The organism is Leptothoe sp. PORK10 BA2 (assembly GCF_034932105.1).
Classification (GTDB): domain Bacteria; phylum Cyanobacteriota; class Cyanobacteriia; order Phormidesmidales; family Phormidesmidaceae; genus Leptothoe.
Map to the genome: position 1 here is coordinate 1 of NZ_JAYGIG010000117.1, position 57,671 is coordinate 57,671.

54 protein-coding genes, 1 tRNA gene and 3 pseudogenes (1 of these 58 running past the window's edge) are annotated in these 57,671 nt (G+C 51.7%); 25 read left to right on the plus strand and 33 right to left on the minus strand.

Annotated features, from left to right (window positions below):
* Positions 1-254 precede the first annotated feature (254 nt).
* The 7 genes from VB741_RS17015 to VB741_RS17045 are packed head-to-tail and all read right to left on the minus strand — an operon-like array spanning position 255 to position 4,327.
* The gene (locus VB741_RS17015; RefSeq protein ID WP_323366384.1) at positions 255-914 is read right to left on the minus strand and encodes a Na(+)/H(+) antiporter subunit B; all 660 of its coding nucleotides are present in this window, start codon (positions 912-914) and stop codon (positions 255-257) included.
* Positions 911-1,531, minus strand: coding sequence for a DUF4040 domain-containing protein (locus tag VB741_RS17020; RefSeq protein WP_323366385.1), 621 nt, complete (start codon positions 1,529-1,531; stop codon positions 911-913). Before VB741_RS17020 ends, VB741_RS17015 begins: the two co-directional genes overlap by 4 nt.
* Positions 1,524-1,832, minus strand: a complete 309-nt coding sequence (locus tag VB741_RS17025) for a monovalent cation/H(+) antiporter subunit G (protein WP_323366386.1) — start codon at positions 1,830-1,832, stop codon at positions 1,524-1,526. Before VB741_RS17025 ends, VB741_RS17020 begins: the two co-directional genes overlap by 8 nt.
* The gene (locus tag VB741_RS17030; protein WP_323366387.1) at positions 1,829-2,089 is read right to left on the minus strand and encodes a hypothetical protein; all 261 of its coding nucleotides are present in this window, start codon (positions 2,087-2,089) and stop codon (positions 1,829-1,831) included. The genes VB741_RS17025 and VB741_RS17030 overlap by 4 nt, the downstream gene beginning before the upstream one ends.
* Positions 2,086-2,466 carry a Na+/H+ antiporter subunit E gene (locus VB741_RS17035; RefSeq protein ID WP_323366388.1) on the minus strand — a complete coding sequence of 127 codons (381 nt, stop codon included), beginning with the start codon at positions 2,464-2,466 and terminating at the stop codon, positions 2,086-2,088. Before VB741_RS17035 ends, VB741_RS17030 begins: the two co-directional genes overlap by 4 nt.
* Positions 2,466-3,917, minus strand: coding sequence for a cation:proton antiporter (locus tag VB741_RS17040; RefSeq protein WP_442786382.1), 1,452 nt, complete (start codon positions 3,915-3,917; stop codon positions 2,466-2,468). Before VB741_RS17040 ends, VB741_RS17035 begins: the two co-directional genes overlap by 1 nt.
* Before the next feature lie 56 nt (positions 3,918-3,973).
* Positions 3,974-4,327 carry an NADH-quinone oxidoreductase subunit K gene (locus VB741_RS17045; protein ID WP_323366390.1) on the minus strand — a complete coding sequence of 118 codons (354 nt, stop codon included), beginning with the start codon at positions 4,325-4,327 and terminating at the stop codon, positions 3,974-3,976.
* A 463-nt stretch (positions 4,328-4,790) separates the two neighbouring features.
* Here VB741_RS17045 and VB741_RS17050 point away from each other — a divergent pair.
* Positions 4,791-5,336: pseudogene (locus VB741_RS17050) on the plus strand (tyrosine-type recombinase/integrase); the annotation flags it as partial.
* An 8-nt stretch (positions 5,337-5,344) separates the two neighbouring features.
* On the opposite strand, the gene VB741_RS17055 reads toward VB741_RS17050, so the two are convergent.
* Together VB741_RS17055 and grxC are read right to left on the minus strand one after the other, a co-directional pair.
* Positions 5,345-6,214 (minus strand): DUF72 domain-containing protein, encoded by an 870-nt coding sequence (locus VB741_RS17055; RefSeq protein WP_323366391.1) that lies wholly within the window; start codon positions 6,212-6,214, stop codon positions 5,345-5,347.
* Positions 6,215-6,290: 76 nt separating this feature from the next.
* Positions 6,291-6,602 carry a glutaredoxin 3 gene (grxC, locus tag VB741_RS17060; protein WP_323366392.1) on the minus strand — a complete coding sequence of 104 codons (312 nt, stop codon included), beginning with the start codon at positions 6,600-6,602 and terminating at the stop codon, positions 6,291-6,293.
* A gap of 586 nt (positions 6,603-7,188) precedes the next feature.
* Here grxC and VB741_RS17065 point away from each other — a divergent pair.
* On the plus strand, positions 7,189-8,013 hold the full coding sequence (locus VB741_RS17065) for a lysophospholipid acyltransferase family protein (RefSeq protein WP_323366393.1): 825 nt from the start codon (positions 7,189-7,191) through the stop codon (positions 8,011-8,013).
* A gap of 54 nt (positions 8,014-8,067) precedes the next feature.
* Here VB741_RS17065 and VB741_RS17070 read toward each other — a convergent pair whose 3' ends face one another.
* A complete protein-coding gene (locus VB741_RS17070; RefSeq protein ID WP_323366394.1) occupies positions 8,068-9,039 on the minus strand; it encodes a hypothetical protein in 972 nt (323 codons plus the stop codon).
* 163 nt (positions 9,040-9,202) lie between these two features.
* Here VB741_RS17070 and VB741_RS17075 point away from each other — a divergent pair, with 163 nt between their 5' ends.
* Complete coding sequence (locus VB741_RS17075) at positions 9,203-10,663, plus strand: protein kinase domain-containing protein (protein ID WP_323366395.1); 1,461 nt, start codon at positions 9,203-9,205, stop codon at positions 10,661-10,663.
* Positions 10,664-10,684: 21 nt separating this feature from the next.
* Here VB741_RS17075 and VB741_RS17080 read toward each other — a convergent pair whose 3' ends face one another.
* Positions 10,685-11,620, minus strand: a complete 936-nt coding sequence (locus VB741_RS17080; protein ID WP_323366396.1) for an alpha/beta fold hydrolase — start codon at positions 11,618-11,620, stop codon at positions 10,685-10,687.
* 214 nt (positions 11,621-11,834) lie between these two features.
* On the opposite strand from VB741_RS17080, the gene VB741_RS17085 reads away from it, so the two are divergent.
* From VB741_RS17085 to VB741_RS17095, 3 genes and pseudogenes are all read left to right on the plus strand, one after another.
* On the plus strand, positions 11,835-13,280 hold the full coding sequence (locus tag VB741_RS17085; protein WP_323366397.1) for a hypothetical protein: 1,446 nt from the start codon (positions 11,835-11,837) through the stop codon (positions 13,278-13,280).
* Positions 13,281-13,631: 351 nt separating this feature from the next.
* Positions 13,632-15,317 (plus strand): annotated as a pseudogene (recJ, locus tag VB741_RS26460) (single-stranded-DNA-specific exonuclease RecJ); the annotation flags it as partial.
* A 2,117-nt stretch (positions 15,318-17,434) separates the two neighbouring features.
* Complete coding sequence (locus VB741_RS17095; protein ID WP_323366399.1) at positions 17,435-18,589, plus strand: tetratricopeptide repeat protein; 1,155 nt, start codon at positions 17,435-17,437, stop codon at positions 18,587-18,589.
* Positions 18,590-18,656: 67 nt separating this feature from the next.
* On the opposite strand, the gene VB741_RS17100 is transcribed toward VB741_RS17095, so the two are convergent.
* From VB741_RS17100 to psb34, 4 genes are all read right to left on the minus strand, one after another.
* Positions 18,657-18,729: transfer RNA gene (locus VB741_RS17100), tRNA-Ala, on the minus strand.
* 194 nt (positions 18,730-18,923) lie between these two features.
* Positions 18,924-19,214 carry an RNA recognition motif domain-containing protein gene (locus VB741_RS17105; RefSeq protein WP_323366400.1) on the minus strand — a complete coding sequence of 97 codons (291 nt, stop codon included), beginning with the start codon at positions 19,212-19,214 and terminating at the stop codon, positions 18,924-18,926.
* 298 nt (positions 19,215-19,512) lie between these two features.
* On the minus strand, positions 19,513-19,743 hold the full coding sequence (locus VB741_RS17110; RefSeq protein WP_323366401.1) for a photosystem II protein, Psb35-related: 231 nt from the start codon (positions 19,741-19,743) through the stop codon (positions 19,513-19,515).
* Between the two features lie 46 nt (positions 19,744-19,789).
* On the minus strand, positions 19,790-19,960 hold the full coding sequence (gene psb34, locus VB741_RS17115) for a photosystem II assembly protein Psb34 (protein ID WP_323366402.1): 171 nt from the start codon (positions 19,958-19,960) through the stop codon (positions 19,790-19,792).
* A gap of 234 nt (positions 19,961-20,194) precedes the next feature.
* Here psb34 and raf1 point away from each other — a divergent pair, with 234 nt between their 5' ends.
* From raf1 to recR, 3 genes are all read left to right on the plus strand, one after another.
* Entirely contained in the window at positions 20,195-21,271 is a 1,077-nt protein-coding gene (gene raf1, locus VB741_RS17120) for a RuBisCO accumulation factor 1 (RefSeq protein ID WP_323366403.1), read from the plus strand.
* 12 nt (positions 21,272-21,283) lie between these two features.
* Complete coding sequence (locus tag VB741_RS17125; RefSeq protein ID WP_323366404.1) at positions 21,284-21,499, plus strand: hypothetical protein; 216 nt, start codon at positions 21,284-21,286, stop codon at positions 21,497-21,499.
* A 124-nt stretch (positions 21,500-21,623) separates the two neighbouring features.
* A complete protein-coding gene (gene recR / locus VB741_RS17130; protein WP_323366469.1) occupies positions 21,624-22,217 on the plus strand; it encodes a recombination mediator RecR in 594 nt (197 codons plus the stop codon).
* A gap of 110 nt (positions 22,218-22,327) precedes the next feature.
* Here the strand turns inward: recR and VB741_RS17135 are convergent, their stop codons facing one another.
* On the minus strand, positions 22,328-22,897 hold the full coding sequence (locus VB741_RS17135; RefSeq protein WP_323366405.1) for a response regulator: 570 nt from the start codon (positions 22,895-22,897) through the stop codon (positions 22,328-22,330).
* A gap of 264 nt (positions 22,898-23,161) precedes the next feature.
* On the opposite strand from VB741_RS17135, the gene lipA reads away from it, so the two are divergent.
* A complete protein-coding gene (gene lipA / locus VB741_RS17140; RefSeq protein ID WP_323366406.1) occupies positions 23,162-24,073 on the plus strand; it encodes a lipoyl synthase in 912 nt (303 codons plus the stop codon).
* Between the two features lie 36 nt (positions 24,074-24,109).
* On the opposite strand, the gene VB741_RS17145 is transcribed toward lipA, so the two are convergent.
* Positions 24,110-24,589, minus strand: coding sequence for a DUF3122 domain-containing protein (locus VB741_RS17145; RefSeq protein WP_323366407.1), 480 nt, complete (start codon positions 24,587-24,589; stop codon positions 24,110-24,112).
* A 195-nt stretch (positions 24,590-24,784) separates the two neighbouring features.
* The gene (locus VB741_RS17150; protein ID WP_323366408.1) at positions 24,785-26,431 is read right to left on the minus strand and encodes a tetratricopeptide repeat protein; all 1,647 of its coding nucleotides are present in this window, start codon (positions 26,429-26,431) and stop codon (positions 24,785-24,787) included.
* Between the two features lie 104 nt (positions 26,432-26,535).
* On the opposite strand from VB741_RS17150, the gene VB741_RS17155 reads away from it, so the two are divergent.
* Complete coding sequence (locus VB741_RS17155; RefSeq protein ID WP_323366409.1) at positions 26,536-27,849, plus strand: MATE family efflux transporter; 1,314 nt, start codon at positions 26,536-26,538, stop codon at positions 27,847-27,849.
* A 112-nt stretch (positions 27,850-27,961) separates the two neighbouring features.
* Here VB741_RS17155 and VB741_RS17160 read toward each other — a convergent pair whose 3' ends face one another.
* Positions 27,962-28,459: a VOC family protein gene (locus VB741_RS17160; RefSeq protein ID WP_323366410.1), complete on the minus strand. Its 498-nt coding sequence runs from the start codon at positions 28,457-28,459 to the stop codon at positions 27,962-27,964.
* A 155-nt stretch (positions 28,460-28,614) separates the two neighbouring features.
* Here VB741_RS17160 and metH point away from each other — a divergent pair, with 155 nt between their 5' ends.
* Positions 28,615-32,253, plus strand: coding sequence for a methionine synthase (gene metH / locus VB741_RS17165; RefSeq protein ID WP_323366411.1), 3,639 nt, complete (start codon positions 28,615-28,617; stop codon positions 32,251-32,253).
* A gap of 87 nt (positions 32,254-32,340) precedes the next feature.
* Here the strand turns inward: metH and VB741_RS17170 are convergent, their stop codons facing one another.
* Entirely contained in the window at positions 32,341-32,751 is a 411-nt protein-coding gene (locus tag VB741_RS17170) for a cytochrome c (protein WP_323366412.1), read from the minus strand.
* 317 nt (positions 32,752-33,068) lie between these two features.
* Between VB741_RS17170 and petG the strand changes: the two genes are divergently transcribed.
* Complete coding sequence (petG, locus tag VB741_RS17175; RefSeq protein WP_323366413.1) at positions 33,069-33,182, plus strand: cytochrome b6-f complex subunit V; 114 nt, start codon at positions 33,069-33,071, stop codon at positions 33,180-33,182.
* Between the two features lie 78 nt (positions 33,183-33,260).
* Here the strand turns inward: petG and VB741_RS17180 are convergent, their stop codons facing one another.
* Together VB741_RS17180 and apcB are read right to left on the minus strand one after the other, a co-directional pair.
* Complete coding sequence (locus VB741_RS17180) at positions 33,261-34,511, minus strand: FGGY-family carbohydrate kinase (protein WP_323366414.1); 1,251 nt, start codon at positions 34,509-34,511, stop codon at positions 33,261-33,263.
* Positions 34,512-34,576: 65 nt separating this feature from the next.
* Positions 34,577-35,086, minus strand: coding sequence for an allophycocyanin subunit beta (apcB, locus tag VB741_RS17185; RefSeq protein WP_323366415.1), 510 nt, complete (start codon positions 35,084-35,086; stop codon positions 34,577-34,579).
* Between the two features lie 166 nt (positions 35,087-35,252).
* Between apcB and VB741_RS17190 the strand changes: the two genes are divergently transcribed.
* The 5 genes from VB741_RS17190 (at position 35,253) to VB741_RS17210 (ending at position 39,063) form a co-directional block, all read left to right on the plus strand.
* On the plus strand, positions 35,253-35,384 hold the full coding sequence (locus VB741_RS17190) for a hypothetical protein (protein WP_323366416.1): 132 nt from the start codon (positions 35,253-35,255) through the stop codon (positions 35,382-35,384).
* Between the two features lie 631 nt (positions 35,385-36,015).
* Positions 36,016-37,437, plus strand: coding sequence for a type I glutamate--ammonia ligase (gene glnA / locus VB741_RS17195; protein WP_323366417.1), 1,422 nt, complete (start codon positions 36,016-36,018; stop codon positions 37,435-37,437).
* A 259-nt stretch (positions 37,438-37,696) separates the two neighbouring features.
* The gene (locus tag VB741_RS17200; protein ID WP_323366418.1) at positions 37,697-37,897 is read left to right on the plus strand and encodes a hypothetical protein; all 201 of its coding nucleotides are present in this window, start codon (positions 37,697-37,699) and stop codon (positions 37,895-37,897) included.
* Positions 37,898-38,191: 294 nt separating this feature from the next.
* A complete protein-coding gene (locus VB741_RS17205) occupies positions 38,192-38,884 on the plus strand; it encodes a GDSL-type esterase/lipase family protein (RefSeq protein WP_323366419.1) in 693 nt (230 codons plus the stop codon).
* A gap of 20 nt (positions 38,885-38,904) precedes the next feature.
* Positions 38,905-39,063 (plus strand): hypothetical protein, encoded by a 159-nt coding sequence (locus VB741_RS17210; protein ID WP_323366420.1) that lies wholly within the window; start codon positions 38,905-38,907, stop codon positions 39,061-39,063.
* Positions 39,064-39,096: 33 nt separating this feature from the next.
* On the opposite strand, the gene VB741_RS17215 is transcribed toward VB741_RS17210, so the two are convergent.
* Entirely contained in the window at positions 39,097-40,413 is a 1,317-nt protein-coding gene (locus tag VB741_RS17215; protein WP_323366421.1) for an LCP family protein, read from the minus strand.
* Between the two features lie 400 nt (positions 40,414-40,813).
* On the opposite strand from VB741_RS17215, the gene VB741_RS17220 reads away from it, so the two are divergent.
* Both VB741_RS17220 and VB741_RS17225 read left to right on the plus strand, forming a co-directional pair.
* A complete protein-coding gene (locus tag VB741_RS17220) occupies positions 40,814-41,893 on the plus strand; it encodes a mannose-1-phosphate guanylyltransferase (RefSeq protein ID WP_323366422.1) in 1,080 nt (359 codons plus the stop codon).
* A gap of 196 nt (positions 41,894-42,089) precedes the next feature.
* Positions 42,090-42,743, plus strand: coding sequence for a hypothetical protein (locus VB741_RS17225; RefSeq protein WP_323366423.1), 654 nt, complete (start codon positions 42,090-42,092; stop codon positions 42,741-42,743).
* 63 nt (positions 42,744-42,806) lie between these two features.
* Here VB741_RS17225 and VB741_RS17230 read toward each other — a convergent pair whose 3' ends face one another.
* Positions 42,807-44,339 carry an anthranilate synthase component I family protein gene (locus VB741_RS17230; RefSeq protein ID WP_323366424.1) on the minus strand — a complete coding sequence of 511 codons (1,533 nt, stop codon included), beginning with the start codon at positions 44,337-44,339 and terminating at the stop codon, positions 42,807-42,809.
* Positions 44,340-44,738: 399 nt separating this feature from the next.
* Positions 44,739-45,167 (minus strand): photosystem I reaction center subunit II PsaD, encoded by a 429-nt coding sequence (locus tag VB741_RS17235; protein ID WP_323366425.1) that lies wholly within the window; start codon positions 45,165-45,167, stop codon positions 44,739-44,741.
* Positions 45,168-45,420: 253 nt separating this feature from the next.
* Between VB741_RS17235 and VB741_RS17240 the strand changes: the two genes are divergently transcribed.
* The gene (locus VB741_RS17240; RefSeq protein ID WP_442786383.1) at positions 45,421-46,185 is read left to right on the plus strand and encodes an ABC transporter permease; all 765 of its coding nucleotides are present in this window, start codon (positions 45,421-45,423) and stop codon (positions 46,183-46,185) included.
* A gap of 29 nt (positions 46,186-46,214) precedes the next feature.
* Here the strand turns inward: VB741_RS17240 and VB741_RS17245 are convergent, their stop codons facing one another.
* The 5 genes from VB741_RS17245 to ychF all read right to left on the minus strand — a co-directional run bounded on the left by VB741_RS17245 (position 46,215) and on the right by ychF (position 51,869).
* Positions 46,215-47,585: a hypothetical protein gene (locus VB741_RS17245; RefSeq protein WP_323366427.1), complete on the minus strand. Its 1,371-nt coding sequence runs from the start codon at positions 47,583-47,585 to the stop codon at positions 46,215-46,217.
* 433 nt (positions 47,586-48,018) lie between these two features.
* A complete protein-coding gene (locus VB741_RS17250) occupies positions 48,019-49,263 on the minus strand; it encodes a 4-hydroxy-3-methylbut-2-enyl diphosphate reductase (protein WP_323366428.1) in 1,245 nt (414 codons plus the stop codon).
* 69 nt (positions 49,264-49,332) lie between these two features.
* On the minus strand, positions 49,333-50,130 hold the full coding sequence (locus VB741_RS17255; RefSeq protein WP_323366429.1) for a GDSL-type esterase/lipase family protein: 798 nt from the start codon (positions 50,128-50,130) through the stop codon (positions 49,333-49,335).
* 172 nt (positions 50,131-50,302) lie between these two features.
* A complete protein-coding gene (locus VB741_RS17260; RefSeq protein ID WP_323366430.1) occupies positions 50,303-50,785 on the minus strand; it encodes a VOC family protein in 483 nt (160 codons plus the stop codon).
* The gene (gene ychF, locus VB741_RS17265) at positions 50,778-51,869 is read right to left on the minus strand and encodes a redox-regulated ATPase YchF (protein WP_323366431.1); all 1,092 of its coding nucleotides are present in this window, start codon (positions 51,867-51,869) and stop codon (positions 50,778-50,780) included. Before ychF ends, VB741_RS17260 begins: the two co-directional genes overlap by 8 nt.
* 300 nt (positions 51,870-52,169) lie before the next feature.
* Here ychF and VB741_RS17270 point away from each other — a divergent pair, with 300 nt between their 5' ends.
* From VB741_RS17270 to VB741_RS17280, 3 genes are all read left to right on the plus strand, one after another.
* Positions 52,170-52,772, plus strand: a complete 603-nt coding sequence (locus VB741_RS17270; RefSeq protein ID WP_323366432.1) for a hypothetical protein — start codon at positions 52,170-52,172, stop codon at positions 52,770-52,772.
* Between the two features lie 142 nt (positions 52,773-52,914).
* On the plus strand, positions 52,915-53,463 hold the full coding sequence (locus tag VB741_RS17275; RefSeq protein WP_323366433.1) for a thylakoid membrane photosystem I accumulation factor: 549 nt from the start codon (positions 52,915-52,917) through the stop codon (positions 53,461-53,463).
* Positions 53,464-53,563: 100 nt separating this feature from the next.
* Complete coding sequence (locus VB741_RS17280; protein WP_323366434.1) at positions 53,564-54,043, plus strand: TrmH family RNA methyltransferase; 480 nt, start codon at positions 53,564-53,566, stop codon at positions 54,041-54,043.
* A gap of 144 nt (positions 54,044-54,187) precedes the next feature.
* Here VB741_RS17280 and minE read toward each other — a convergent pair.
* From minE to minC, 3 genes and pseudogenes are all read right to left on the minus strand, one after another.
* Positions 54,188-54,445, minus strand: a pseudogene (gene minE, locus VB741_RS17285) (cell division topological specificity factor MinE); the annotation flags it as partial.
* 105 nt (positions 54,446-54,550) lie between these two features.
* A complete protein-coding gene (gene minD, locus VB741_RS17290) occupies positions 54,551-55,345 on the minus strand; it encodes a septum site-determining protein MinD (protein WP_323366436.1) in 795 nt (264 codons plus the stop codon).
* A 158-nt stretch (positions 55,346-55,503) separates the two neighbouring features.
* Positions 55,504-56,547, minus strand: a complete 1,044-nt coding sequence (minC, locus tag VB741_RS17295; protein WP_323366437.1) for a septum site-determining protein MinC — start codon at positions 56,545-56,547, stop codon at positions 55,504-55,506.
* Between the two features lie 563 nt (positions 56,548-57,110).
* On the opposite strand from minC, the gene VB741_RS17300 reads away from it, so the two are divergent.
* Positions 57,111-57,671: the beginning of a substrate-binding domain-containing protein gene (locus VB741_RS17300; protein WP_323366438.1), read on the plus strand. Its footprint extends 1,629 nt past the window's final position; 561 of the gene's 2,190 nt are visible here — the first part of the coding sequence; its start codon is at positions 57,111-57,113; its stop codon lies off the right edge, out of view.

A 57,671-nucleotide genomic window follows, 5' to 3' on the forward strand; every position in this document is an offset into this window, starting at 1 on the left:
CGGATGTTCTGCCGTATTCGCGGTTACCTATCCACTCTACGCAAACAGGGGCATAACGTTCTGGATGCCCTCATGGGATTGTTCTCTGGAAACCCTATAACTCTCCTACCCCAGCCTGAGTAGTTACCCGAACTCAGGTTAAATAATTAAATATTTTTGATTTCGAGGCTTCAGAGCAGCTAGTCCGTCCGGTGCACGCAGAGGTTAGCGGGCGTTCAGCTTTGCCGTCTCTCAGAGAACCGCCCCTCATCCCTTCATAACAATCCCCGATACCGAATGAAAATTAAAACCACAGCCCACGATCCCAAGGCGACTTTGATCGCCACTAAAATATTCAAAATGGGGACAATGCCACCGCTGATCAGTTCTCCCATTTCTCCGTGTGGCAGCTCCACCCCGGCTAGGGTGATCATCGACAGCAGTACGAATACTAACACCGAAATCTTCTCCCAAATGGCTGCGTGCCAGCGCTGATAGATCGACTGCATCCACTCTGGCGAAGACGTCATTGCAATCAGCCCGATCGCCGTTCCCCCCGCCACTCCAGCCGCAAAGCCACCGCCGGGACTAAGGTGCCCCCGAATGGCCAATTCAAGGCCCACCAAGGCTGAAATAGTTGCCCCTAACCGCGCCAACAGAATGGAGGATTGATCGGGGAATTGATAGACTTGGCCGAGGGGACGTTCATTTGCCAATAAAAAATTACATCCCATAATGGCGATTGTGAATACAATCACCTCAAAAATCGTATCGTATAGCCGATTGCGAAGAATAATCCCCGATACTACATTGGGCACACCGCTATCTTGCGCGACGGCATCCACAATCGAGAACGGTAGCGTGGGCGAAGGGTTCGATAAAAACAACATTTTGATATAAAACGCCATACCCGCGATCAAATAAATCCATTTCATGAATTCACCTCTCCAATCGCCGACGGATCGATGTAGTTTAACTGAGTGATGGGGGCTAGGAATTCGCTGTTCATAATGTCATAGAGGCGGCGTAGTCGGGTGGTGGTGCGATAGGGCGGGTCGTAAGAAACTGGAGAATTTGGGCGACTAATCGCCTCCCCTTCTTCAACAACAGATCCGCGATCGCAAGTGGCATGAACTTCTTTTTCCATCAATGCCCGATGCAGTTCTTCGCGATCGCAATAGGGCACGAGTTCAACCCGCAGGTGATATTCCCTAAACACTTCGGTTAAGGAATTGACCAATTGCTGGAGGGGCACGGCATCAGCGGCATTGGTTTCATCTTTAGCCTCATTCTCCTCCCCTTTTAGCACCCCCAACCGAAAAACCAATGACGAGCGCACCGCCACGGCATAGAGGGTAATCGCCAAGAGTGTTCCAACCAGCGCTTCGGTCAGCGCCACATCGGGCGCACCCAGAACGGTGTACACCAAAGCAGCGATCGCCCCCAACACCCCCCGAATCACCAACGCATGGTAAGGGTTAACCTGAAACACCAGCATGGCCGCCGCCAAAGGCAGTAATGCCGTAATCATGTAAATATAGCTATCATCCATTGGGCGGCCTCCGGGGGGGCAAATCGCGGTTAATCAAACCGCTGCTGGAACAATAGGCCAGGACATAGCCCAACATAGTGTTCCACAGTGTTAGCGAAAGAATAGCCAACAACAGCAACGGCCATTCTCTGGGGCGCTGCAAGAGCAAGCCAAAAATAATCGCAATCGAACCCAGCGTATCTGACACCGATAGGTTATGCAGCTTGAACAGCACCGATCGCCGACTCAGCAAAAACGAGGTGCCCCAAAACCAAAACACCAACCCCAGACCAATACAGCCATAGCTGAACCCCTCAATCATGCATCCCCCAATCGTTTTAGAATATGTGCCAGCAGCATAAACCCAGCATTGCCCACACTTAAAACAATCACGCCGACGACCCCGACCATCCAATCATCGCGAAGCACCGAAACCAGCAAAATCATCACCGCTGTCTTACAAGACACGCTAGAGAGCGACAGCATCGTCTGCCAAATATCTTCATCTCGCCACGCCTCATAGAGAGGAATCAGTAAGGCCACAATCATGGCCATCAATGCTAGGTTCAAAAAACTCATGACCGTTGCCTCCGCTTGACATGATGAACTTTGTACCAACCGTCTTCGTAGTATTTCAAAACGGTGGTTTTAGGGGTAAAGGTAATTAGAAAAATATCCAAAAAGATCAGCCCTGGAGAACGGCGACCTTGCACCCGCTCCATGACAATTTCTTCTTCGGTGTGGGGTTGCAGAATCAGTTGAATGGCTTCTTGATAGGCTTGGGGAATCGCCACAATAATTTTACCCAGCCCCCACAACAGATCCTTTAAGCGGGTATGGGAGGTGGAAGCGCGGGGCAATAGCAGGGCAATGGCAATGCCAATGAGAATATTGGCCAGACTAAAGTTGGCCGTGAGCAAGAACCAAATCACCAATCGCAAAATAATATCGCCCATTATGCCAATGCCATCCAAAACACTAGGATTAAACTTAAACCCATGAAGCCTATCAGATGGTCAAATTCCTCCAACATGCGGGGCAATTTGATCGCAAGGCGACGAAAAATCACCCAATAGGCCACCCAGCCCAGTCCAATGGTCGCCAGGGGTTTAGCGATATTGCCCCAGCTATAGGCATCGTAGTAGACCACATTGGCGGCAAATAGGCCCCCCACTAACAGCAGCATCGCTATCCAAAAACCGGGTTGAAGCGCTGGGCGAGACTCGGGCGATTGGGGTTGATGGGGCAGAAAGATAAACTTTGCAAAGGAAATCGCCGTCCCCAAAGCGGCAATGTTCATGCCAATCACCTGCCAGGGCAGGAGATTTTTCATGGTCAACACCTTTGCTCCAAAGCCCGACAGTAGGGGGAACCCCGAAATCGAAAAACTGGCGATCGCCAAGGCAATCCAAACCGGTGTGTGCAACGGTTGCTGTTGCAGTTCCTTAAGATTGCGGCTGGGCAAGGTGCCCACGATCAAAAACAGGGCCGCTTTCACGAGGCCATGGGTCAGCGCATAAAAGCCCCCCACCTCCGGCGCAGCCAAAATAAATCCCAGTTGCGAAACCGTGTGAAATGCCAGCATTCGCTTGGCATCTTTTTCAAACACGGCATAGCCCACCCCCAGCACCGCCGTCCCCACGCCAAAAATCCGCACCATGGGGTCGATCTCTTCCAGCAGAAGGGCGCAGCGCACCATCGGTAACACCCCAGCCTTCACCACAATCCCCGACATCAGGGCCGACACAGGAGAATCGGACTCCGAGTGGGTGAGGGGCAGCCATAGCCCTGAGACAAAAATGCCACCCTTGACGAGCAACCCCAAGAAGATCAGGGCGATCGCCTCCGTCGGTGCCCCCCGTAACCCCGCAAAATCAAAGGAGTGATGGGTTTGATATACCAACACCGCCCCCACGAGATAAAACAGCATCGCCACATTGCTGACAAATAAATAGCGCAACCCCACCCAAAGGGAGCGATCGCTCCGGGGATAGGCAATCAACAAAAATGTGGCAATGCTGATCACCTCTAATGCCACGTATAAACTGACAAAATCAGAGCAGGCAAAAGAGGCATTCACACTGCCATGCAAAATCAGGGTTTGGGCATAGAAAAACGGCGTTTTGGCGCTGCTCCAGCAATAAAAAATCACGGCGGCTGTGACCAGCCCATTGGTAAGAATAAAGAACCCCGCCAGTGGGTCAAGGATTAAACTCACGCCAAAGTGATCGAGCAGTCGCAACGTCAGGGGGGCCGGGGCGAGAAACAATTTCGCGGCATAGGCCACAGAGACTAAGGCACCCATCAGCGCCAACGGGCGAGCGAACCGAGGCAGTAAATAAATTAGGAACCCCACCAAAAACGGTAAGGCAATCCAGATCAGGGTTAGCACAGTCTGGTTGGTCATCGCCTGAGCGTTCGTTGTCTGGCCGAGGAGCGTCTGGGCGATTATCATCTGAGTGATCATGGTGTGTTGCCCTTTTCAATTTCGCTGGTTTCTAGGGTGGGATTATCCCGCGCTAGTTTCATCACCCCCACCAGCATCAATGCCTGAATTGAAAGGCCAATGACGATCGCCGTCAAAATAACGGCCTGGGGTACCGGGTCGGCATAGGCCACTGGGCGAACGACTTCGTCGCGCGAAGCGCTATCCACAATTGGCGAAAACAGCCCATTTCTCGCCGCAACAACAACGTAATAGCCAATCACCCCAGTGCTCATGACATCCATGGAGATGATTTTCATCACCAAATTTTTTTTCAGGATAACACCGAAAAATCCCAGCAATATCGTGGCAAAAACAAAGGCTTCTAACACAGGAGCGATCCCTCACGGTTGAATGCGGGTTTGGAACCGGGCACTGACACAGTGGGGGCACAGTACACCCTGCCATGACAATCATCACTGCAGCAAGCAGGAGTCCCGCATGCCTTAGAGCATTGAAACGATTAATTTATCGTTGTCTTTTTCACTTTACGCCAATCCGGATCGCTATGATTGCGGGGTCGCCACTAAGAACGACTTTTCTCCATAGAAATCTCTCTAGTTATCCCATCAATTTCGTCCATACAACTCGATCATTGCCCAGCTTCAGCGGTTGGGTGTTGCCCAAATGAGGCGGCTCAGTGGGTTGGATGGGGGCGATTCTCGGCGCGTCAACCAAGTAGAGGTCAAGGCTGTGATTCAGCATCTATCAGGAGTTTATCTGTTAGTCGTCACACTTCTCAATGGCAACGGACTACGGTTAAACGAGGTGTTACGGTTATGAGTTAAGGATCTAGATTTTGCCCGGCAGCAGATAGTGGTCCGAGATACCAAAGGTGGGGAAAGTCCAATTACCTTGCTCCCAGACAGCTTAGTCGAGGATTGGAATAGTCATTTACATGGTGTCAAGCGACAGCATCGGCAAGATTTAGAGCTCGGGTATGGCTCGGTTTATTTGCCTTTTGCCCTGGAACGTAAACATCCTAATGCTGATCGGCAGTGGATTTGGCAATTTGTGTTTCCAACCGAACGAGTTTCTAAAGATCTCCGCAGTGGGATCGTACGCCGCTATCATTTGCATGAGAGTGGTCTACAAAAAGCAATTAAGCAGGCCGTGCATAAAGCTGGAATTCATAAGCGGGTGAGTTGCCATACGTTTCATCACAGTTTTGTCACCCATTTGCTGGAAAATGGCTACGACATTCGGATCATCCAGGGGCTGCTCGGTCATAAGGATGTGAAAACCACGATGATCTCCCATGTCTTAACTCGGGGTGGCGTTGATGCATCACCCCTCGCCTCAACCCAAACAATACTTGTATATCTTCTGATCTCTTCGTAAAGGCACTCCTAGCCAAATAGGTCCAACTGCTGAGGTGGTACTTGAATTAACGACCAGGGCAAGGGGGGCACATCCACCCCTGCTTGTTCTAATTGGGTCTGAAAATAATGTGCGATCGCAGGTGATTTAGCCTCAATCGGACAGTGAACAAAAAAGTAAACCGATAATCCTTGGGTCAGCCACTCCCCAACCCGTTGCACCCAGCCTGCCAAAAAATCACGATTGCGATCCAGTTCGGGATGACTGATATAGCGCACCAAAACAAAATCTGCCGTTGCCCCTGCCAGTAAAGGGACCTGAGGCTTTTTGCGCTCTGATTTTAACTGCGGATCGTCCGCCGGATTACTCCAGGTAAAAATCGGTCGGCTATCCAACAACACTCGACCCACGCCAAACTGTGTCAATAAAGCATCTAGCCGGTTAGCTTGGGGAGAGCGAAACCAATCTAAATGGCGTACTTCCACCGCTAATGGATGGGATTTATGGGGCCAATTGGTAACAAACTGAGTCAGGTCAGTAAACGAGGCTGGACTATACCGGGGAGGTAACTGGGCAAAAATTGGCCCCAGACGGGGTCCTAATCCTTGCATCAGGGAGAGAAAATCCAATGCCTTAGGCAGCTGTGGCATCAAGGGGCCGTCGTGGGTGACCGGGCGCGGCAGTTTTGGACAAAAGCGAAATGTTTCTGGGGTCTGGTCGGCCCAGCGTTGCACGGTATCTGGGGTAGGAATCGAGTAGAAAGTGGCGTTGCCTTCCACACAGGTCATGCGTTCACCGTAGAGTTGCAGAAAATTGGTCGGGCGACTGCCTGCCGGGTAGAAGTCTCCGAGCCATTCTTTGTAGGCCCATACGGCACAGCCGATGCGGAAATTTGCCAATTTTTTCCTGCCTCAGGTGTTGCGATGATTTGCAGAATGGTGGGTTGTGCCCTTGGATTAGAGGGCTGTGCCCACCCTACGATGCGGTTTCGATTAAAAGGGGATCGAGCTGACCTTGGCCGTCGAGGGCATAGAGATCATCGCAGCCACCAATGTGGCGATCATTGATAAAAATCTGGGGCACACTGCGGCGCTGGTTGGATCGTTCTGTCATTTTGGCGCGAGCGGTCTCATCGCCATCGATTTTATATTCCTGAAATGGCACACCCTTCCACCACAGCAGTAGTTTGGCGCGAATGCAGTAGGGACAGGCCTGCCATGTGTAAATTTCCACATTAGCCTTGACTGCGTCGGGGTTACGACCGAGCAAACGGTTCAGCAATTGCATGGGCTTAGGGACCTAGAATACATATCTGCACTAACGGCGTCTTCACAGCGCTAGTGTCTATATGGTAGATCTTTTCTAGCGGATAAAGCCGCTCTACAAGCCCTTGGCAAGATTAGTACCGGATAGATTCGCCTAGGGATATGAACTTAAACACGGCTAGGGCATGATCATCGTCACAACCCAGACCAAGTTTCCCTGGCACAATCAAGTCATTAAGGAATAACGCTTACTGCGGCTCCCACTTCGGTGGGGGCCCTTTTTGTATCTAGGCTCTTTCAATCACCGATTGCAAGGGGGCCCTTTTTGCATTCAGGCTCATCCTCTGCACTGCTCGGCTGGGGGCCCTTTTTGTATTCAGGCTCTTTCAATCACCGATTGTACGGGGGCCCTTTTTGTATCTAGGCTCTTTCAATCACCGATTGCAAGGGGGCCCTTTTTGTCTCCATCAGCATTTTGGCTGGCAAATCATTTAACTATCCCAGCTTTGGTCGGCTGTTCAGGACTTTTTTTCCCATCGGCCAAATCTTGACGAGTAGATTTACCAATTTTCGATAGGCTAGGGGCTGCCCTGATTGAAATGAGTTTTATGCCCAGTAGCAGCCACACTGTTGAAGCAGCGCTGGCCCAACGTGACCCTAAAATCATCGAGTCCCTCATGCCCAAGTGGGAATGGGCTTACGATCACTATTTCCAGACCCGGACAGATGGGTGGCACCATGTGCCCAAACAGGCGCTTTTTGTGGGGTCCCATAATGGCGGCCTGGCTGCCCCCGATATGGTGATGTTGATGGTGGATTGGTTTCGTCGCTTTGGCTATGAACGACCGATGTATGGTTTGATGCATCCTAAGGTCTGGCAGGTAACGCCTTGGTTGGCCCGGTTAGGGGCCCAGTGTGGGGCAGTGCCAGCTCAGCCTAAGTTTGCGATCGCAGCCCTCCAACGCGGTGCCAGCGTCCTCGTCTTTCCCGGTGGTGCCCAAGACGTCTTCCGGCCCCACCACCAACGTCACCAGATCCAACTCATGGGTCGCACCGGCTTTATCAAACTGGCCCTCAGGGAGAATGTGCCCATTGTTCCCGTCATCTCCCGAGGAGCCCACGACACCTTTATCGTATTGAACGACTTTTACAAACAGGCCCAATGGTTAAACCAGAAAGGTCTATTACCTTGGTTTCAAGGCATTGATCCAGAAGTATTTCCCATCTTCCTGGGGCTACCCTGGGGGCTAGCCATCGGTCCCGTGCCCCACATTCCATGGCCCCATCCCATCCACACCCGCGTGTGCTCCCCCATTGTGTTTGAGCGCACGGGGCGCGCTGCCGCTAAGGATAGTGACTATGTGCAGCAATGCTATGGCCAGGTGGTCGAACAGATGCAGACCGCCCTCGATCAGCTCATTGCTTCTACATAACACCCAGGCCAGCTAACACCCATACAAGCCCACTACCCATACAAGCCAAACCTACTAGCAACTGCTAGGGGGCAGGGACGACCCTGCATTAATTCTCGAAAAATCATTTAGTTCCAGGATGGCGCTACTGTAATAGCGATCGCCCTCGTCACCAAGGGTCCGCCGCACCCGTAAAAATCTAGCAGGCCCCCAAGCCGTAAAGTTTTCCCCTAGATCACTGGCCACGCCATCATTGGGATAGGCTTGGCCGCTGATGGTGTTACCACTGACGCGACCGGTCACACAGATGGCTTCCCCATCGATATAGCCATAGGAGCCGATGATTTCATCCCCCGTTTTGCGAAAGATAAACAGCACTCCACCCCGATTGAGCAATTCTTGATTGGAATAAACCCGAGCCACCTCCGCTGGGCCGGATACATAGCGATAGTTCCCATCGGCCAGACCCGCAATCGTGTCGTAGAACGTGGGCGTTGTGTCCTCCTCCTCCCCACCACTCGCTGCTTCACCGGTGGTGCCATTGCCTAGGACAGGTAAGTCTGCCCTGGGATTCCCACCCAGGTCCGGCAGCTCTGCCGTTGCCGATGGGCCCTGGCGAGGCTGGGACGTGCTGGGACTTGGCGTAGTCGTAGGACGCGGAGTGAAAGGCTGATTGGTCACCGCCTCTGCCTGGCAAATCAATGTGGCATCGACCGCAGCGAACCCGTCAGGATCAGTAAACCCCACCAATGCTTGATAGTAATCGGGGCTATTGAGCAACAACTGACGGACAGCGTCAATGGACTGATTCGGAAAAGTCAGCGCTCGCTCTGTCGTCAGCACCGCTTCTGCCGGACCAGGTACCACCGAGCCAAACTGCTCATAGAGCACCTCGGTCGTACCCTCGGTTTCCGTCAGGGTAATAAATGCTCGCATCCCTAAGGGATTCGGCGTCCCCGTGTTGGGGTCATAATTGCACACAATCGGCGGGCTAGACTGTGCTTGTACGGGCCGATTGACAGCATCCTGACCAGTAATAGTGGCCACAACTGCAACCAATGCAAACGGGAATACATGCCTATTGCTGCCAATCATGGACAATTGCTCTCTGTATAAACGACTAAAAGGGACTAAAAGGAATTCTATGGGTTAAACGACCCTTGCCAACGTTCAGCAGACAATATTAACCAGACCCAGCTACCCAGCCACTATGAAGCTTGTCAATCGTTTTGAAATATTGCAAATTTTAGATCAGGGTGGCTACGGCATTACCTACCGGGCAATCGATCATCACCAGCCCAGTCAGCCAGAATGTGTGATCAAAGAACTGATCCATACGAATCCAAAAATCCTGGAGATGTTTCAACAGGAGGCCCGCACCCTGGAAAAAATTGGCAGGCATTCCCATATTCCTCAGCTCTTGGCTTATTTTGATGAAGGCAACCGGTTTTACATTGCCCAAGAACTGATCCAGGGGCATAACCTGAGCCAAGAAATCAGGGAAGGTAAACCCCTGGACGAAGGTTATGTGACTAAACTCCTCAAAGATATTCTCAGGGTGCTCGCCTTTGTCCATCAGCATCGGATGATTCACCGCGATATCAAGCCCGCTAACCTGATTCGGCAGACGAGCAATGGTGACATCTTTTTGATCGACTTTGGCGTGGTCAAGGAGCTGAGCCATAGCCAAATTGATGGCAACGGTCAGATGACCGCCACCGTTAATGTCGGCACAGCTGGCTACATTGCCCCGGAACAAGCACGGGGAAAACTCTGTTATGCCAGTGACCTGTACTCCGTTGGCATGGTGGCGATTGCCGTCCTGATGGATGTCCCACCCCAGCGCTTACCGGTGCATCCCCTCACCCAACAGGTGCAATGGTCCAATGGGAATATTAGTCCATCCCTGGAAACATTTATCAAACGCCTGATTGAGCCCAATCCCAACAACCGTTATCCCAATGCCAGAGAAGCGCTTAAAGGTTTGGAACAAATCCTCACAGGGATCCAGTTGAGACAGGACAGCGATCTACCCACCCATGTTGCTGCCAAAGCTCCACGGTATACCGATACCACACCCACAAAACCCGTTACCCTAATTCCCTCCAGTTTGATTTTGAAGGTGATGGGTTTTATCACCGTTGCTTTGGTCATGGTGGGATTTGGGGTCAAGGGCTATCAATGGACTGCCCGTGCCCTGAATGATCGCTGGGATGCTGTCAAAGCTGCTACTACACCCCAAGGCGGGGCTGCTAAATCGAGGGAATTGGTCGATCTGCTAGAGGATGGCAGTATCCAAACCAGACCTGAGGTGGTAGAAGCCTTTTGGGAAATGGTTGCCGCCGCTGAAGCGGAAGGGGTGGAGCTAATACCCTTGGCAGGGTATATGTCCTTGGCCGATCAGCGCAAAGCTCTGCCCAAGGATACGGGCATCAATCTCCAACAGTGGCTCAAGCAAAGCGACTACCACACGGGGTATGCCATCGCCATGGGCGACAAAAATGCCGAGGAGAGTACCGATTGGGATCCCAGCTTTGCTCAAACCGATGGGTATCGGTGGCTCAAGCGATATGCCAAGAATTATGGTTTTGAGCTGTCTTACCCCCAGGGTAACCCGGCCGGAGAGCAAGAGCCCTGGCATTGGCGCTATACCCGTGGGACACAGTTTTGACGCCAGTAAGGTCGCCAACAGTTAATCACCCGCCATGACCGTTTCGAGCACCCAATTCCTCACCAATGGATTCACTAATTCAGGCCGATCATCGTGGGGACAATGGCCCGCCTCTAGAAAATGCTCCTCAATATTGTCGTAATACTTTTGAAATAACCCACTGCGTTCCTCGCAGTTCATCCAAGGGTCCTGGGTACCCCATAACAACAATAAAGGCCGCTCCAACTGCGACAACAATACGTCTACCCGCTCCCCCCTCGGAGCCTTAAATAACGCCGCAAAGGCCGCTGGTGCTTCTGGCTCAGTCGCGGGACGAAAAATGTTTTCCACCAGTTCCTCCGTCACCGCTGCCTTGTTCACATACACCTGCTGCAGCGTCTTGCGAATGTAAGACTTCTTTTTTACAAACTGGAAAATACACCAGCTGGGCACCGGACTCAAAATGACGGTCTTAATTAGTTCACCCAGTGCCTGCTTAAACGGACTGGGCTCTTCCACAGGCATCTGATCCTTAAAGGAACCGACTCCATTCAGCAGCACCGCCCCCTTTACCCACTGGGGCCGAGTCGCCGCCGTAAATAAGCAGCTGTAACCACCAATGGAGTTCCCCGCCAATACCGCCGGACGACCGATCACTTGCTCAGTAAAGTCGCTCAGCTGATCGCGCCAGAGGTCGGAGCTATAGCCCTTGGACGGCTTTGACGAACGACCAAAGCCAATCAGGTCGATGGCCCAAACTTCAAAGTCCGACTGGAGCTCGGCGATATTTTTAGTCCAGTGGTCAGTGGAAGCCCCAAACCCATGGACTAGCAGCAGCGGTGGCCGATCCAAACGGGGTTCCCCCGCCTGCACGTAGTAGATGGTGTAGTTGCGCCAGGTCCAAGTATTACCAATGGCGGGGGCAGCGGCGATGGTCATGGGTAGATTCGGGTTGAAAAATGTATACAAGTCCAGCATTGGTACTGTAGGGGTGCTGCATGGAGCGCCCCTACACATTTGTTACGTAATATTTCGTGACTTGCTTAAGTCTATCGTGGGTTCTGTCCCCTGGCTGCAATGGACCGCTAGGCTAAAGGCACCCCCATGTACATCCAGAACGGTCGTTTGGCCTAGAACCATTGACCAGTTTCATCTTGGACGTGGTTTATGTGTGCTCTGTTGCCCCCCTGCTATGGCTTTTTCCAGATCTACCCGCCGTCGTACGTTTCAGCTGTGGTTTGAACGATTGATGGTTGCGATCGCAACCGCAAACCTCCTCCTAGTCGCCTTCGACCTCAGCTACATCCGCTTTCGCGACCTCTACTACAAAACCCTGCCAGGGCCCACCACCTGGTACGGCAAAACCTTCAAAGGTATTGAAGAACACCGCGTCACCACCGACTACCTGGCCGAGGTGGATGCCCTCAAAGCTACCCTAGAAGCCGAGGGACTGGACTCACGGACGGCCAAACAGCAGCTAGCGAACCTGCGCTCCAGCAGCAGTAACCTAATTGACGAAAACCCGTTTGCCGTAGCCAATAAGTCTGGCACCCTGGAACGGATTAAAAAGGAAATGCGCGATCGCACCGCCCAGGACAGCTCTTCCAAAGAAGCCTTTCGCACCTTTTGGAGCCCAGACTATCTACAACAGGGCTGGGCTCAGGAACTAGACTTTTTCGACACCCAAATCCGCCCCCGCATCGAAACCAACTACTGGCGAGGCATTGGCTTTAACGGTTTACCCACCGATCGATTTTGGATCATTGATCTGCCCTTTATCCTCCTCTTTGCCACCGAGTTTCTCGCCCGCACCTATTTTCTCAGCCGTCGCCATCCCAACACCACCTGGTTTGATGCCATGCTGTGGCGCATTTATGACCTGCCGTTGTTTTTACCCTTTTGGCGCTGGCTGCGGGTAGTGCCCGTCGTAATCCGCTCCAACCAGGCCCAACTCTCCCACTTAGACCCCATCCAGGGACGGATCAACCGCATCCTGATCAGCCAATTTGCCGTAGAACTCACCGAAGTCGTCTTTCTCCGCATGATTGATCAGGCCCAAAACCTGATCAAAGCTGGACAACTTAGCCGCTGGGTCTTTGAACTCACCTCCGGCCCAGAAAACTACATCGATCTCAATAATGTCGATGAAGTACAAACCATTACCAAACGGCTTACCGATATTGTGGTGAACAAAATCCTCCCCGAAATCAAACCGGAGATCGATGCCGTGCTCAGCCACAGTGTCACCGGGGCTGTCTCCCAAGCACCTGCCTATAAGGGGCTCAGCCTGTTACCAGGGTTTACCAATATCTCCGAGCAATTAACCCAGCAAATCTCAGCGGAGGTATCCAAAAATCTCTACAGCACTCTCAAACAGGCCCTAGCCGACGATAAGGGTTCTGAGCTAATGGGCAAATTGCTCGGCAGCTTTGGCCAACATTTTCGTGATGAATTGCAGCAGGGTAATACCCTCCAGGAATTGCAGGTGTTGGTGAATGATTTCCTCGAAGAGGTCAAAGTCAACTATGTAGAGCGTCTGGCGGAAGATGACCTAGACACCCGTCGGGCCAATACCTACCGTTTGTACAGCACCACCCAAAAAGCCCGACCTACCCCAGCCAAATTAGTCGGTCGATAATCAGGATCGTGATTAGTTCATATGAACTATATTAAGGAAAAGGTTTGGCGCTGTGCATGATCCATTTTGGGTGATCAGTTTTGCCGCCTAGGGATGACTTGATTTAAAGGGAATAATGCAGCAGAAAATGCTTGTATTAATTCCCCATGCTCGATACTCTTGAGCAGCTAAGCCAGCACCCATACCCGTAAAATCCCCAAACTTCCAACCCTTCCACGTTCCACCACTGCTGTAAACCGGGCTTTGACCAAGACCAACGCTACTTCCCTCGTCACCCCAGAATCCGTCCAGCCACGGATTCCTCAACAGCGCTGGCAAATTTTTCCGCCCCAAGCACCGCAGGCGCAGCGGATGGCCACCGTCACTCAGCTGTCACCCCTGATCGCCCAGGTATTGATCAACCGAGGCATTCACACGCCAGAACAGGCATGGCTGTACCTCGACCCAGAAACCCAGCAGCTGCCGTCACCGCTGGATGAGTTTCCCGATCTGGCCCAAAGTGTTGAGTTCTTGACCATTGCCATTGCCCAGGGCCAAAAAATTGCCATTTGTGGTGACTATGATGCCGATGGCATGACCAGTACGGCCCTGCTGCTGCGGGCACTGTGGCACCTAGGGGCCGATGCCCACTATGCCATTCCTAGCCGCATGGCAGAGGGCTATGGCATCAACACCCGCATTGTGGAAGACTTCCATGCCGATGGCATCGGACTGATTCTCACGGTGGATAACGGCATTGCGGCCTATGAACCCATTGCCAGGGCGGTGGAATTGGGTCTCACGGTGATTATTACCGATCACCATGATCTGCCCGAACAGCTGCCCCCGGCCCAAGCGATTCTCAACCCCAAGCTGTTGCCATCCAGTTCTCCCTACTATGGTGTGGCTGGCGTGGGGGTGGCCTACATTCTGGCGGTGTGCCTGGCCCAGGCCCTACAACGCACCCAGGATCTCACCGCATCTTCCTTGGAGTTGTTCACCCTGGGCACCATTGCAGATCTGGCCCCCCTGGTCGGGGTGAATCGCCGCTGGGTGAGGCGAGGACTACAGCTGTTGCCCAAGTCTCGCATCCCTGGTATTCAGGCCCTGATTGAAGTGGCGGGATTGGCCCAGGAGAACAAAGCGTTGAAGCCCGAGGCCATTGGCTTTCGCCTGGGGCCACGGATCAATGCAGTAGGGCGCATTGCCGATCCTCAAATTGTGATCGACATGCTCACCACCGAGGATGTGGGGACAGCGCTGCAGCGGGCCATGCAGTGCGAAGAGACTAACACTCTTCGACAGCGCATGTGTGAGCTGATTGAAACCCAGGCGGTGGCCTGGTGTGAGGAACAACAGGCCCAGGGGAAACTCAATCTACAAAAAGAGCGAGTGTTGGTGGTGGTCCAACCCGAGTGGCACCATGGCGTGATTGGCATTGTGGCCTCCCGTTTAGTGGAGCGCTATGGCGTGCCCGTGTTCATTGGCACCTATGAGGATAAGGACAAAAAAGAGATTCGTGGCTCCGCCCGCAGCATTCCTGAATTTGATGTTTTTGAAGCGTTACAGGCCTGTGATGATCTGTTGGGTAAGTATGGTGGCCACCGAGCTGCTGGGGGCTTTACCTTTGCAGCAAAAAATCTCCGCCAGGTCAAGGCTCGCCTTAGCCATGTGGCCTGTCAGCAGCTACAGCCAGAATTTCTCAAACCGTTGATCACCGTTGATGCCCAGGCCAATCTAGCGGATATTACGCTCTCTCTCTACGAACAAATTGATTGTCTCCATCCCTGTGGAATTCAAAACAATGAGCCGGTCTTTTGGACCCCTATGGTGAATGTGGTGGAGCAGCAGATTATTGGCAAAGACCGGAAGCATCTAAAACTCACCCTGGCCCACACCCATCCCGAGACCCGTCAGGTAACGTCTATTAAGGCCTTGGCTTGGCGCTGGGCAGAGTATCATCCCCTGCCGCGTCAGGTGGATATCGCCTATAAAATTCGGTTGAATGAATGGCAAGGGCGACGGTCCATCGAGCTCGAGCTGGTGGGCATAAAGTTGGCACAGCCTACCTTAGCCGCGGATTCCATCCCACCTTGGTCAGAGACTAATGGCTTAATAGATAATCCAACAAATGGCCCAACAGATAGCCCAGTCATATCCCCAACGGGATCTCCGCCAATATCTCCAACTCTATCTCTACCAGTATCTCCAGCTCCAGAGCTACCGCCGATTCTGGGTAATCCTAAGGTTGCTGAGGTTGCTCTCCCCGTAGCACCCACCGCCATTTCATCCCAGTCCGGTCAGGTGCATCCGTCGGCCGCTCCTGACCCATCTGCGCTCCATGCGGAGTTCTTTTATTGCAAACGGCGGTATATCAGCACCATTGAACAGGATAACAATTCCCCAGAACTGAAGATTCGCAATGGGGAAGGCCAGGTACTCGTTGTCCAACTGACCCAGCGGCGGGGAGTGCTTTATGCTCCGGGGGAGAATCCTGAGGTTGTTGATCTATCGGATACCTATTACTTTAACCTGTTGCGGGCGGGGCTAAATGCCCTGGAAATCAAGCAGAAAACCAGCTTACTGATCCATAAGGATGATCTGTTGGCGGAAAAGGATCAGCTGCTGACGGAAAAGGATGGGCAAATTGCTAACCTACATCAGCAAATTCAAATTTTAGAAGACAAAATTACCCAGCTATCTGCTGAAAAACAGACGGCATTTCAAACGCTGCAAGCGGAGCTGCAGCAAAAGCAGGTGGCGATTGCCGACCAAGAAGCCCACATTGTGCAGCTGCAAACGGAGAGACCGCAGCGGACTGTGCCGCCACCGGCCCCGAATGAGATTAAGCAAGAGGTGCGCCATGCCCTGGGGGACGGTGTGTGGTTTTGTATTCAGCCAGACTCACAAAAGGATATCTGTGCGGCCTACCGCAACCATCACATGCTGCAGTCCGATGGCGCCGATCCAGATATTGCAGACTACTCTGAGGCTGGCATTCGCCTAAGTTTTGCGGTGGAGCGGGAAGTGATGCAGCCGTTTTTCTTAGATCTGTATGATTTTGTGCGGTTGGAGGGGATGTCAGCGATTGGTGGCATTGAGCTGGGTCCACAGCGCAAATATACCCTGGGGATGCTGCCTCCCTTACTAGCGGAGCAGTGGAGCACCCTGGACCGAGAGGCGTTGACCCAACCGCAAGCGGTACCTGACAAACAGCTTTATCGGTCGATTAAGACTAAAAATAGTTTGAGTGGTCGAGATCGCGAAGTACTGATGGAATTTTTTGACCAGTGGGAGCATCCGATGGCCGTTTGCTTTGGCCAAAAAGGAAAGCAATCGGCGGCGAGTTTGGACCAAATTAGTCGTTTACGCAATATTGCGGCCCACGGGGAAAGTTTTTTGTATGAGTGGCACTATGGGCTACTCCGTCAGTTAGTGGTGGGAAGTGCAAAGCAGCGAGGATTGTTTCGGCAGATCTACGGAGGTTAAACCACAAATTCAGGAACCTATCTGTCAAGACCTGTGGATAACTTATTTGCCGTTTTAGGCGATGAATAGCCTAGGGATGGCAAAAATATAAAGATGACTAAAAATTTTGAATTTCAATGCTTTGAGTGCTTTCAGCTCCGTACATTGATTTAATCACGTATCATAATCCATTACTGATAGTGAATCTCTTGTAACCGTTTAAAAAACTTTCCACAAGTTTTCCACAGAGTTTTCCACAGCCCCTGGTGGTTTTCCCCGAGTTGCATAAGTGGGGGTGATTATCCGTAATTTATTAGGCAAAGGATATCTCCCCATGGGCCAAGTGGGATGGATGCATGGGAATCCAAACATGTCATTTGTACGAATATCGTTGGATGGTTTAGAAAAACCGGGGTCTTCCTGACCCGTACTTCTTTAATCAACCTTATTTAACGAATTATACGACCCTGAGAGTAGGGGGGCTGAAAATGGGGACCCTGATCCTATAGGTCGATGTGCCCATAGATATAGGGGATATATCCATGGATTTTAAGCGTAGTATTTGTTTAGAAGTCAATACCCATAATGGCTGCGACAGGGTGTGATTAGTATCAACCCCTATTTCGCGTCCGGCCTTTATCCTTAACATTTGTATAACTGAGTAAGACGATCCCTAGTGCTACTGCCGTATAAATACATAGATACCCATGATGAGTGGCCAAGTTATTGATATTGCCAGTGTGAGTCACCTATCCCACGAGCAGGACGATCGCTACCGTCTGGAAATCAACATTTGCGATCGCATCATCAAGCGCTACCCCTATCACTATCAAGCCTGGAACTATCGCAGTTATTTATTAGCCAGCATCGGCCAATATGAAGCAGCCGCTGAAAGTTATCGTCACACCCTGTCCTTAAAAGCGACAGAACATCGAGTATGGTGTAACTACGGTGCGGTACTGGAAAAGCTAGAAGCATTAGACGAAGCTTCCAAGTGTTTTAGCAAGGCTTTAAAACAGGCCCCAGGTTATTTCAAAGCCCAGTATCGCCAAAGCAAGAATCTGCATCGAAGGGCGCTCTATGGTGAAGCCGTGGTGAGTTACGAGCAAGCAATTCAGTTGCGGCCTGACTTTTATAAGGTTTGGTACTATCGCGGCAAAGCGCTGCTACAGCTCAACCGTAACGAGCAGGCCATTGCCAGTCTCACCAAAGCTACAGAACTCTACGATGGCGATAGTAAAGTCTGGATGATTTTGGGTCGCACGCTGCTGCAGGAGCAGCAGCCCCAAGAGGCCTTAAACGCCTTAAATCATGCCCTGCGCATCGATCCCAACGATGCTACTGTCTGGAGCTATCATGCAGCGGCACTGAAGAACCTGGGCCATGGGGAAGACGCCTTTGCCAGCCTAGAGAAAGCCGTTACCTTAGACCCCGGCGATTCGCGCTTGTGGCATCTCCGAGGCTTGGCCCTGTTAGAGGTGGATCAGCTAGCAACCGCCAGGGAAAGTTTCATAACATCCCTCAAGATCCAGGCCTACAACTACCAAGGATGGTTAGCCATGGGCTGGACGCTGCAAAAGATGGAGAACTATAGCCTCGCCATTGAAGCCTATGATAAATCCCTCGCCATTGAGCCCGATCAGCCCTTTGCTTTTTACAACCAAGCCCGGTGTCATGCTCGCCTAGGTCATGACCTATGGGCATTAGAGCATTTGCGTCGGGCCATGTCCCTGGACCCCAATATTTACACTGAGCGAGCCTACGCGGATCCCCTGTTACAGTCCATTTTGAAAGATATGGAAGATGACGACAGTGGCGAAGATTTGGAAGAGGTAGAACGAATTGCCTTAGACTCTGCCTAAACTCCATACAAAAAATGTCTCCATAAAAAATGTCGAGGTGTTCCATGGAACGCCTCGACATTTTTTATGGAGCTAAGCGGACTCGAACCGCTGACCCCCTGCATGCCATGCAGGTGCTCTACCAGCTGAGCTATAGCCCCTTGGGTCTAACTAATAATCACTTGCCAAGTAGCCTGCCGTCAAGGAATTTCCTAATGCATTGATAATAAAAGAGTTCAGGTAAAGTTACCTGAACTCTTTTAAATCGATCTAGCCACTAACCAGGGTCTATGAGTAGTGGTTTCAAATCACGATTCCATCATCATTAAATGACGAGGGAATCGCCGATACTGTTTTAGCGTCTGCCGCCGCCGCCGCCACCAAAGGAACCACCACCCCGAGGCTCACGGGGCTTGGCTTTATTGACTTTTAGATCGCGACCCATCCACTCTGCACCATCTAGTGCTTCAATGGCAGCTGCTTCTTCGTCGTCAGTACCCATTTCTACGAAGCCAAAACCGCGCATGCGGCCTGTTTCACGATCAGTGGGTAGCTGTACGCGCTTGACGGTTCCATACTCAGCAAAGACACCAGTTAGATCGGTATCTGTAACGTCATAGGATAAATTACCTACATAAATTGACATGGATTTTCTCCAAAACTTAAAGGATATGTAGAGGGAAGGTTCGGAGAGGAGGCTGTCAATGGAAAAACGTGAAAACTCGTTAATACTAAAAACAAAAGTTACCAACCGATCTTTATTCTCTGAAACTCATCATATCTGAGAAACCACCAATTGGACGAAATTCGTAATTTTAGTGGCATCAGGATCACAATTCCCTCTAAACGCCTGTACACCGCTACCTGGAGTGGTAGCGGTGTACAGCTTCGGAAACTTGACGTTTCAAAGAACGGGTTTTCGTAGAAAAATCACATTAAGGGACTTAACTATTGGCCATTTTGCTGGTGTAAGCATCCCCACCAACGGGGTAAACCCGCTCGTTGAAGTCGGTTTCACGTCCTGTGACTAATTTGGCCAGGTTCTCAAAGCCATCAGAGTTCCAATTGCGCTCATGGATCGGCTTGGACTGCTCGCCGAAGAAGTAGGCCTGGGTGCCAATGATGGATGCAGCGACCCAACCGACAAGAATTACAGCAAATAAAACACCAAACATGATTTGTCTCCTAATTTTTAAGGGATGTCGATGGATTCTGGCTGGCCTAGCTAACGATTAGAGCGGTTATGGTCACTACGCTCAAGAGCAATATGGCCATGCCACCTTGCAACATGTATTGACGTTGCTGCTCCGGTGCGGGGTAGGTAGCCAGGTACATTGCAGGCTCAGTAGCGTAGTTATTGAGCCGTCCTGTTTCATCTGTGGTGGTGTACATAATCTGAAGGCCTTTTTCTTAAAGAGGTGTGCGTCTATGTAAATCAATGTAACGCAAAATATTACAAATTGCAAATTTACTTGACAAAAATAGATTTAACTTGGATTAATTTCTTGCTGTGTGTGGCTATGGGCATGGTCCTAGCTTCTAGGCCGTAAAAAAAATCAGTGACTCCCGCTTAGTCATCAGCTATCCGCGATAAAGTCGGAGGACACTTTCCAATCGACCCTCACAATGACCACCCCGGCTCACAATTCACCCCCAGCCGATACAGAGGCACTGCTTCTCCAATTACGCCGTAAACAAGGCACCTGGGTTGATTGGGCAGCGGCTTGCCAATCCCTACAAAAAATGGGCCTGTCGCCCCAAGCAATTTTTGAAGGAACTGGGTTTGAGCCCATTCAGCAAAACCAAATTGTGGTGGCTGGTCAGGTGTATCAATCCATTACGGGGGGTGCGGTGTCCGATGCTGTGCTGGAACACTTCACCGCTCGTGGCAGTGATGCCCTTTACGAACTACGCATCCTGGCCAAGGAAGATCGGGCAAGGGCAGTGCAATTTATCCATGATCAGGGTCTGGATTCTGAAGAGGTGCGGGATATTGCCAAAGCCCTGAAAGAATATGCCTATCGCAGTGAACCCCCCAAGGGCTTTACCGATCACCCAGGGGATGCGGTGGCGTTTTCCTATTGGGGGCTAGCCCGCCAAAAATCTGACCTGCAGGCCCGCTCTCGTCTGATTGCCCAAGGATTGCGCTTTGCCCACAGTGGGGGGGCTCGTTCAGCCATTGAGAAATTACTGACGGACTTTGAGGTGGTGAAGGAGAAGCCCGCCCCACGGCTGCCCCTATTTCGCCTGGAGACTGACAGTGATATTCCCTGCGTTGTCCAGTTATTGGGGGAGTGGCCCCTCTCCGTAGATGTATTTCAGGCAGCCTTGCCCGCAGACCCTGACCCCCTGTTTGGGATTGTGCGCTCGTCCTTGGCTCAGCAGGCTTGGGTGCCGGTGCCCGGTTGGCAGGTGGTGATCACGGCGCAGGATCCGGTGGCCCTGCTGCTGCCATTTAATGCCCTGCCCGGTCAGCAGGATAGTTCCTCGGCTGAAATGGTGTTGGTGCTGGTGGATCGGCAGCAGCAAGCGTGGGATGATAACAGCTACTTTGTGGTGGCGGGCGACGATGGTCTGTTGACCATGGGTTGGTTTGATGTCGAGCCCAGTAAGGGATTACTGGGGCGGGTGATTGTCATTGTGCGACCGAAGAAGGTACTGGATGAAGACTACACCCAAGAGCTTTGGCAGATTGACGAATAATGAGGAGGACCTATGGCCCTAGAGCGTCGACTATCGCGGGCAATGTTTGAGGCCACTGAAATGGTAGAGCTGCGACAGATCTGCTTTACCCCAGGCCGGGTCTTTGAACCCGGAAAGTACATTACGGGGGATTTACCCGATGTCGCTTTCACCATGGGACTGGTGGAAAAGCTGCCTCCAGTGCGGGGCAACAGTGAAGACGTTGCTGATACAACGGAAGAAGAATAGTCCTGACTGCGTTAGGGAACCGGCCTGTTTGCCATGGTCGCTATGGTTGAAGCCACAGGCAAAACGCAGTCTGCTCATGCTCAGGAATCAGCGACGCTAAAGCCGATAAGAAGGAGTTGGGACTATCTTTACCCGTCCGTTAGCAAAATTAATTGAGGAGTTTCAGCGTTTGCCTGGTGTGGGCCCCAAAACCGCCCAACGTCTGGCGTTACACATACTCAAACGGCCTGAATCTGAGGTGCGTGCCCTGGCGCAGGCCTTAGTGGATGCCAAACAACAGGTGGGGCAATGCTCCATTTGTTTTCACCTGTCTGCTGATCCGGTATGTGATATTTGTCGCTCTACCCGACGGGATAATCAGACGATCTGTGTGGTGGCTGATTCACGGGATGTGATTGCCATTGAACGGACCCGAGAATATAAGGGGAAGTACCATGTGCTGGGAGGGTTGATTTCCCCCATGGATGGTATTGGCCCAGAGCAGCTGAATATTGGTCAGCTGGTGCATCGGGTCAACAAGGACGATATTTCTGAAGTCATTTTGGCCATTAGCCCCAGTATTGAAGGGGATACCACGACACTCTATGTCGGTCAGCTGGTTAAACCGTTTACCAAGGTAACGCGCATCGCCTTTGGTTTACCCATGGGCGGCGATCTGGAGTATGCAGACGAAGTTACCCTGGCCAGGGCATTAGAAGGCCGTCAGGCCTTGGGTTAGGTGGGTTAGTTTTTGCTCTTTTTGCGCGTCCGTGCTGCAGGGGCTGGGTGGATGGGTGGGCGGTCCCTGCCCTGGTACTTTTAGCCCGGCGAATTAACGCAGCTTTTGAATTAACGCAGCTTTTGTTTGATGAAGGCCAAAATCTTGGCGGTCTGATTTTTGAGCATGGCCACTTCTTTTTGTAGGGTGGCTACCTGCTGTTTGAGGGCTGCAATTTCTGCTGAGCTATCGCTGCTGGCGGGGGCTGGGGTGGCGACAGGGGCCGAGGCGACGGCGGCGGTGGTTGTTTGTGGCCGAACCTTGCGGGCCTTGACCATGGAGGCCTTAATGGCGTCGATCAGCTCTTTTTGCTCAAAGGGCTTTTGAATAAACTCAAAATACTCGAAGGGGCCTTGGATTTTTTCGGTGACTTCTTCCCGTCGCCCTGACATCAAGACAAGGGGGATTTTCTGTAGCTCTGGGGATGCTTGGATGGCTTGGAAAACTTCCCACCCACTCATGCGCGGCAGCAAAAAATCGAGCATGATGAGATTGGGTTTTTGGTTGCGGATAGCATCTAGTCCTTCAACGCCATCGGTCGCTTCTACTACCTCAAAGTTTCCTTGGGGCAACATATCCCGGACGCGCATTCTGATGACCCGGCTATCATCAATCACTAAAATTTTATGACTTGCTGCCACGACTAACTCCTAATAGATAGCTACAGTTTAGATAAAATCATGCTGCTGAACCTGGCCTAGGTCAGCAACGTTATAAAAATATGTCGCCCCGTCGATAACCATAGATAGGTCTGAAGCTAGGTCTGACCCTGACTAGTTTCTAAGAATCATACTAGGATCAATATTGATTAAGGTGATAGAACTCTTCTATAAAGACGCCATCCCATGTGATGCTCTTGTTAAGGCTGAGGATACCCAACCCACTGTAGAAAACCTGATTGCGTCATGGAAAGTTTATCTCAAATGCGTTCCGGTGGAGCTGATAGACCTGAGATTGTGCAGCTGCCGGAGTGGTTGAGACGGCCAATCGGGCGGGCGAGTGAGCTGTCGGCGGTGCAAAAAATTATTAAACAGCGCCAGATTCATACGATCTGTGAGGAGGGCCGCTGCCCGAATCGGGGTGAGTGCTACGCCCAGAAGACGGCCTCTTTTTTGCTCATGGGGCCTACTTGTACCCGTTCCTGTGCTTTTTGTCAGGTGGATAAGGGTCATGCTCCAATGCCCCTAGACCCGCAGGAACCGCAAAAGGTGGCGGAGTCGGTCCAACTCTTGGGGTTGCAGTATGTGGTACTGACGTCGGTGGCGCGGGATGATTTGCCGGATCAGGGGGCGGGGTGGTTTGTGGCGACGATGGTGGCTATTCGTGCGGTGAGTCCAACGACGCAAATTGAGCTGCTCACTCCTGATTTTTGGGGTGGACCTCAGGCGGAGCAGCAGCAGCGGCAACGCATAGCCATGGTGGTGACGGCGAAGCCCGCCTGTTTTAATCACAATGTGGAGACGGTGGAGCGGTTGCAAGACCCGGTGCGACGGGGGGCCAAATATCACCGTTCTTTAGATGTGCTGCGCTATGTGAAAGAGCTGGATGCAGCCATTCCTACGAAGTCGGGTCTGATGTTGGGTCATGGGGAAACGGAGGATGAACTGGTGAAGACGATGCAGGATCTGCGGGCTGTGGGGTGCGATCGCATCACCCTGGGACAGTACATGCGTCCATCCCTAGCCCACCTGCCTGTACAACGCTACTGGACCCCGGAGGAATTTGACCGTCTGGGAGATATTGCTCGCGATTTGGGGTTTTCCCAGGTGCGCTCAGGACCGTTGGTGCGGAGTTCGTACCACGCTGGCGAAGCATAGTCTAAGGGTGAGGTATAACCACCGGCACCGAATTCCCTAAAAATTCACCCCATCGACCGTTTGGGTTGCCAGTTCCCGCCATTCTTGAACGGCATAGGGAGGCACGACAATCTCGCTAGCCTTCTGTCTAGGACCTGTGCCCTGAAGCGGTACCTGAAGGGTTAGGGGAATGGCTTTTTCCAAGTCAGCCATGACATCAGTCATGTCGTACTGGTTGGTGTTGCTAGGGAGCGCCGGAGTGGGTGGGTCCAGTTTTGGTTTGGCCTGCCACCGTAGTGCCGTGCCCGTGGTGATGGTTAGGGGCTGTTGTGGGTCCACCGTGACCACCCCCGGAAATCCCACCAGCCGTAGATATAGACCGTCTAACCCGTCGGGCCGATAGCGTTTGAATAAAATGGCTTGCCAAGAGTGATCGTTGCGATCTCGGAAGCTTTGCTGCGATCGCAACGTGGTTTGTCCAGGACGTTCATGGTAGACATGGACGGAGGCCAAGGCCGGTGACGTTCCCAGGACCATGGTGAGCAACAAACAAGGCAGCAAAACCCAAACCCAACCCCTGATTAGCCGCCAAACCATACCTTTAAACCATCTCAATCCGCTCCCCTTAGGATAAAGCTTGCAGGATTGATAGTGCCGGATGGTTCCAGAAAATATCGCCAACCGAACCACCGGTTGGCGATATGGGTTGATATTGAGAGGGTTTAGATGGGCCTACAGTTTGCTCAGGGCATCCAACACAATGCGATAGCGAGCCGCCTCATTATTGGTCAGGTATAGGCTGCCTGCCTTCTCCAAATCTGATTCAGCTCCCCCAGCATTGCCCAAAAGCGCATTAGTCACGCCGCGATAGTAGAACACATCAGGGTCAAAAACGTTGGCCGCAATCACCGTTGACAAGTCAGCGTAGGCTTCCGGGTAGTTGCCTACCTCGTAATGTATGCGTCCCCGACTGGCATAGGCCGCCCAGTAGTTACCATCGAGATCGATGGCTGTGGTGTAGTCCCCCAGGGCACCAAGCTTGTCCCCCAGATTCGCAAAGGCATCCCCCCTAGCCTTATGGGCTGGAGCATGGTCAGGCTTTAGGGAAATGGCAGCGGTAAAGTCCGCCAGAGCGGCCTGCTGATCGTTGGTGATCAAGTAGGCTTGGCCGCGACCGTAGTAAGCTTCAGGGGTATCGGGGCTGAGCTCTAATGCTTGGCTAAAGTTGCTGATGGCCGCGTTTGTGTTACCCACTGAGGTATAGACCTGACCCCGGATTAAATAGGCGTTAGCGTAGCTAGGATTGAGGCTTAAGACCGTGTTCAGGGAATCTAGGGCGGCCTGAGGACGCTCCTGGGCGATGAGTACAAAGCTGCGGTTGTAATGGGCTTCCAAGTTAGTCTCATCTAAGGCAATGGCCCGATCAAAATCGACTAGGGCGGCTCCCATGGCCCCTAACTGATAGTGGGCTACTCCCCGATTGAGAAAGGCTTCGGCATAATCTTCCTTGAGGGTGATGGCCTGGGTGAAATCGTCCACGGACTGTTCTGGGTTGTCTAAGGCTTTGAAAATTAAGCCCCGGTGTAGATAGGCAGAAGGATTACTGGGCTCCAGACGCACAGCATCATTTAGATATTCCAGCGCGGTTTGGTAGTTTCCCTGCTCAGAGTCCAGTAAGCCTCGATAGATATAGGCTGTGGCCGAATTAGGATCCGTGGCGATGGTGCGATCAAAATCCTCTAGGGCACGCTCCTTGTTTTGGAGATCGTAGTAAAGGATGCCTCGGTTAAGATAGGCGGCACTGTAGTTAGGATCCAGGACGATAGCCTGGTTATAGCTGTTCAAAGCGGCCGATGAATCTTCCAATCTGGCGAAGGCTGCTCCCCGAAATAGGTAGGCCGGGGCATAATCGGGGTTAATGGCAAGGGCCGCGTTAAATTCCGTCACAGCTGCTTCGTTGTTGCCGGCCCGGTATTGTTCTAGGCCAGCGTTAAATCGATCGATGTGGGCGGGTGTCTCGGTGACTTCTGGGGAGGGGACGGTGGGCTCCTCTGCCGTCGGTTCTTCTTCCAACGGTGCCTCTACCGATGGGGCCTCTACCGATGGGGCCTCTACCGATGGCTCTTCGGCTGCTGGTTCGTCTTCAAGTAGGTTCTCTTCCTGCAGAATGTCTTCGGGTAAAACCGGTTCAATGAAGGTGGGTTGGGCTGTGGGTGGGACTTCAGGGATGGCATCGGCTTCCGGTTCTAGGAAAATAACACCCTCACCAAAATCTTCGGCGGTGGTGGTGCCGAGCACTTGGGCCATGCTAGAGGCGGCAGTGCTACCTAGAAAAGCTACTGTACTGACCAGTATCAGAGCATATTGGTTGGTTTTCATTCCTTAGTTCCCCGTATCTTTGAAAATGCATTACCCCAAGTTACCCAGAGTCACACTTAGAGTTGCTATTAATTCAATTACTGTTGATATAAGTGGGGTATGGGGTGGCTGAATCAGTTTGGTTACGGGGATTTGGGCGGCTTGCGATCGCAAATATCATCTCCAACCTGATGGTCCCCCTCGCCGGTCTGATCGACACCGCATTTTTGGGGCACCTGGCCGATATTCGCCACCTAGCCGGTGTTGCCCTGGCGACGGTGCTGTTTAACGGGATTTATTGGAGCTTTGGCTTTTTGCGCATGGGCACCACGGGGCTGATGGCCCAAGCAGCCGGTCGTGGCGATCAGCCTGAGCAGTGGCGGGTGGGATTGCGGGGGCTAATGATCGCCCTAGGGTTGGGGCTGGTGATTTTGCTAGGGCAACTACCGCTGCGCCAGGTGGGGTTTGCCATTCTCCGGGCCGATGCCGATGTGCTAGAGGCGGGGGTGGCTTTTTACCAAGGGCGGATCTGGGATGCCCCAGCAGTGCTGATGAACTATGTCATCCTGGGTTGGTTTTTGGGGTTGGGCCGGAGCCGCCAGGTATTGGTCCTGGCGGTGGTGGGCAATGGCACCAATATTCTGCTCGACTATGGGATGATTGTGCGCCTGGGTTGGGAGAGCTATGGGGCCGGGTTGGCCACCGCCCTGAGCCAGTACGTCATGCTCTTGGTGGGGGCGCTGCTGTTGGCGCGATCGGTGCCTTGGGAACAGGTTGGGCAACAGTGGCGCACGGTATGGAATCGTCGCGCCATCGGCGATTTGTTTCGGCTCAACCGGGACATTATGGTGCGCACCTGGGCCTTACTGGTGAGCTTTGGCGCATTTACCAACCTGAGTGGGGGCATGGGTACCGAAACCCTGGCGGTGAATACGTTGTTAATCCAGGCCCTGATGCTGGTGAGCTATTTTTTAGATGGCATCGCCTTTGCCACTGAAACCTATGCGGGGCAGTGTCATGGCCAAGGTCACCGCCATCGCCTGCGTACCCTACTGACGGTGGGCGGTGTTATCAGTGTGGGTCTGGGTCTGGCTTGTGCGATCGCATTCATCACCTTCCCCCAACCCCTCTTTGGCCTCCTCACCGATCATGCCGCCATCCTCAGCCAGATCGACCGCTATGTTCTATGGCTCCTGCCCGTCTTTGGCTTTGGGGCCATGGCCTTTATGTTAGATGGTTACTTCCTCGGCCTCACCTTGGGCAGCACCCTGCGGAACTCCACCCTATTGGCTACCCTCATCGGCTTCATTCCCTTAGCCAGTGTCGCCTATGCCCACCAAAGCCCCCACCTGCTGTGGTTAGCCATGACCTGCTTTATGGCCATCCGAGCCCTGAGCCTAGTTTTGGCAGTCCCCTCTAGTTTGCAGTCCAGCTCATGAATCTCGCGACAATGACGTTTAAGACAGCGAATTGAAAGACACCGCGCAGCTAACTGACGACCAGGCCCAAAAACTCACCACAATCTCAACTGATATCCTGATGTCCTCAGGCCTAGCCAGGGTCGCACCGAATCTCCACTAAAAATCCGTCCGGGTCATAGAAGTAAATCCCCCGCCCGGTGGGGCGACTGACGGGACCATGGTCGATATTGACCTGATGCCGTTGCAGAACTTCTACCGCCTGATCAAATAGGGCCGGAGCAATATCAAAAGCGAGATGATTGGCCCGAGTGAATTGCCGGGTAGGGTCCGGATGGGGAGGCTCCAAGTCGGGTTCCCCAAACAGATCCAGGATGGTGCCATCGGGTAAACGAAAGTTAGTGACTTTACCCTCTGCCACTAGTTTGACGAGGGTTTCGGGTATTTCATCCCCTGTGAGTTCATGGAGGCCCAAGATCGTGCCGTAAAAGCGGCAGGAAGCGGCCATGTCTTTTACATTCAGAGCAATGTGATGCACCCCCAGCAGGGTGTTGGGAGGGAGTCCTGCGACAGTCTCCTGCGGCGCAGTCCCCTGCAGGTTAGTCGCCTGAAGATCAATAGATAAGGGCATAGCGAGATAGGGTGATGACAATACCTACGGTATCTAATCTCGATCTAATCTATCAATGGGAGGCATGGAACTAACCCGCCATTTGCCAATCAATGGATTAATAAGGTTGATAATAATAGCTATAGTCACCGTCTTTTTGAGCCACTTATCTTTCTATGCGTAGTACTTTTCTGGAACGTCTACACAGCCCTGAACGGCCCGTGATTGTTTTTGATGGGGCCATGGGCACCAATCTTCAGGTGCAAGAGCTAACGGCTGAAGACTTTGGTGGCTTGGAGTATGAGGGTTGTAATGAGTATTTGGTGGTGACGAAACCAGAGGCGGTGGCGAAAGTCCATCGTGATTTCCTGGCGGCGGGAGCCGATGTGATTGAGACGGATACCTTTGGCGGCAGCACCTTTGTCTTGGCGGAATATGGTCTGCAGGACCAAGCCTATGCCATGAATAAGCTGGCGGCGGAACTGGCCAAGGGCTGTACGACAGAGTTCTCCACCCCTGAAAAACCTAGATTTGTTGCGGGCTCCATTGGGCCGGGGACTAAACTGCCCACGTTGGGGCACATCACCTACGATGAGCTGCTGTATGCCTTTCAGGTGCAGGCAGAAGGGCTGTATGACGGTGGGGTGGATCTGTTCATTGTGGAAACTTGCCAGGATGTGTTGCAAATTAAGGCGGCGCTGAATGCCATTGAGGCGGTATTTGAGCAGAAAGGAGCGCGCCTGCCGCTGATGGTGTCGGTGACCATGGAGACCACGGGCACCATGCTTGTGGGGTCAGATATTACGGCGGTGGTGAGTATTCTGGAACCTTACCCCATCGATATTCTGGGCCTTAACTGCGCTACTGGCCCTGACCTGATGACAGAGCATGTGAAGTATCTGTCGGAAACATCGCCCTTTGTGGTGTCCTGTGTGCCCAATGCCGGTCTGCCGGAGAATATTGGTGGCCATGCCCATTACAAGCTGACGCCGATGGAGTTGCGCATAGCCTTGCATCGGTTTGTGGAAGACCTAGGGGTGCAGGTGATCGGCGGGTGCTGTGGTACTAGGCCTGAGCATATTGCGGCACTGGCGGAGATTGCCCAGGAGCTGGCTCCAAAGCAACGAAAGGTGCGGAAATCGCCCTTAGCTGCCCTGGGTGAAGCAGATCCGTATCCAACCGTCCGGCCAGCGTTGAACTATCTGCCTGCGGCGGCTTCGATCTATGGGGCGCAGCCCTATGAACAGGACAATTCATTCTTGATCGTTGGGGAGCGGTTGAATGCCAGTGGGTCGCGCAAGGTGCGAGAGCTGCTGAATCAGGATGATTGGGATGGGTTGATTGCGATCGCAAAAAGCCAAGTCAAAGAAGGAGCCCATATCCTCGACGTTAACGTTGACTACGTCGGTCGCAACGGCGAAGCAGACATGCACGAAATCGTGTCGCGTCTGGTCACCAATGTCACCCTGCCCCTGATGCTGGACTCCACCGAATGGACCAAAATGGAAGCCGGTCTCAAGGTGGCAGGTGGCAAATGCATCCTCAACTCCACCAACTACGAAGACGGTGACGAGAGATTTTTCAAAGTCCTAGAATTAGCCAAAACCTACGGAGCAGGCATTGTTGTCGGCTGCATTGACGAAGACGGCATGGCTCGCACTGCCGAGCAAAAATTCAAAATTGCCCAGCGCGCCTATAACGACGCCTTAGCCTACGGTTTGCCTGCCCACGAATTATTCTTTGATACCCTGGCCCTGCCCATTTCCACCGGCATTGAAGAAGACCGGGAGAACGCTAAAGCTACCATTGAAGCGATTAAAACTATTAAACAGAATTTGCCCGGAGTCCACTTTATGCTGGGGGTGTCCAATGTCTCCTTTGGCCTCAATCCAGCGGCACGGATTACTCTCAACTCCATGTTTTTGCACGAGGCCATGCAGGTGGGCATGGATGGGGCCATTGTCTCCGCCGCCAAAATTTTGCCCCTCATCAAAATTGAGCCAGACCATCAAAAAATTTGCAAAGACCTGATTTATGACAACCGCGGATTTGATGGTGACATTTGCACCTACGATCCGCTAGGTAAACTCACCACCCTATTTGAAGGGGTCACCACAAAGGATGCCCGGTCGTCCGCCTCATTAGCCGACTTACCCATTGAAGAACGCCTGAAGCAGCACATCATCGACGGAGAACGCATTGGCCTAGATGTGGCCTTGCAAGTTGCCCTCGATACCCCCTACGATCCGCTGCAAATTATCAATACCTTTCTGCTCGATGGCATGAAAGTTGTGGGGGAACTGTTTGGCTCTGGTCAAATGCAGCTGCCCTTTGTGCTCCAGTCGGCCCAGACCATGAAAGCGGCGGTGGCGTTTCTAGAACCGCTGATGGAAAAAGAAGAGGGCGATGACTCTGGCAAGGGTAAGTTTCTGATTGCCACCGTCAAGGGGGATGTCCATGACATTGGCAAAAACCTGGTCGACATCATTCTGACCAACAATGGCTACAAAGTGATTAACCTCGGCATTAAACAAACCGTCGATGCCATTGTGGCGGCCTATGAGGAGCACCAGCCCGACTGTATTGCCATGAGCGGTCTGCTGGTAAAATCCACCGCCTTCATGAAAGATAACCTGAGCACCTTTAATGACAAAGGCATTTCTGTGCCGGTGATTTTAGGCGGGGCGGCATTGACGCCCAAGTTTGTCTACGGTGATTGCCAGGATGTCTATAACGGCCAAGTGATTTACGGCAAAGATGCCTTTGCTGACCTGACCTTTATGGATCGCCTGATGCCTGCCAAAAAAGCAGACAGTTGGCAAGATGACGCAGGCTTTCTGGGCGACTACGCCCAATACAACCAAAAGGGACGTCAGGCCATTGACCGGGCTGAAGCGGAACTCAATGGCGGGGTTAAAAAAGAGCAGAACAAAGCGCCTAAGGTGATTGACCTGAAGCGGTCTGAAGCGGTGGATATCGATATTCCGCGCCCCACCCCCCCATTCTGGGGCACCCAAATCCTCAATCCCGAGGACTTTGATCTGGAGGAACTGTACTGGCATCTGGATCGGCAGGCCCTATTTGTGGGTCAGTGGCAGTTCCGTAAACCCAAGGACCAAACCCGTGAAGCATACGATGGGTTTCTAGCGGAGACGGTTCATCCCATTCTGGCCCATTGGCAGAAGAAGGTGCAGGATGAAAATTTACTGCATCCCCAGCTGATATATGGCTACTTCCCGTGCACTGCGGAGGGAAATTCTGTCCATGTATACGATCCATCGGTGATAGATCAGGGCCTTAAACCAGATGGAGCAGAACCTCTATTTACCTGGGAGTTTCCCCGTCAGAAATCCCTCCGTCGTCTATGTATTGCTGACTTTTTCTTGCCCAAGGAGCGCAATCAATTCGATGTCTTTCCCATGCAGGCGGTTACTGTGGGAGAAATTTCTGCAAACTATGCCCGTCAGCTCTTTGCCGAAGATAAATACACCGAATATCTCTACTTCCATGGGTTAGCGGTACAGGTGGCTGAGGCCATGGCGGAATGGTGCCATGCTCGCATCCGTAGAGAACTGGGGTACGGCGACCAAGAGCCCGACAACATTCGCGATATGTTGGCCCAGCGCTATCAGGGGAGTCGCTATAGCTTTGGTTACCCAGCCTGCCCCAATGTGGCGGACCAAGCTCAGCAGCTCGATATTTTAGGGGTGAGCCGCATTGGCATGTCCATGGATGAAAGCGAGCAGCTCTATCCCGAAGAGTCCACCACGGCAATTATTACCTATCATCCGGTGGCTAAATACTTTAGCGCTTAGCATCCATGACTAACTAACCATGCCCTCGTGCTTATGACTAAGCCCCATAGGTACGACGGCATGTGACTTGCTGGTAGATATTAGTGTCTATAGATTTTCCAAAAATACTAAAAGGTCAGCCATATCCTGGGTATTGGGCTGAAACTGAGGCATCGGTGGCGTTTTGCCGCTAATCACTTGCTTAATCAGGGCGACCTGGGACTTACGCTCTGACACATGCTGTAAATCGGGACCCACTTCGCCGATCCCATTAAGGCCATGGCAAGTGGCGCAGTTTTGCCAGAATAGCTGCTGTCCCCGTTCAAGATTGCCCGTGGAAGCTAAAACATCGTGTACGTAGGGATCGGAAACTTCCACCTTATGAATCCCCCACACCACCAGAACGATGCACAGCACAATAGTGAGCACAGCTAAGACAACCTGAAGGGCCAGACGGTTGTCTTGATTATCTAGAGCTGATTCGGTGGGAGACGGTCTATCGATTGTGTTTTGAGTCACAGGTAGAACGTAACACTTTTTAATTACGCATATAATAATTAGTTTAAAGTTTTCTTAGGATACAGTGCAAGCGGTTTCTGCCTGAAAATGTCTATGAAATCTATAGTTTTTATTAAGGTAGGGCTATTTTGTCCCTGATTCTTTCTTGCAATCGGTGTGATTGTCCATGCCCAGGGTGAAATCTGCTGCTTCTCCCACGGGACAACTAGGCCAGAACACTAGGCTCAATGAAAGTAATGGCTTACTATAAAGGAAGACGAAGTAATGTGTAGCTGGCATTATTTCTATCAGCTTTGAAGTCATTGAGGAAACACGGCGTGATTGAACCTTTGCTGTCAGGGATTGTTTTAGGCCTCATTCCCATAACGTTGGCCGGTTTGTTTGTAGCTGCCTATATGCAGTATCGCCGTGGCGATCAGCTCAACTTCTAGAATTTAAGTAGAGTTTGAGTAGAGTTTGAGCGATAACAATTTTTATGTGGCCAGCGCTTCTTTAGAAGCGCTGTTTTTTTATGGGTTCAGGGGGACTAAGCCAGCCGCTAGGCGAGCGGTGCCGTAGGCCGCTTCGGTGTGCAGAGACGGGACTAACGGAATGCCTAGGGCTTGGGCTCGCAACTGTTGCCAAACAGGGTTTTGGGCCCCGCCACCTGCGGTATAGACCCGATGGACGGCCCCACCCCCCAGGGTGGTGAGTTTTTCATATCCTAAGGCTTCGATCCGGGCCATGCTTTCTAACAACCCATGGAGAAACCGTATGGGGTCCGATGGCTGTGGTGTCAGCCGAGGGGCTAGGGTTGGATCGTTAATGGGAAAGCGTTCCCCAGGGGTGAGCAGGGGATAGTAATCCAGACCGCTGGGCTTTAGTGGGGTGGGAATTTGCTGGCTCAGGGTGCGCAATTCTGCCGGATTAAAGTAATGGCTCAGCACTGCCCCCCCTGTGTTAGAGGCACCGCCCACTAACCACTGCTGGCCCAGGCGGTGGCTGTAGATGCCGCTGTTATTGTCGCTAATGGCAACGGGGCTCAGGAGTTTGAGCACCAGGGTGGAGCCGAGGGACGTAACGGCGTCCCCTGGGAGACTGGCACCGCTGGCTAAAAAAGCTCCAATACTGTCCGTGGTGCCGGCTTTGATCACGCAGGTTGGGGGTAGCCCAAACCGTTGGGCTACCTCGGGCTGGATGGGGCCAATGTCAGTGCCAGGGGCGAGAACCTGGGGCAGCCAGGGCCTGATTTCTAAGGCCGTTAGCCAGCTAGGGTAGCGGAGGATCTGGGGATCGTAACCCAGCTTCAGGGCATTGTTGTAGTCGCTAATGCCCAGTTTCCCGTGGAGAAGGCTACTGAGCCAGTCTGCTTGGTGGACTAAGTAATGGGCTTGCTCCAAGGTTTGCTGGGACAAGTTGTGGAGCCACCATAGGGCTTTGGCCAGGCTAGAGGTGGCGGTGTAGGCTGGACTGATGGGCGGTGCCGCCGAGGGGATGCCGCCCCGGGAGTCATTGTAGAGCAGCGGCTGGGTGAGGGATGTGTGGTTGCGATCGCACAGTAAAACCGTCCCTGATGTACCATCGATGGCCATGGCCCCTACCCGTTGGCAAACCACCCTTGGCAGCTGATCGAGTAGTGCCCACAGGGTGTGACGCCACGCCTCCGCCTCCGGCTGGGATGGATATGGACAACGGGTTTCCGCCACCACCTGACCAGTGGCATCAATGGCAATCGCCCTGGCCCCCGAGGTACCAAAGTCAATTCCTACATAATTCATCATGAGGCATAAAAAATGAGGCACCCAGACGAGTACCTCACTGCAAAACTTTTAATCTCACCTGTGGCTTAAACGCTCACTTCGCCTAGCTCACGGGTGAGATGATCAAAGGGCGCATCCACAAATGAAGTGTTCTCAATCCCTTGAGCCGCCAGCTGCTCTTTAAGCACATCCTTCATAATTTGGATAGCAATCACCGTGGGTCCCACAGGCACTTCCAACGAATTGTAGGTTTCCCTTAGACCATTGAGCACCCGCTCTGTCAATACATCACAATTGCCTGCCACCAGTGCATAGCTGCTATAGCGCAAGTAGTAATCCAAATCCCGCAGACAAGCGGCATAACGCCTAGTGGTATAGGAGTTACCCCCTGGACGAAGTAACTCAGGTACCCGCTCATACAATGCAGCACCTGTAGCCTTTACCAGGCTCGCAGCATTAGCGCTGATATAGGCAGCGGCCTTCACTCGATCGGCGCCACTGCCAAAGTAAGCCTTTAAAGAATCAATGGCGTCGCGATCGAGGTAACGACCGGTGATGTCATAGGTGCTAATTAAACCTGTCACCGTATCCCGCATGAAATCTTTCTCCCAGTGCGATTAATGTGCGACTCAAAAAAACAAATAGGAACTTATGACCAAGCTAGGAGGAAAGTTCTCATTCTAAAGACGCGCCAAACAGGGCATGTCACCAATATGAGAACCAGCTCAAGAGCGTTCCGATTGCTTGCCTAGGCACCTTTTCATGTGTTTTGTCGCTGCCTTAGAAATCCTGGAATCCATTCAGCGACAACGATTACAACAATGGGATGCCAAAACCAAGTTTACCATGGTGGACTTGTCAGCAGTCGATCCAGGCGAGGGAGAAACAAATTAGACCCCTTATTTTTTACAATTAGCAATCTTTCGTAATGTTTTGACTGGAGCCGAGACGAGCACCCAAGGCGTCTAAATAGGTGGGAACACAGTAACGTGGACCAGGGTTTAAGTTTCCAGAGAAACTGAATTTAGTATTCCTTGATACAAAATATCGGGATTACTGTTTCTAGGATGATCCAAGCCTAGTAGTCAGAGTAAATGCCTATAGTTGCTCAACCACAGGTGATCGGTTCAGGGGCGTCATAAACCTTTGGTGTATAGCCGCCATTAAAGGTTTTATAGGGTTTGCTGGGAATGGGTGATCTTTGCTCGATTCATGGGCCCATGGTCCAAGCTAAATGGTCTAAGTCCAACGGATATGCCTACGACTCCTGCGGAATCTAGAAAATTCCTAACAGGTTCATATTTTGAGCCCCACCCATTGTTTAATGTCTTGGCCGTTATTAAGATGTGGCCTATTTTGACGACAAAGCCCACATTCCCTTGATTTTTGCTGGGTGCTGCGGATCTTTGGTTTAAATCAGTTTGAGGATGGTGCCCAGGGCCAATATCCTCGACCAATCCATGATTTTAGTTAGCCACAGCATTTTTTAAGACGGCTTTAGTGAATGCATAAAAAGGAGTAATCCATGGCTCAAACTGCTGCAGAAGTTTTGCAGATGATCAATGATCAAGACATTAAAATGATTGATCTGAAGTTCATCGACTTGCCAGGCATTTGGCAACACCTTACGTTACATCGCAGCCAAATCGATGAAAGTAGCTTCACTGAAGGTGTGGCCTTTGATGGCTCTAGTATCCGTGGATGGAAGGCAATCAACGAGTCAGACATGTCCATGGTGCCCGATCCTAAAACTGCATGGATCGACCCATTCATGAAAGAACCTACCCTCAGTATGGTGTGCTCCATTAAGGAGCCTCGTACGGGTGAATGGTATGACCGATGTCCTCGTGTCATTGCTAGCAAAGCCTTAGATTACTTGAATGCCACGGGTATCGGTGACACCGCTTACTTCGGCCCCGAGGCTGAGTTTTTCATTTTTGACGATGTCCGCTACGACACCAATTCTCACTCTAGCTACTACTACGTAGACTCTGTGGAAGGTCGTTGGAATACAGGGCGTGAAGAGGAAGGTGGCAACCTGGGCTATAAGCCTGCTTTCAAGGGAGGGTATTTCCCTGTATCCCCCACGGATACTTCCCAGGATATGCGGACTGAAATGTTGCTCACCATGGCAGACTGCGGTGTGCCTATTGAGAAGCATCACCACGAGGTGGCAACCGGTGGCCAGTGCGAGTTGGGTTTCCGCTTTGGCGAAATGATCGAAGCAGCTGACTGGTTGATGACCTACAAGTATTGCATTAAGAACGTTGCCAAGAAGTATGGCAAGACCGTTACTTTCATGCCCAAGCCTCTGTTTGAGGACAATGGTTCTGGCATGCACACCCACCAGTCCCTGTGGAAAAACGGTCAGCCCCTGATGGCGGGTGATAGATATGCGGGCTTAAGTGAGCTGGCCACCCACTACATTGGTGGTATTCTCAAACACGCCCCTGCCCTGCTGGCGTTTACGAACCCCAGTACTAACTCCTATAAGCGCTTGGTCCCTGGTTTTGAAGCGCCGGTGAACCTGGTGTACTCGAACGGTAATCGTTCTGCCGCCGTGCGGATTCCCCTATCCGGGGATAATCCTAAGGCGAAGCGTTTAGAGTTCCGCTGTCCCGATCCTACGGCAAATCCTTATCTCGCCTTTGCTGCCATGCTATGCGCGGGTATAGATGGGATCAAGAATAAGATTGAGCCCCCGGCACCGATTGATCAGGATATTTATGAGCTGAGTCCTGAGGAGCTGGCTAAGATTGCGTCTACACCGGGGTCCCTAAAGGAAGCCCTATCAGCCCTAGAGAGCGATCATGAGTTTCTGACCGTAGGCGGTGTCTTTAATGAGGACTTTATCCAAAACTGGATTTCCTACAAGCTAGATACGGAAGTTATCCCGATGGATATTCGCCCCCATCCTTATGAGTTGGCTCTGTACTACGATTGCTAATTTGTAACTCACCGTTGATTTAATCGGCTCCTTTGGCCAGACGCCAGTCTTAGGACTGGCGTTTTTTATGGTTGAGACTTGGCTCATGGGCGATTTGTGACCATGGGAGCCAAACGAGATAGACCCTAAAGGGGGATTCATAAAACTAAAGATCAAAAAAGTATCAAAATATACAGAATTTTCGACTATAATCAGAACCGTAAGCATGGATAACACTGTCACCATGCTGTTGATTTACTGTTTTAGGAGGACCTTTGGTATGTCTATTCAAGAATCTGCTAGGCTTCAAGTCGTTAGCAATCGCTTGGCTGTGACCAACCGTCAACGGTCTCTGCTGGGCCGGGCTGCCGCCGACGTGGGGATGTCGATGGATGTCATGGGCGCCGGTAGCCGTATTCAAGGCAAGCCTAGATACGATGCTCAGCAGGCCTATGGTCGTAGCCATGTTGCTATGAGTTAAACTCTTAGCCCACTAGGTATTAGCCTGATCTAAGACCTGAATCATGGGTTAGGGACGAAATAACCATTTAATTCTGAAGAATGCTCAACCCAGGGTGCGATCGCACCCTGGGTTTTAACTTATGGGTTTGGTTATGGGTGGACTTAATAAAACAAAAAAATAGTAAAACTGACGGTAAAGATTTGAAAAGAAGCCGTACAAAATGTTAATTTGCAGGGAGCCAGACTTGCAGCCCTAGTCATTAGACCTAGAGGCAATAGTCCGTTATTCCGCCCGTTAGGTTTTAAGTTTTATATGGCTGCCCTTATAGCTCGTCCCGCCGTTAGCGGTCAGTATCAAACAACCCATCCCAAAAAGGTAGTGATGGTGGGGGATAGTCTGATTTATGGCTATGGTGACACCGAAGGCGGAGGCTGGGTTGAGCGTTTGCGCCGTCAGTGGATGGACCCAGCGCAGCCAGGGCCAATTATTTACAATCTCGGGGTACGGGGGGATGGCGTCCAGCAAGTATCCGCCAGGCTCGAAGACGAATTTAAGCTGCGGGGCGAACTGCGCCGTCGAGTGCCCGATATTTTGGTGCTGTCCGTCGGGTTAAATGACTGTGCGCGTTTGGGGCGCTCCACCGGCCGACCCATGACCGATGAGGCCACTTTCACTCGTGAGTTAGATCGCTTGCTCGATCAGGCCGTGCAGCTTTGTCCCACATTTTTTGTTGGCATGGTGCCTGTCAATGAAGCTCAGATGCCCTATGCCGATGTGCTGCACTTTTCCCGTGGCGATCAGGCCCGATACAATCAAATTATTCGCCACGCCTGTGACCACCGGCAGATTGCCTATCTAGATCTATATCAGCGGTGGCGCTCCCAGGGGGACGATTGGTGTAATGAACGGCTCTGTGGAGATGGACTGCATCCAAATGTCTTGGGGTATCGTACCCTGATGACCGAGGTGTCCTCATGGTCGCCGTTAATGCAGGCATTAAGCTAGGTCAGCAGGGGTAGCGCATCTTGGCTGAGGATTCGGTTGTGCTGCGGCTTTATTGGGCCGGTTTTGCGGCTAGTAGCACCCAAAAACCGGCTAACGCGATTGCCAGGGGTAAGGTAACCAACATCTTGGAGATAATTGAACCCAATGGAGCAGAGCTGTCTGAGTCAGAGGGGGGATGAGCAATCATAGGCTGGCAAAAAAAGTCGTGATGCTCAATCGATTGAAGATTCATACTGAACCATTTGTTCACTCCAGTCATCACCTACACGGATGGTGAGGTCTGACTCTAGGTCACCGGTGGAGTCAGCTACGACTTTACCGGCACCCAAGACGGATTCAACAAAATCAGCCCCATTGATGTTTCCCCGCTGGGCGATGATCGATGTCTGATGATTAAATCCGGGCCAGTCATTTACCAGATAAACATTGCGAAAGCCTTCCTTTTGCAAATGTTGGACCACTGCTTCGCCCATGTAGGGATCCCGAGATGCGTTTTGCACCGCTATGCGCAGACGGCTGATGGAGGGTTGGGGAGTATCGTTAGCTAACACGGCCGTTGGCTCGATATCAAAGAACTGCTCCATGACCTCGTTAGTGCCATTGGGATCAGCAACCCAGTAACTGGCTTGATATTCCGCAGGGTCACTAAACCGCCCTGGCAGCATCACCATGCTCAGGGCTTCTCGATCGAGTTGCAAACCAAAGCCTGCGAGGGCCAATATCTCTTCGGTGGAAAGATTGGTATCGATGTGATTTTGCAAAATGCGGACAATCTGGGGCAGCTGGGTGATCACTGTTGGATTTAGCATGCGATCGCGCAGAGCTTTCAGTAACACTTGCTGCCGCTGCACTCGGCCAATATCCCCGAGATTATCCTGACGAAAACGGGCAAATTGCTCCGCTTCGTTCCCATTGAGGGTTTGCCAACCGGGCTCTAAATCAATCACTAAGCCCTGGGTTTTATCCTCGTATTGCATGGCCTTGGGTACAAAGACCTCCACACCACCAATCAAATCCACAATTTCGCGGAAAGCCGCCGTGCTGACCCGCACATAGCGGTCGATTTCAACCTCGTTAAAGTTATAACTGACGGTTTGGGCAGCGAGTTCTGCCCCTCCCTCTACATTGGCCTGGTTAATTTTATCGATGCCATAGCCTGGAATTTCCACGCGGGTATCCCGTGGAATCGACATCACGTTGATCGCTTCATCCTCAGGGTCAATCCTGGCCAGCAACATGGTGTCAGTGCGACCGACTAAATCCGTTGCAGCTGCGCCATCAATATCCCTTGCTTCGTCTAGCCCCATGACTAAGATGGTGACTGGGCGAGAGACCTGATAGCGAAAACCAGATTGCCACAAATCGCTCAGGGGTGGGGTGGCCGTTGCTTCCCCTAAAATCTTAGGTAATGGCACCGTCAATATAAAGGCTGCTCCCGCCGCTGCAGAAACCAGGGCAGTGGTGCCAAAAATGCCAGTCCAGGCAAACACTCGAACGACGTTGCTAAAGAATGCACGACGCTTAGGCATGGCTGCTGCAGGAGTGGAGTCTGACTCGGGTGACGGCGAAGGAAGCATAGGAGAATTTATTAAAAATTGCTCAGCCCAAGAGCAGATGGTTAAACAAAGAGCTGATGGCAGGCCTCATAGTCAATTTACGCTCTCCCACATCGGAGTTCAGCATGGGATTTGACATTTTGAGGGATTACTAAGCAATGGAGTCCTATGGAGATGCCTTTTTTATGCTTGCCCCTATGGTTGCTTTCGACAAGCACCTTTTGAGGTATTTGATGCGTTCTACACATAGGTAATAAGTTAACTAATATTAAGCTGATTCTGCACTGTATGTTTTACTGAATCGCTAATATTATTCAGAAATCTATAAGGTTAAAACATTTTAACTCTGTAATCTAACTTTATTAAGTAAGCAATGACACAACCTATCAATCAAACTCCTAAATTAGTGCCAATTATTTTGGCGGGTGGCAAAGGGGAGCGTTTTTGGCCGGTCAGTCGCCTGAATCATCCCAAGCAATTTCTCTGTTTAGATGGCAGTGGTCGCAGTTTGATGCAGTCTACAGCCGATCGCCTGTTGCCCTTGTCCGGTGGCTGGGAGGCGATTTGGGTGATTACGGCGGCCCATTTGGCCGAAGGTGTCAAACAGCAGTTGCCAGAGCTGCCAGTGGAAAATATTTTGGTGGAGCCCCAGGGGCGGGATACGGCACCAGCTGTGGCTTGGGCGACGTTGGAAGTGGCTAAGCGCCATGGGGATGATGCGATCGCATGTTTCTTCCCCGCCGATCACTACATCACCGATGAACCCAAGTTTTGCGCCACTATCCGCGCAGCGGCTGACTTGGCCCAGAGCCAAGGGGCCATTGCCACCCTGGGTATTCAACCCACCTTCCCCTCCACGGGCTACGGCTATATTGAGCAGGGGGACGATGCGGGACAATATGGCGATCTGGCGGCCTATCGGGTGAGCCGCTTCACGGAGAAGCCAGAGCACAGCGTTGCTGAAGAATTCCTGGCCAGCGGTCGCTATAGCTGGAACAGCGGTATGTTCATTTTCCCCGCTGGGGTGATGATCGACGAACTCAAGACCTATGCGCCAGAATTGATGGGGCCCCTGCTGAGCAAAGGTGTTGATGCCTATGCCGAGCTAGAAAAGCTCAGCATTGACTACGCAGTGATGGAAAAAACCCAAAAAGCCTATGTGATGCCCGCCAACTTTGGCTGGGATGACTTGGGGGACTGGAATGCCATCGAGCGTCTGATGAAGGGAGATGCAGCTAATGTGGACATGTGTGAACATCAGGCCCACGATACCAATGGCTGCATTGTGTACTCCTCTAATGACGAGGAGGTGGTGGTCACTATTGGCCTAGAGGATGTGGTGGTGGTGCGGGATGGCAACGCTACGCTGATTGTGAAAAAGGACCGTACTCAGGAAATTAAGGATGCGGTTAAAGCCCTGGGTAAAGAGGATAAGTTCCTGCATCTGCTGTAACTAACCTGATGTTGGCAGAACTGTTTCCCCCTAGTCTTTACCCCTAAGTTCATCAGAATGAGACAACAACATAGTCCAGATGATTCCCTGCACGAGTCATCTGGACTATGTTGCGTTTTTAAACGTTGTGCCTAGGGCTTTCTAGCCTAAACGTTAACCTTGGAGGTGTTATCAGTCCATATTGTTGAGACACACCATGACACAGACGTCTTTAAGCCCAGGAGGCATTATCGGTAGTGCTTTGAGCCGAGTGGGGCCGGTATTTGTGCCGGTTGCATTGTTGGCCTTACCTATCAATATCCTGCCACTGCTGATTCCCACATTGACTTTGAAGGCTATTGTCAATGTTTTAGTGGCGATCGTGGTGGCACCCATTTTAGGTGGGGCCAGTATCGTATTGGTCAATCGAGCCTTGGCGAACGAAAAGGTGGATCTGGGGACTGCCTTGAGCATGGCCTGGCAGCGAGCGGCCCACCTGATTCTGCTGACACTGCTGTTACTGGTTATTTTAATTCCGAGTTTTATGCTGCTAGTGGTGCCCGGTATTTATTTATCAGTCAGACTCTTTGCCTCACAGTACGAGGTGATGTTGGAGCGTCAAGCTCCCATGGATGCACTGAAGACTAGCTGGGCTATGACTGAGGGACGCTGGTGGGAAATTTTTCGGCCCCTGTTTGCGATCGGCCTAGTGGTGTTCATACCCTTCATGATCCTGAGTGTTATCTTTATGGATACAGTTTTTGGTTCCTGGGTTAACGGACTGTTGGGGGTAGCAGTGACTCCTGTGCTGGTGATGTCGGCTTTGATGGTTTATAAGATTGTCAAGGGACAGGCAATGGCTAGGGCTTAAAGTACCGACTCTGTCGGGCTTGATCGGCGATTAAGAGGTTGGATTGAGGCCTAAGACTGGGACTTATGCCTGTAAGCACCGCACTGCTTCGAGCATGGCTCGGGCCTTATTTAGGGTTTCCTGGTACTCGTTTTCAGGGACGGAATCAGCGACGAGACCTGCACCAGCCTGGACACTGATGCGATGACTGCCATCGTCTTTACTCTCTACCACCATGGTGCGGATGGTAATGGCGCTGTTGAGTTGTCCTTCAAAGTCGTAGTAGCCATAAACACCCGAATAGGGACCCCGGCGGCAGGGCTCCAGATCGTTAATGATCTGCATGGCGCGAATTTTAGGGGCACCGCTGACTGTGCCTGCCGGAAAGGAAGCCTTCAGTAAGTCCCAAGCTGTTTTGTCCGCTGCTAGTTCACCGACGACATTACTCACAATGTGCATCACGTGGGAATAGCGTTCGATGATCATTAACTGATCAACGGTGACGGTCCCACTGGTACACACACGACCCAAATCATTGCGGCCCAAATCCACCAGCATGACATGCTCGGCAATTTCCTTGGGGTCGGCCATGAGGTCCGCAGCATAGGCATCATCTTCAGCCGCTGTTTTGCCACGGGGACGGGTCCCCGCGATGGGGCGTAGTACAGCGGTCAGGGTCTTGTCCTCCCCTTCGCGGGTGGCTTTGACCATCACTTCAGGACTGGAGCCAATGATCTGCCAGTCTTGGAAGTTGAAGTAGGCCATGTAGGGGGACGGGTTGACCAGCCGTAAGGACCGATAGAGGTCAAATGGGTTGCCACTGTAGTTGGTGGTCAGTCGTTGGGAGATCACTACCTGGAAAATATCGCCCGCCTTAATGTGGGCCTTGGCCGTTTCTACACTCTGGCAAAATTCGTCTTTGCTGCGGTTGCTGGTGTAGCTGAGTTCGGCCGCTTGGTTGCGGCCGGGAGGGGTCCAGGCGAGGCGGCTGTCTTGACTGGCTAGGGGCAGGTTCAGTTTGTGGACTAGGTTGGTGATGCGATCGCAACTTAACCCATAGGCTTGCTCCAGATCCACATCCGGATCGCGCAGGTCGGCATAGCTGACCGCCCAGATCTTCCGTTTAACCTGGTCAAAAATCAGTAAGCTATCCACCTGCATCCACAGACCGTCCGGTAAATCATCAGCTTGAGACGGGTGGGTGGTTACGGTGGGCTCAATCCAAGTGATCAGCTCATAGCCCCAAAAGCCAAACAGTCCCCCAATGCCCGGTGGTAGTTCTGGCAGTTTGACCGGTCGATAGGGAGAGAGGCAGTTCGCCAGGATGTCAAACGGATTACCCGTAAACGTTTGTTCAGTACCATCCCGAAACCGTTGGGTGGTGGTTTGACCCCGTGACTCTAAAACCCACAGTGGATCACAACCCAGCAGACTGTAACGGCCAATATTTTCGCCCCCTTCAACGGATTCTAGTAAAAAGCTATAGGGCTGCCCCGCACACACCTTGCACCAAGCCGATACAGGAGTATCCAAATCGGCAACCCACTCTTGGTATACCGGCACAAAGTTACCCTGCTGCGCGAGTTTAGCGAACGTGGACAGATCTGGAAAAATCATGGAGGGTTTGGGCTATGGGCATAAACCCCATCCGGGGGGCACCCTGGAGTTCCCCGTTGGAGGAAGCAGGGTTTTGGATAGGGGCGATGTTCATTCAGCCTGCCTTATGGTTTAAGACCTTGGCAAGCAATTGGGAAAACAGTCAAGCCGCAAAAAGCGCTGCAATGAACTTATTGCGTTGGTCCCATTGGTAGGATAATTCATCGCCCTTAAAAGCATTGAGCTAAAACGCCCATGGGACTCACAAAGGTTTTAATGCATTACAGGGCCTTGGCTACACCATTAATTGCCATTAAAAAGAGGCAGCCTGTGGACTGCCTCTTCAAAACCATCGTGGTTAACTTTAAGTCAACTGCTAAAAAAGGAAGCAGCTGGTAAGCAGCGATGACTGGATGTCATCTAGACATCGTAAGGCTGATTTCCACTGAACTTAATAGTTGCAGGATCAGGGTTTGCACCGATATTGCGATCCTTCTTGCCGTTGTAATCACGACCTTCGTTCACCTTCTCAGGCACGACACCATCCGCAGGGTGCAAGTAGGTGGTTTCGCCAGTGGGTAGGACGCGGTAAATCTTATAGTCAGTAATTCTGGGCTTAAACTTAGTCTTAAGTTGACGGCTGAGAGCTAAGCACTGCTCTTTGCGAGCAAGGTAAAGCATATTCTCGCCTGCATTCATGATAGCGGCACCACCAGTGGGCATTTCAAAGGCTTGCTCCTTTGCGCTGCTCCAAGTGATGACATACTTTTCTTCCCGTTCAGCAGCAGAGAGGAGACCACCTGTACTGCCACCAAAGATCGGAGTTTTGCCAGTAATTTCTTCAGACATGGAAATATTATCTCTCAACCTTGTCGCTCATAAATTTATCACTGCGTATGCCGTTGTTTACATTGTTTGTGAGGAAGCGTAATAGTTCTTCAGAGTTTCTGAGCTTCCCCATCACCGTCTGTTGTGGTTCCAAATCAGGGTTCCAAATCAGACGGTGCAAACCGGTCCATTGCCGTCGATAATAAAGATATACTTAAAAGTTTCTTCAAATCCTGCTGTGCAACTCTTAAAAAACCAGTCGCTACGTACCCTAATGGCTGATAGTTTGACCATCTTTTGGGGCGACTGGTTAGATTTGCGGGTACGCATACCCCAGGTGGCGGCATCCGGGCTAGTGTCCCCGTTGATTTACATTTTGGCTTTTGGCTTAGGTTTGGGCAGTTCCCTAGATCAGGTCGCCCCCCCACCCGTGGGGGACAGCTATTTGGAGTTTATTTTGCCGGGGATGGTGGCCCTATCGTCCATGGTGATTAGCTTTGGCGGGACTACGTTCTCCATCTGTGGGGAGCGGCTATTTACCAAGAATTTTGAGGAAATCCTGTTATTTCCGGTTCACCCCCTGGCAATCTATCTGGGAAAAATGCTGGCGGGAATTATCCGGGGGGTGTTAACGGCTGGCTCCGTGATTTTGGTGGCGGTGCTGTGTACCCGCGATGTGTGGAGCTTTACTAATCCCCTATTTTTGCTGTTGCTGGTCCTAAACTGCGCTGTCTTTGCTGGTTTGGGTGTGATTGTAGGCCTAAACGTTAAGTCCCTGGAGAGTGTGGGGTTATTTAATAACTTTTTGATTGTGCCCATGTCGTTTTTAGGGGCGACATTTTTTGATCCGTCCACGCTGCCGACGGTGCTCAAGGGCATTGTGTACCTGTTTCCCCTCACCTATGCAACGGTTGGGTTGCGGGCGGCAGCCTATCAGCCTCTAGTTCAGTTTCCTTGGTACTCGATTCCGGTGCTGGTGGTGGTTGCGATCGCACTTTCCGCCATCGGAGCCTATCAATTTTCTCGCCAGCAAGACTAGGCAAGCAGCCAGAAACCCTTCAATAGAACTTAGCTGGCGATCGCTCTGACCATAGGATTGACCGCAAGGTTGGGAATTTCGAGCGGCAGCTGCAATGGATGGGGGAATTTTTCGGTCAGCTGGCTGTGTTTAATGTTTGCAGTCATGGGGCCCAATTCAATTGGCTGGTCCCGCAGCTGGGAGAAAACCCGATAGGTGCTGAGGGGTGAATCTGTTGGATCGCTGTTAGCAACTCGCACTAGGTTGTACATAGTGCCGCTGGCATACACCGTAAACGTGATCCGAAACACCTCAAAAAAGTTAATCACCCAGCGGCAGTCTTCCTCTGAGTAGGCCTCGTAGTAGCGAATGAGGCTCGCAATGCGGAGTTCAAGATGGGACTGGACGTGGGGGCAAAATAAAGCAACTTTGAGCAATATAATCACCAGCACGAGGGGATTACCCTGGGCAAGAAACATGCTGAAAAAAGTAGCAGGGTTCTCGCCATCCTCAGTGGTGAAACTATCCACCACACGTTTACAGGTGCGCAAAATCAAGGCATCGGTCAGGGCATCTTCATTATGACGACCATAAAACATCAATGCGACATCAGGCAGTTGTGCCTTGAGGGTTTGGGTGAGGGGTCCCCTTGGCAGGGCATAGACCAAATAGTGCAAGAGGGCGCGCTTAAAGTCCCAATAGTTCAGTTGATCGCACTGCCTATGTAATAAATTAGCCAGGTTCTCATAGCCAAATTGCCCTGGCTGCATCAACAGCATTTTGATCAAATTGATCGCCGCTTCCCCTAGAACCGTCGGGTTATCTACCGTGGTACTGGGGGATTCCATCTGGGTTTTTGCCGTATACATGGCCAAGTCAAAGCGAAACTTAGACTTGAGTTGAAAGGAGAGGTTACGAGCCGCTTCCCGCTGCTCCAGGGGATTATTTAGGTTGAGGTACTGGGGGGCTAATAGGTAGGAGGTGTATCGTCCACTCCAATGTTCGTTTTGGTTGTAGCGGGAGGCAAATAGCTTCAGGTCTTGGAAGTCCTGACTCAGGACAAAGTCCTGCATCCAACTGCGTAGCCGCTTAAGAATCAGGGAAAATCCCGCCCGCATCAGGACTCGATCGTCAAACATTTTGATCAGGTTTTGGATCGCGTCTGGCTGTCGTTGAATTCCCCAGTTATTGATCAAAATGTAGCAAACACGTTTGAGGGTGAAGAGAAACTGCTGTTCACTATTGGCGATGACGATGGAATATAGGGCAACGGGTAGATCGGACTCGGTGGAAGACTCGACATAATCTATAAATAAACGGCGAAAGGTAGCCAACACAGTATCTGCTGGCTCTGTTTGAACACTGAAGAGAAAGAAGTCGTATAGAATGCGCTGGGCGTTTTGGATATCTGTACGCGCCATAGTCACCGGGAATCTGAATCAGGAACTTACATGCTGTCAGCTAAGTCTACCCAAATGAATCGATAATTTTCGGATGGAATAGCAACATCCGTGGCCCTACTGAAGCAGTGCCTAACCCATCCAAATGGTCGACTAGCTTTAATGTCGAAGAACTAAAAAATCTGGATATTATCGCTTTTTGTGCAGAGATCACAAGATAAATGCTCTCTACAAGCTAACTATAACAACAGCTTATGGGTGGCCCAATCGGCTAAAAGTCTGGGAAAAATTGCCATTAAAAACTAAATATCTGCCTATTTCCTGAAGACCTAGACAGATGCCAACTATATTTTATTTATTCTACCTATTTTAGGTAAAAACCTTATCTGCCGCCACTTAGGACGCCTCGCTCTGGTTTTATTGGGCCTTGTCCTCGGCGTTCCTGAGGCTCAGTTTAAACTGCTGCAGGAGAGTGGAGTTCAACCTTGAGCTGAAAGATGCGCTGAATGACTTCGGCCACGGATCGATCAGGGGTGGAGGCACCGGCAGTAATACCAATGACAATTTTGCCCTTGGGTAGCCAATTCTCTGAGGTGGTTATGGTTTGGTGCAGCGGTTGGTGCTCAATCCGGTTGCCGGGACCCAGACGGTTGGGACCGTCAATGTGATACGACGGAATGCCCCGCTCAATGGCGATTTCTTGCAGGTGAGTGGTGTTAGAGGAGTTAAAGCCGCCGATAACCACCATCAGATCCATGGTCATGTCGACTAGCTCAAACATGGCATCTTGCCGTTCCTGGGTGGCATCGCAGATGGTGTTAAAGCTGGAAAAATGATCGTTGACAGCTTGGGGGCCATACTTTTTCAGCATGGTGCGCTCTAGCAGTTTGCCGATTTTCTCGGTTTCCCCTTTAAGCATGGTGGTCTGATTGGCAATGCCCACAGCGTTGAGGTCTTGATTGGGATCAAACCCGGTGGAATAGGCATTGGCGAATTTTGCTAAAAACTCGCTGCGTTGGCGCAGCCTCTCCTCTGGAGAATTGCCACCGTTGAGTATGTAATTGGCGACATATTGGGCTTCGTCCAGGTTGAGTACGACCAGATACTTATCCGCAAAGGACTTGGTGGCCACGGTCTCTTCGTGCTTGTACTTACCGTGGATGATGGAGGTAAAGTCCTTTTTCTTGTGTTTTTCGACGGTGGTCCATACCTTGGAGACCCAGGGACAGGTGGTGTCGACGATGGTGCAGCCCTGATCACTCAGCAGCTTCATTTCATCGACGCTGGCTCCAAATGCGGGCAAAATTACCACATCTCCTGTTTCGACTACAGAAAAGTCTTTGTGGCCATCGATCAGCTGAATGAACTGCACGTTCATTTCCTGGAGCCGTTCGTTGACCCTGGGGTTGTGGATGATTTCGTTGGTAATCCAAATCCGTTGGTGGGGGAAATGCTGTCGGGCCTCATAGGCCATGGCGATGGCCCGCTCCACTCCCCAGCAAAAGCCGAAGTCCTGGGCCAGCTTAATGGTGACATCGCCCTGGGTATAGGAATATCCCTGGTTGCGGATGGTTTGAATCAGAGTGCTTTGGTACTCGTCATCCATTTGAGCTGCGATTTGTTCTTTTTCGCCAAAGCCTTGATTGCGGTAGTAGTGATCCGATTGGTTGAGGCTACGGCGAAATGCTCGGGTGTCCATGGGGTTTATGAAGATGCGGCAGGAAGATATACCTAGATATATCTAGTGTATCGAAGATGGAGCGGGTTCCTATGGCAACTCTAGCTGACTGTAGAGTGCGATCGCAGCCCGCCATACCAAATACCCCTGACGATTGAGATGGAGGCCATCGGTGGTCAAATCCGAGCGTAGAGTTCCGTCCCCGGTGGAGAAAATGGGATACAGCTCTAGGTAGTGGGCGTCGTAATCCTGGGCAATTTCTTCCAAGGATTGATTCATTTTGCGAATTCGCTCATTCGGCAGCTCTAGCAGCAGCTCACGGCTTTCCCAGGTGGAGGTTTCCGCCCCATGGGGCAAGATAGATTGGACCACAATTTGAGTTGTGGGATGGTGGGTGGACAGGTAGTCCATAATATCGCGGTAATTCGCAATCACCTGCTCATCACTTTGCCCCCAGATCAAATCGTTGATGCCGATCATTAAGAAGATCGTATCCACATCGGCCACATTTAATGAATCCAGCCGGGTCAGTAGGGTATGAGTTTTCTCCCCTGAAATACCCTGATTCATCCAAACCCGTCGGCCAGGCAGCAGTTCTGTGGGAAACCATAAACTGAGGGAATCCCCCAGCAAAATGGTCAGATGGTCTGGGTTTTTGGCGGCCATGATCGACATTTCTTGCCCCAACAGCGTGACCCATTGGTCATAGCTGAGGCGCTGCTTATTGTTCAGCGTGGAGAGGGGGGCATTGGCCGCCAGGTCCAGATCTTTCACGACGGTCGGATTAGTGCTATTGGCCGCATTGGCCTGGGGCAGCACCGTGGGGTCACCCCCGCCAGATTTTTCCTGCCACACCACCAAGAGCGCAGCAAACAGTACCCCATTCATGATCAGTGAAAGGGTTGCCCAGGAGGGGATTGCAAGGGTGGATTTCAGAAACCTAGGTATCAAAGTATCTGAGCCGATAGGTAAGGCGTTGGACAGATTCTAATCGGATCTGTCTTGGATGGATAGTCTTTAACTGTAGATCTTTCCAGATGGATGTTGGTTGAAGTCGATTTTAGGCAAACTGAGGAACGGCGTTTTCTGTTTCCTGTTGCACCTCATACAACACAATCAAGTGGTCATCGAAGTCACAGAAGGCTTGTTCCGTAAACCGCAGGTTGGGAGGGGCGCTAAAGGAGCTGGGTTCAATAACTGTGAGGTGTAAAGCCTCGAGCTGAGGCAAAATACTGGCTAAGGCAGGAATTCGGATCACCGTGGCTCCCCGATGTCTTCCTTTCGGTAGGGCAACACCTTTGACCTCGGTGAGGGCCAAGGCCCTGGGCTCCACTTCGGTGCTCAGAGCGGCAAACCGCATCTGGGCCTCGGCAGGCAGCTGAAAAACTTTGTAGAGGTAAGAGTCAGCATTAGCCTTCCCAACATAGTCTAGGCGAAACCCAAGGCAGTCGCGATACAGGGTTAAGGACCGATCTAGATCAGCCACCAGTAGACAAGGCCGCTTGAGATGTAGGCTGGAGGGCGCAGGATTTTCCTTAGACATTGAACCTAAACAGCATGACATCACCTTCTTGAACGGTGTATTCCTTGCCCTCACTGCGTAGCAGGCCCTTTTCCTTGGCTGCATTCATGGAACCATACTCCACCAGGTCCTGGTAGGAAATGGTTTCGGCTCGGATAAAGCCCCGTTCGAAGTCGGTGTGAATCACCCCCGCTGCCTGGGGAGCTGACATGCCTGCTGTGATGGTCCAGGCACGGCTTTCCTGGGGGCCAGTGGTGAAATAGGTGCGCAGACCCAGCAGATCGTAAGTGGCTCGAATTAGGGACTTGAGACCGCCTTCGGTGACGCCCAGGTCCTCTAGAAAATCGATGCGTTCTTCCGGGGGCAGTTCGATCAGCTCGGCTTCCACTTGGGCTGAAATGGTGACTACCTGGGCATTTTCTGCGGCGGCCAAAGTCTTCACCTGTTCTACCCAGGCGTTGCCGGTGGCGAGTTCGTCTTCTGCGACGTTGGCGGCGTAGATGATCGGTTTGCGGGTTAAAAAACCGAGGGATTTAATCAGTAGTTCGTCTTCTTCTTCTAGCTTGACGGTGCGGGCGGGGTTGCCATCGGCTAGGACGGGCAGAATTTTTTCTAGCACCGCCAGTTCGGCCTGGGCTTCGGGATCGCGGCGGGCCTGTTTACGCACCCGCTCGAGCCGGCGCTCGATTTGGTCTAGGTCGGCTAAGGCCAGCTCCAGATTAATGATTTCTGCGTCCCGCAAGGGGTCAATGGAGCCATCCACGTGGATGATGTCGTCATTTTCAAAGCAGCGCACCACATGGACAATGGCATCTACTTCCCGAATATTGGCCAAAAACTGATTGCCCAGACCCTCGCCTTTGCTGGCCCCTTTGACCAGACCGGCGATGTCAACAAATTCGATGCGGGCAGGTACCGTATTCTTGGATTGGGAAATTTCAGCCAGGACGCCGAGGCGCTCATCGGGGACGGCGACGATGCCGACGTTGGGTTCAATGGTGCAAAAAGGAAAGTTAGCGGCTTGGGCCTTGGCATTTTCGACCAGCGCATTGAATAGTGTGGATTTGCCTACGTTGGGAAGTCCAACGATTCCAGCTCTGAGCATGGCCTCTAATGTTCCTCTAAAATATTTATAAAGAAATTTCCATAGTCCAGCATAGGTCAAAGCGATAACCTTGCGGTCTGGCCCAACCAGAATTGCACCCTGTTTATGGTCTGGTGAAGGCTGATTGATCGGTCAATAGTTTGGGTTTCTGTTGGCAAAAATCTCAGGTTTTATGGCAATGTGTTCTATGCTTTGGCCCATGGGGTTGGGACCTAGACTCGGGGGCGATGTTCTAAGAATGGGACTAACGCTATAGAATGCCAGCAATTGCTTTGAATTCGGTATAGATCAATGGGTTGTATGTTTGAGCGTCAGGCAAGACTAAATTTTCTGAGAACACCTTCGCTGCTAGTGTTATCAGCGGTTTTACTGCTGGGGGCGACGGGTTGCGATCGCGTTGGTGAGCGTACTAAGGACGTGATCAACTCCATCTCGATGCAAAACTTGTCCAATGGTCAAAAACGTCTGGCCAATCAGGAGAGCGACGTGGAGCTGACCCTACCGCAGGGATGGGTCGATGTGCAAAACTTGCGGTCCGATGCTGACCTGTACGCCGCCCGGGAAGATAGAACCATGTATGTGATGGTTTTAGCTGATCCGAGGGGTTCAGAGGTGGGTAGCTTCGTATTGGCGGACAATGCGGACCAATATCTCAGCTTTTTAGATCGGGGAATGACCCAGGAGCAGGCTAAGGTGCCTACGTCCATGACCTCATTAAATGGCATGAAGGCCTTACAGTATGAGGTCAAAGGACGGGTAGACAATGTGCCCGTGGTGTATTTACACACCACAGTTGAGGGTTCGACCAATTACTACCAGGTGGTGGCTTGGACAACGGCGGAAAACTATAGTGCAGCCAAGGGGGAGCTGCAGACTGTAATCCAGAGTTTTCGGGGCACCTAGGGAGGATTTTCTCAGGCCGCTGTGGGGCAGAATGCCCTTTGTGTGGCGTAATGGTAGTGATGTGATGTGGTGGGTCAGGAGTTGGATGGGTAGTTTTGGATTTGGACATTGGCCATGGCGTCGCATGTTAGGCAGATGGCTAATGGTGGTTGTGGCGCTCGCCGCCTGCCTACTGCCTGCCCTATGTTTTCCTGACACTGCCCTAGCTGGCCTCAAGGACGACCGATATGACGGCAACATCTTTGCCCTCTACGCCGGTAACGGAGCCATTGTGCCGCCCCATACCACTTTGGCCCAGTCCCTAAAGCAAGAAAAACCGACCCTGCTCTTTTTCTATGTGGATGACAGCAGCGACTGCAAGGAATATTCCTTCGTCATCTCCCAGTTGCAGGCCCCCTATGGCCGGGTGGTAAATTTTGTGCCCATTGCCGCCGACGCTATTGCCCTTAAAGCGCAGGCGAACTTTCGCCCCGATGAGCCGGGTTACTACTTCAATAAAGTCTCAGTCCCCCAAACTCTGGTGCTCGATGGCATGGGCAAGGTGCTGTTTGATCGCATTGGGGCCGTGAGCTATGAAGACCTGGATGATGTTTTTCGAGAAGTGTTTGAACTGCTTCCCCGTGAAGAATCTGATACCTTACGCCGCCGCGTGGTGAATGAGCTGAATGTGGAACTGGTGCCGCAAGATTAGGGTCTATTTGGGGCCTATTGGGGTCTAATCATTAGGGCCAAAATATGAGGGCCAAAATATGGGTTAGGGAGCGATTAGGAGGCAATCATTGACCCACTCCATGCTCGATTCCCCTCCTGGTGATCTTCCTTGCCTCACGGTGTGTGCGACTTTACTCGAAAAAGCCGCTAACCAGGCGTCCCTCTGCCGCAGTTGTGAGGTCTTGGGGGTAGATCGGTTGGTGTTGCCTAGGGTCGATGAGTCTTGGGAGTTTCGTAAAATCGCTGCTTCGGCCCAGCAGTGGCAGCGGGTGGAATATTGCCCCCCGGACCAATTGCTCCAGTGGTTGGTCCAGCAGACGGGCTATCGGATTGTGGCCCTGACGGTTCAGGCAACCGCGCAGCCGCTGACGGACTATGCCTTTGCGGCTAAGACATTATTGCTTTTGGGGCGGGAACTGACTGGAATTCCGGCTAATATCTTGGCCCTGTGTGATGGGGCCCTGACGATTCCCCAATATGGCCGGGTGGAGTCGCTGAATGTGCAGACGGCGGGTGCGATCGCAATTTATGAATACAACCGGCAATGGCGATCACCTTGATGTCTACACACTGAGTTAACTCAAAGATTAATCCAACGGAATATCTGCTGTTTCCGACACTTCCTCTATCTCAGAGCCATCTTCCAAGTCCAGCTCGGGTTCCTTAACGGTCTCCACCGGACTATCCGGCTTTAAGGGGTTGGTCCGCACACGTCGAATGGGTAAATTGGCCATGAGCGCGGTCATGCGATTGTCCGATTCGAGGGAAAATTCCAGACTGTCGAAGTCGAGTTCGACATATCGGGACACCACCTCCAAAATTTCTTGACGCAGCTTTTCTAGGTTTTGGGGCGAAATGTCGGACCGGTCGTGGGCTAAGACTAATTGCAAGCGCTGCCTGGCGGTGTCACGACTTAACGGTTCACGCGGGCCAAAGAGTCTTTCAAAGAATTCACTAATCATGATCGTTTCCGATAAGGCGAGGGGCATTAAAACGGATGACGTTGCTGATTCCCTTATGAATCAGCAACAATAACGGTCGTTCGCCCATCGACCGCCTGGGCAAAACTAGTTAAATAACTGACGTAGTTTGGTGAAAAAACTATCTTTTTGCACACTCAGGTCCATCAGCGGTACCTTCTCCCCTTGCAAGCGCCGGGCGATATTAGAAACGGCGATACCCGCTTGGGAAAGTTCCTTATTCAGGATTAGGGGTTCCCCATTGTTGGTAGAAACTACCACCTGCTCATCGTCGGGAATCACCCCCAGCAACGGCACCGCTAAAATATCCTGCACGTCTTTGACGGACATCATTTGCTGAGCTTCCACCATGGCCGGTTTCAGACGGTTAATGATCAGCCGCATGGCCTTGATATCATTGGCTTCCAGGAGACCAATCACGCGGTCAGCGTCGCGGACGGCGGAAATTTCTGGGGTGGTGACAATAATCGCTTCACGGGCCGCCACAATGGCGTTGCGAAAGCCCATTTCAATCCCCGCCGGGCTATCGATCAGGACAAAGTTATAGGCTTTGGTCAGGGCTCTGACCAGCTTTTTCATTTGATCTGGGGTAATGGATTCCTTCGACCGGTTTTGGGCGGCGGGTAATAGGGCTAAGTTGGGCTGGCGTTTATCTTTGACCAACGCCTGATCCAGGCGACAGTCCCCCGCTAAAACATCTAACGCGGTATAGACAATGCGGTTTTCTAGACCCAGGAGCAGGTCTAAATTGCGTAACCCAAAGTCAGCATCAATTACTACGACGCGTTTACCTGCCTTGGCTAGGGCCATCCCTAGGTTGGCGGTGCAGGTGGTTTTGCCAACGCCTCCCTTACCGGAGGTAACGACGATAATACGGTTCATAGCTATGGATAAACGGGCGATTGCGGATGGTGTTCGTAGGGCACAGGGCTCAAGTAGGGCAATAGTCTCACGTTATGGCAAATTTTTTTGGATTTCCCTAAGGATTTTCTAGAGACAGGGCGCTTAACGGGGAAACTTTGCTGTCAGGTCAAGGAAGATCATGGGGCGTTCAGGTGAATTTGGGCGAATTCAGATGCGATCGCAATCCGAATCCCCCCTTGAATTCCACTACTCGGATCTTCATGACTGACATAGGCCACTTCCGGTTGATATTGGGACGGTGGTTTTTCCGGTGCCCGAGCCACAGAGTCAGCTATCCGCAGCTGGGTTGGTTGCATATGCAACGCCATAATGCGACAGGCGGCATTGCCGTCGGAGCCCGCGTGGGCCACCCCCCGCAGACGCCCCCAAACAAAAATATCCCCCGCCGCGATCAGCGATCCGCCCGGATTCACATCGCCGATCACCACAATTGAGCCAGGATGGCGAATTTCCGTCCCAGAGCGGACGGTGGTTTGCACGTAGAGGGGCGTTTCGAGGGCCTTTCCCCGGCTCGATGAATCGTTCAGGTGTTCTAATTTAGTTTGCTGCTCCACCGAATACCCGGCCGTTGCCGCCGCCACAGCAGTCTGTCTACGCTGGGTATAAATGCGCTTGAGTTGTAGTTGGGCCGTTTGCAGTAACCGATCAATTTCTTGAAGCTGACGATTATCCAGCAGCCGGTCTCGGGCAATTAAGTGCACCGTCGTATTGGGCTCTAAAAACCGATTTTCAGAACTGAGGCGTAACGTGAGCTGCTGACATAGCTCTTCCCACTCAGCTGGGGTAAAACTTTTTTCCGGAGCTGAGGGTAGCAACAGCAACAGTCGTCCCTGTTCACTCTTAAACGTTATCTGCTGTTTAGATCCACTCTGTTGCTCCACATCTACATCTAGAGAGGCTACATCAGCGAGGGGCGGAGCTGCCTGACTACTACTGTCATCCGCTTCTTCAAATACAAAAAGTTCGACCGTGTTTGAAGCCTTTAATCGGGCCGCTAGAGCAGCACGGGACTCTACGGCAGCATTCTCATCTGACGATGGATGGCCCGATGTCGCTTCTGGTGGTTGTTGAGGGGGCTCAGCACTGCCATCATTGGCGTTGATGGCACTGGTGGGGACCCTGGGATCATTTGTCTGATTGCTGACTATGCCTTTATCCATTATTTGACCGTGCTAGGAGTGCTTCTGGATTGCCCTCAACTGCAGACAAAAACATTGACCTATGTGTCACCGAAGAGCATAAACCACTATAGGACTGGTCATACGTTGTAAGCAGTGTAGGTTGGGACTTATTTTGAAGTTTTTTGATACGAATGTTTGGCTAGCATACTTAAATCGCTGCACAGCATCCCTGCCAGTATCAGCCCATGATCTCATTTCCCAATGGCTACACAAATTTTTAAATTTCTAAAAAAACTGCAATTTACGCCATCGCCATCGCCATTGCCTGGGGAATAGTTGTCGACGACAGACCCGATTCAACAGTGTCTTGGCTTGTAGTTTTATTGAGTTTTTCGTAACTCAAAAGTGATCCAAAAATAAGCATTCTGGCTCAAAAATTCCCTATATTCCGACTTTTGTAGGTTTGTGCGGACATGTCACATTGATTTATTTTGCTCCAGCGATAAGATTGTGATTGAATTCGGTTCGACGATTACGTAACTTTCGTTACATTTCCTCATTGGTGTCGGTTGACAAAACTTTTTTGATACGAGGTTTTAGATATGCTTAGGCTCCGCTCTACCTTTCCGTTGGCTGCTACGGTTGCGTTGTTCACAATTGTTGCCCCTCCCCAGTCTTTTTCTGGTTTTCAGGCCGTGGCAGCAGGAGCTGCCTTTGAGGTGCCTGTTGCCGTATCCGGTGATACGAGCCTTAAAGTGAGCAGTGGTTCTGATGCCATGGCTGTCATCAGTGAGGCTCTCAAAACAAGTTTTGAGGGTAAGTTCAACGGCGCTGAGGTGAATATTGATGCGGTGGGTGCCGAGCAGGCTATTCAGGCCTTGTTGAATGGTGACGCGGATCTAGCGGCCATTAGTCGTCCCCTCAGCGCGGCTGAAACTGCTCAGGGGCTTTCTGCGGTTGATGTGAAGCGGGTTAAGATTGCCATCATTGTGGGTGCTGAAAATCCATTTAATGGCAGCTTGACCGGTGAGCAGTTTGCCAAAATTTTTCGGGGCGAAATTAAGAATTGGTCTGAAGTCGGTGGGCCGAGTGCGCCTATTCGCCTAGTGGATCGACCTGAGACGAGTGATACTCGCCTGGCTTTGGCTCCTTATCCTGTGTTT

Bases quoted from the DNA above. Each gene is read 5' to 3' on its own strand.
- VB741_RS17160 (WP_323366410.1), bottom strand. From the start codon at position 28,459: ATGCCCTTATCTATTGATCTTCAGGCGACTAACCTGCAGGGGACTGCG.
- VB741_RS17020 (WP_323366385.1), bottom strand. From the start codon at position 1,531: ATGGATGATAGCTATATTTACATGATTACGGCATTACTGCCTTTGGCG.
- VB741_RS17275 (WP_323366433.1), top strand. From the start codon at position 52,915: ATGGTGGTTGTGGCGCTCGCCGCCTGCCTACTGCCTGCCCTATGTTTT.
- VB741_RS17025 (WP_323366386.1), bottom strand. From the start codon at position 1,832: ATGATTGAGGGGTTCAGCTATGGCTGTATTGGTCTGGGGTTGGTGTTT.
- minC (WP_323366437.1), bottom strand. From the start codon at position 56,547: ATGGATAAAGGCATAGTCAGCAATCAGACAAATGATCCCAGGGTCCCC.
- metH (WP_323366411.1), top strand. From the start codon at position 28,615: ATGCGTAGTACTTTTCTGGAACGTCTACACAGCCCTGAACGGCCCGTG.
- VB741_RS17015 (WP_323366384.1), bottom strand. From the start codon at position 914: ATGAAATGGATTTATTTGATCGCGGGTATGGCGTTTTATATCAAAATG.
- VB741_RS17065 (WP_323366393.1), top strand. From the start codon at position 7,189: ATGCCCAGTAGCAGCCACACTGTTGAAGCAGCGCTGGCCCAACGTGAC.
- VB741_RS17240 (WP_442786383.1), top strand. From the start codon at position 45,421: ATGGCTGATAGTTTGACCATCTTTTGGGGCGACTGGTTAGATTTGCGG.
- VB741_RS17260 (WP_323366430.1), bottom strand. From the start codon at position 50,785: ATGTCTAAGGAAAATCCTGCGCCCTCCAGCCTACATCTCAAGCGGCCT.
- VB741_RS17280 (WP_323366434.1), top strand. From the start codon at position 53,564: ATGCTCGATTCCCCTCCTGGTGATCTTCCTTGCCTCACGGTGTGTGCG.
- psb34 (WP_323366402.1), bottom strand. From the start codon at position 19,960: ATGTACACCACCACAGATGAAACAGGACGGCTCAATAACTACGCTACT.
- VB741_RS17230 (WP_323366424.1), bottom strand. From the start codon at position 44,339: ATGATTTTTCCAGATCTGTCCACGTTCGCTAAACTCGCGCAGCAGGGT.
- VB741_RS17245 (WP_323366427.1), bottom strand. From the start codon at position 47,585: ATGGCGCGTACAGATATCCAAAACGCCCAGCGCATTCTATACGACTTC.
- VB741_RS17150 (WP_323366408.1), bottom strand. From the start codon at position 26,431: ATGAAAACCAACCAATATGCTCTGATACTGGTCAGTACAGTAGCTTTT.
- raf1 (WP_323366403.1), top strand. From the start codon at position 20,195: ATGACCACCCCGGCTCACAATTCACCCCCAGCCGATACAGAGGCACTG.
- VB741_RS17075 (WP_323366395.1), top strand. From the start codon at position 9,203: ATGAAGCTTGTCAATCGTTTTGAAATATTGCAAATTTTAGATCAGGGT.
- VB741_RS17030 (WP_323366387.1), bottom strand. From the start codon at position 2,089: ATGAGTTTTTTGAACCTAGCATTGATGGCCATGATTGTGGCCTTACTG.
- VB741_RS17215 (WP_323366421.1), bottom strand. From the start codon at position 40,413: ATGCCTAAGCGTCGTGCATTCTTTAGCAACGTCGTTCGAGTGTTTGCC.
- ychF (WP_323366431.1), bottom strand. From the start codon at position 51,869: ATGCTCAGAGCTGGAATCGTTGGACTTCCCAACGTAGGCAAATCCACA.
- VB741_RS17180 (WP_323366414.1), bottom strand. From the start codon at position 34,511: ATGATGAATTATGTAGGAATTGACTTTGGTACCTCGGGGGCCAGGGCG.
- VB741_RS17095 (WP_323366399.1), top strand. From the start codon at position 17,435: ATGATGAGTGGCCAAGTTATTGATATTGCCAGTGTGAGTCACCTATCC.
- VB741_RS17205 (WP_323366419.1), top strand. From the start codon at position 38,192: ATGGCTGCCCTTATAGCTCGTCCCGCCGTTAGCGGTCAGTATCAAACA.
- VB741_RS17035 (WP_323366388.1), bottom strand. From the start codon at position 2,466: ATGGGCGATATTATTTTGCGATTGGTGATTTGGTTCTTGCTCACGGCC.
- VB741_RS17040 (WP_442786382.1), bottom strand. From the start codon at position 3,917: ATGACCAACCAGACTGTGCTAACCCTGATCTGGATTGCCTTACCGTTT.
- VB741_RS17105 (WP_323366400.1), bottom strand. From the start codon at position 19,214: ATGTCAATTTATGTAGGTAATTTATCCTATGACGTTACAGATACCGAT.
- VB741_RS17125 (WP_323366404.1), top strand. From the start codon at position 21,284: ATGGCCCTAGAGCGTCGACTATCGCGGGCAATGTTTGAGGCCACTGAA.
- VB741_RS17080 (WP_323366396.1), bottom strand. From the start codon at position 11,620: ATGCTGGACTTGTATACATTTTTCAACCCGAATCTACCCATGACCATC.
- VB741_RS17145 (WP_323366407.1), bottom strand. From the start codon at position 24,589: ATGGTCCTGGGAACGTCACCGGCCTTGGCCTCCGTCCATGTCTACCAT.
- glnA (WP_323366417.1), top strand. From the start codon at position 36,016: ATGGCTCAAACTGCTGCAGAAGTTTTGCAGATGATCAATGATCAAGAC.
- VB741_RS17250 (WP_323366428.1), bottom strand. From the start codon at position 49,263: ATGGACACCCGAGCATTTCGCCGTAGCCTCAACCAATCGGATCACTAC.
- VB741_RS17200 (WP_323366418.1), top strand. From the start codon at position 37,697: ATGTCTATTCAAGAATCTGCTAGGCTTCAAGTCGTTAGCAATCGCTTG.
- VB741_RS17190 (WP_323366416.1), top strand. From the start codon at position 35,253: ATGTGTTTTGTCGCTGCCTTAGAAATCCTGGAATCCATTCAGCGACAA.
- apcB (WP_323366415.1), bottom strand. From the start codon at position 35,086: ATGCGGGATACGGTGACAGGTTTAATTAGCACCTATGACATCACCGGT.
- minD (WP_323366436.1), bottom strand. From the start codon at position 55,345: ATGAACCGTATTATCGTCGTTACCTCCGGTAAGGGAGGCGTTGGCAAA.
- VB741_RS17235 (WP_323366425.1), bottom strand. From the start codon at position 45,167: ATGTCTGAAGAAATTACTGGCAAAACTCCGATCTTTGGTGGCAGTACA.
- VB741_RS17255 (WP_323366429.1), bottom strand. From the start codon at position 50,130: ATGAATGGGGTACTGTTTGCTGCGCTCTTGGTGGTGTGGCAGGAAAAA.
- VB741_RS17270 (WP_323366432.1), top strand. From the start codon at position 52,170: ATGTTTGAGCGTCAGGCAAGACTAAATTTTCTGAGAACACCTTCGCTG.
- grxC (WP_323366392.1), bottom strand. From the start codon at position 6,602: ATGCAATTGCTGAACCGTTTGCTCGGTCGTAACCCCGACGCAGTCAAG.
- VB741_RS17110 (WP_323366401.1), bottom strand. From the start codon at position 19,743: ATGTTTGGTGTTTTATTTGCTGTAATTCTTGTCGGTTGGGTCGCTGCA.
- VB741_RS17225 (WP_323366423.1), top strand. From the start codon at position 42,090: ATGACACAGACGTCTTTAAGCCCAGGAGGCATTATCGGTAGTGCTTTG.
- VB741_RS17085 (WP_323366397.1), top strand. From the start codon at position 11,835: ATGGCTTTTTCCAGATCTACCCGCCGTCGTACGTTTCAGCTGTGGTTT.
- VB741_RS17220 (WP_323366422.1), top strand. From the start codon at position 40,814: ATGACACAACCTATCAATCAAACTCCTAAATTAGTGCCAATTATTTTG.
- lipA (WP_323366406.1), top strand. From the start codon at position 23,162: ATGGAAAGTTTATCTCAAATGCGTTCCGGTGGAGCTGATAGACCTGAG.